This is a genomic window from Marinobacter sp. CP1 (assembly GCF_001266795.1).
In the GTDB taxonomy this organism is placed as follows: domain Bacteria; phylum Pseudomonadota; class Gammaproteobacteria; order Pseudomonadales; family Oleiphilaceae; genus Marinobacter; species Marinobacter flavimaris.
In genome coordinates this window covers 3718076-3775746 of sequence record NZ_CP011929.1, presented here as the reverse complement: position 1 = coordinate 3775746, position 57671 = coordinate 3718076, and the positions used below count along the sequence as shown (strand labels likewise).

The window sequence follows — 57671 nt, the reverse complement described above, 5'->3', positions numbered from 1 at the left end:
TCGCGGCCATGGTGCCGAAGGTAATAATCTGCGACACCGCCTCTCGTCCGTATTTCTGGGCGGTGTATTCGATCACCCGGTCCCGGCCCTCCATGCAGAAGTCGACGTCAAAGTCGGGCATGGAAACCCGTTCCGGGTTCAGGAACCGCTCGAACAGCAAGTCATACTCTAGTGGATCCAGGTCAGTAATCAGCTGGGCGTAGGCCACCAGCGAGCCGGCACCGGAACCCCGGCCTGGCCCCACGGGCACACCGTTGTTCTTGGCCCACTTGATGAAGTCCATCACGATCAGGAAGTAGCCCGGGAACCCCATCTGGATGATGATATCCAGCTCGAAGTTCAGGCGCTTGTAGTAGGCCTCGCGTTTGGCATCGTATTCCGGATCGTCCTTGCTGAGGGTCTTGGCCAGCCGCTCTTCCAGCCCCTCCTCGGAGACCTTCCGGAAATAGTCGTCCATGGTCATGCCATCGGGAATCGGGTAATTGGGCAGGAAATACTCACCCATCCGAACCTTCACCGAGCAGCGCCGGGCAATCTCCACGGTGTTCTCGATTGCTTCTGGAATGTCGCTGAACAGCTCGATCATCTCATCGGCGCTGCGCAGGTACTGCTGGTCACTGAAGCGGCGATCACGGCGCGGATCATCCAGGGTACGACTCTCACCGATACAGACCCTGGCCTCGTGAGCCTCAAAGTCTTCCGCCTCCAGGAAGTGCACATCGTTAGTGGCAACCACCGGAAGGCCAAGAGCACCGGCCAGCTCAACACTCAGGTGCAGGCAGTCTTCGTCTCCTGGACGACCGGTGCGCTGTAACTCGAGGTAGTAGCTATCCGGGTACAAATCCATCCAGTAACGGGCGCGCTCGCGGGCCAATTCCGTTTTGCCCGCCATCAAAGCCTTGCCCACATCGCCCATTCTCGAACCAGAGAGCGCAATCAAACCGTTCGGCCGAGCCTCAAGCCATTTGCGCTGGATGATCGGCTTGCCAAACCGCTGCCCCTCGGTATACCCCAGGGAAATGATTTCGGTGAGGTTGAGATAACCGTCGTTATCTCGCGCCAACAGCGTGATGCGGAACGGATTCTCGGGCTCGTCGGGATTTTCCAGCCACAGATCGGCGCCAATGATGGGTTTGACGCCCGCGCCCATGGCCGCCTTGTAAAAGCGAACCAGCGAGCACATGTTGGATTGCTCGGTAAGGCCAACAGCCGGCATGCCCAGCTCGGCAACGCGCTTTATCAGCGGTTTAACCCTGACCAGGCCATCCACCATGGAGTATTCGGAATGGACGCGGAGGTGTACAAAAGTCTGCGACATAACGTCAGGTTATTCCTGCTGTGTAATTCAGTTGGGGCGGCCGGCTCAACCGCCGATCACGGCCCGGAGTTCTTCTTCGGTCTGGGGTCCAAAACGGGTCTCGACCAGATCGCCGCCCGGATTAACCAGAAAAGTGGCAGGCAGCGCGACCGGTAACTTCCAGCCGAACCCCGGCCCTGGATCGTCCGCCAGCATGGTAAATTCAATCCCCATACGCTCGCCCAGTTCGACCAATGCGTCGCCCCGCACCCCATCAAAATTGACGGCTAGTACGGTAATGTCGGGCGCCTTGTCCAGCTCATTGAGCTCGGGAATTTCTTCGAGGCACGGTTTGCACCATTCCGCCCAGTAGTTAACCAACACCCACTGGCCGCGCAAGGTGTCCCAGTTCAGTTTTGTGCCTTCTGCCCGCTCAAGCTCGATTTTCTGGCAGCCGGACATCGCCAGAATGAGCAGCGCCACGGCCAGAACATGCAGGCCGGAACGCCTACGGACAGAATCAGGGTACTGCACTGGAAAACCTCCTGTTAGACTACCGGCCACAGAAATCGTGGACTCCATTCAGACAATCAGGCACGAAGATGACAGAACCCACCCGGATTTTCCACAACCCTCGCTGCTCGAAATCCCGCCAAACCCTTGAACTGCTTACCGAACGGGGAATTGAGCCAGAGATTATACGCTACCTGGAAACACCACCGACAGAGCAGGAGCTCAAGGATATCCTGAACGCACTGGATCTTCGCCCCCGCGAACTGATGCGCACGAAAGAAAAAGAGTATAAAGAACAGGGCCTGAACAGCCCCGACCTGAGCGACGAACAACTCATCGCCGCGATGGTAGCAACACCGAAACTGATTGAACGACCGATTGTGACCGCCAACGGCAAAGCAGCACTTGGCCGGCCACCGGAAAACGTTCTCTCGATCCTGTAACGCCCAACAATCTCCTCCAGCCAGATCAGAAGGATCTCTGAAGATGTCCGATCAATTGCCCTATGTTCTCGTGCTATTTTACAGCCGCACAGGCCAGACTGCGGAGCTGGCCAGCCAGATTGGTCGTGGCGTGGCCCGGGTAACAGGCATGGAAGCGAGGTTGCGGGCGGTACCGCCGGTTTCACCGGACACGGAAGCGTCCCTGCCCGCAGTTCCGGACTCTGGAGCGCCTTACGCCAGCAAATCCGATCTCGCAAATTGCGCCGGTCTGGCCATCGGCAGCCCCACCCGCTTTGGCAACATGGCAGCGCCCCTGAAGCATTTCCTCGACACGACCGGCGACCTCTGGCTGAGCGGAACCCTGGAAGGCAAACCGGCGGGCGCGTTTACCTCTACCGGCAGCCTCCATGGCGGGCAGGAAACGACTCTCATGACCATGATGATGCCGCTGCTGCATCATGGCATGGTGGTCTGTGGTCTCCCCTACTCGGAGAAGAGTCTCGGCGAAACGGACACCGGTGGCACACCCTACGGCCCTACCCACTGGGCCGGAACCGGCGAACAGCAACCCCTGAGCACGCATGAGAAAGCCCTGTGCCAGGCCTTCGGCGAACGTCTGGCGCGACTGGCGCTGAAACTCGCTGACTGATACGCGACCGGGCGCAGGACGTACTTTGCTTTACACTTACCGACTCCGGAACACACTATGCTGAACAACCCGAAGGCCCGCATCACTGTGCGGGCGACGATCGCCCTTTACATCGGCGTGCTTGCCACCCTGCTGATTACCACGTTCTACCCGGCTCCCGTCGAGGGTGTTTCAATACCCCTGATGCTGGCGGTGAAACTGGTCCCGCTTCTGCCCTTTGCGGTCACGGTCTTTCGCGGTCACAATCGGGGCTATATCTGGATGTCCTTCGTGGTGATCTTCTACTTCACTCAGGCCGTTGTTTCGGCATGGCTGAGCGAAGGCGCCCCGGGGCCGGTCATTTTGACGGTACTGACCTTCCTGTTGTTCACTGTTGCCATGATTCACCTGAAGGTGAACCGGCCGGTGGCAGACGGAAACACACCCTGAAGACCTGGAACTGACCCTCTATGGCTGACACAAGCAACTCCGGAACGGTGCAGCGGCCACCCGCGCCGCCCAGAAGTACCCTGACCCTGAGAGATGTTTGCACCGCGCTTGTTACCAGCGGGGAAATCAGCCAGGAAGACGCAGAGCGGGTGTTGTCGGCCAACCTGGGCGCGGCAACCGGCGACGGACAGAAAGGCAGGCGCCACCCGCTGGAACTGGTGGCGATTGCCGCGCTGACCAGCCAGAAGAGCGGTCGTACCCTGGATCTGGATCGGCTGACTCACTGGCTGGCCGACTGGGCGGGGCAACCCTATTACCATATTGATCCCCTCAAGATCGACACACCCGCCATTGCCCGGGTGATGTCTTACGCCTTTGCGCAGCGCCATGGCATCCTGGCCGTTGAGATCGGCGCCGATGAGGTGCTGATCGCCAGCGCAGAACCTTTCAAGAGCGATTGGGTGCAGAACCTTCAACAGGCCGTTCGCAAGGATATCCGGCGCGTTGTCGCCAATCCCGAGGATATCCGCCGGTACACCGTGGAGTTCTACCAGCTCGCCAATTCCGTCAGCAAGGCCAGCGGCAGCCAGGGCCCGGGTGTTGCCGGCAACCAGAATTTCGAGCAGCTGCTCGATCTTGGCGCCAGCGAACATCCGGACGCCAATGACCAGCACGTCGTCAAGATTGTCGATTGGTTGCTCCAGTACGCCTTCGACCAGCGCGCCTCGGATATTCACATAGAGCCCCGCCGCACGGTCACCCAGGTCCGGTTCCGGATCGACGGCGTTCTGCACAACGTTTATGAGTTCCCCGAGCATGTGGGCGTGGCGGTGACCAGTCGCCTCAAGATCCTCGGTCGCCTGAATGTGGCGGAAAAACGCCGCCCCCAGGACGGTCGTATCAAGACCCGCAAACCCGACAACCGGGAGGTGGAACTGCGTCTGGCCACCATGCCGACTGCCTTTGGCGAAAAGATGGTCATGCGGATCTTTGATCCAGACGTGCTTTTGAAGTCCTACGAGCAACTGGGATTCGGCAAGGAAGACCGCCAGCGCTGGCAGGAAATCACATCCCGCCCACACGGCATCGTCCTTGTCACCGGGCCCACTGGTTCCGGCAAGACCACGACCCTGTATTCGACCCTGAAACAGATTGCATCGCCCGAGCTAAACGTCTGCACCATCGAGGATCCCATCGAAATGGTGGAGCCGGCGTTCAACCAGATGCAGGTTCAGACCAATATCGACCTGACCTTTGCAGCCGGCGTAAGGGCGCTGCTGCGTCAGGACCCGGATATCATCATGATCGGCGAGATCCGCGACCTGGAAACGGCGGAAATGGCCGTGCAGGCTGCCCTGACAGGCCACCTGGTGCTATCGACCCTGCATACCAATGACGCCCCGAGTGCGATCACCCGAATGATGGAACTGGGCATTCCGCCTTACCTGATTCGGGCAACGGTACTGGGCGTGATGGCACAACGGCTTGCCCGAACTCTGTGCCCCCATTGCAAGGCGCCCGGGCCCGCGGACGAACAGGCGTGGCAGACCCTCACCCGGCCCTGGAAAGCGCCGGTTCCAAAGCAGTTCTATCAGCCCGTGGGTTGCCTGGAATGCCGGAACACAGGGTATCTTGGCCGCGCAGGGGTTTATGAAATTATGACGCTGTCTGGCGCATTGCTACGACAGATCACCGATCATTGCGAGCTGGAGCAGCTCAGGCTGGATGCCTACAAGGAAGGCATGAAATCCCTGCGCTTGAGTGGTGCACAGAAAGTGGCCGCCGGCCAGACAACGGTGGAAGAGATTCTGAGGGTGACGCCGGAAAGCCAGCGCTGAATGAGGGTCAGGCTCCCGGGCGCAATCCGCACTGGCCCAGTAATTCCTGCCAGGCTTTGGTGTGGGCCATCATGGCCACGTCCAGTTCCCGCCACAGGCTGGCCTCGGCGCTCTGTGAGAGATGCCGCTCATACCAGCCGGCGAAACTTTCTGGCATGACCGCCCGCTGCATTTCCGCCAACTGCTCGAACGGCTCGATGAGCGCCACCCGTCCCTGGGTCACAGTGCTCATATAGGGTTGGATCTTTTCGATATAAACACTGAAAAACATACTCTGAACAATATCCGACTGGTTGTTCGGCTGGCCGTTAATACACAGAGGCTTGCCCTCAATTCTCTGCCTGAGCAATGCCGTCCCGTCCTTCAGCCTTGCAGTCAGAAGAAGCGCGCTGTTGATCAACTGACCGGCGCGGTATTCTGCCTGCCAGCGCTGATGAACGTCGCCGGCAAAGTCGAGGGAAACCGCCAGATCTTCAGAGTACAAACGGGCCACTGCTGCGTTCAGGCTGTCGATATCAAGGGCGAGATCAGACACCGGATTGCCCTCTGGCGCGACGGGATAGTCACCCTTGGCCAGGGTAAACAGTTTTTCGATTTCTTCGACGCCCCAGGTGGCATTCCAGATAGCAATGGGCAGGGATTCAAGCTTGCTGTCGATACCACCGGCAAGCTCTTCGGCAAATTCTTCATCTTCTATATCCGGCAGACAGTCCCTGGCCGCTTCGATAAACCGGATTTCATAACGAAGGCGGTTCAGGGGCTGCATAACCCGCCCCATCACCGAGTTTTTCTCACCAACAACGTACTGGAGTTCACAGCCGTAGAGCGATAGAAAATCGAGCATTCCCATGTCCAGTTCGGGCATGGTCAGCACACGGTCACGGCGGCGGGGAAGCTGGCTGGCGGAGGGAATGTCAGAAAACTCGGGATCGGCTTCCAACACGCGGGCCACCCGCTCCACATACTCGTCCATCATGGGACGCGCATCCGAGAACGGGTCGCAACCGGCAATAAGCACGGCGAGAACCGGCGCAAAGATTCTGCAAATTCCGGTCCCGGGCATTCATTCCTCCTGCGATGGCGTTAAAAAGCCCTGGGCCTAGCGCTTTTGCAGCAGGGTATCGACCTCCGCAAAATCACTGGCAACGAAACGTTCGGTTTCCGGCAGATCTCCCTCGCGAACAAGCCAGGCAGTTTGCATGCCGGCTTCCTCGGCTGCCTCCAGTTCAGCTTCCACATCAGACAGGAACAGCACCGTGCAGGCCTCGACGCCCAACTCAGACAGAATATTCCGGTATGAAACGGTCTCTTTCTTGCCACCGATACGGGTATCGAAATAGCCCGAGAAAAACGGCGTAAAATCGCCTTCCGTGGTAAAACCGAAAATCAGCTTCTGGGCTTTCACCGAACCTGATGAATATACGAACAAACGCAGCCCCCGATCATGCCAGCGTTGAAGGTAGTCGGCTGCGTCAGCATAGATGTGACCTTTCAGCTCTCCCTGCTGATATCCCTGCTCCCAGACCATGCCCTGCAGCGTCTTAAGAGAGGTTTCCTTGCGGTCTTCCCTGATCCAGGTTTCAAGCACTTGGATCAGCCCTTCGACATCCTCACGCGCAACGCCTGAAACCTCGGCCACTGCGTCCAGTTGCTCAGACACAGCCGGGCTGTCCTGATGCTGTTCACGGACAAAACGCGGCAGGTGCTCGCTGGCATAGGGAAACAGGACATCGTGCACAAACGAAATAGAGCTGGTGGTGCCTTCGATATCCGTGAGCACAACCCGGATCATTCGGCCGCTCCTGCCAGCGCCTCATAGCGAGGCAGGCGACCGGCGATGTCTTCACCGGTAAAGTCCGCCACCCAGCCCTCGGGGTTGGTGAACAGGCGAATGCAGGTAAACGCAGGCTCCGGGCCCATATCAAACCAGTGACGAGTGCCATCGGGCACACTGATCAGATCGTTTTTCTGGCACAGCACGGCGAAAACCTCGTTGCCGAAGTGCAGGTAAAACAGGCCCTGGCCACGGACAAAGAAACGAACTTCGTCTTCACTGTGGGTGTGCTCATCCAGAAACTTTTGCCGGAACGCGTCTTTCTGCGGATTGTCCGGGTTCAGGCTGATCACATCCGCGGTCTGAAAACCACATTCGTGCTTCAGTTTCGAGACTTCCTCGCTGTAGGCCTCAAGGATGTCTTCCTGGGATGCGTCAGCCGGCAGATCTTTCGTTGGCCACTGCTCATAGCGCACACCGTGGCGGGCCAGAAGCTCCCGTATTTCTTCAGGATTCCCGGTCACTTTGCGTGCCTTTTCGGGCTGGCTCTGGTCGAAAATACTCAGGGTAGTCATGGGCGAACCCTCATGGTTTCAAGCTCACATTCAAACAGGAATTCAAAGGCCTCGACATGGCGCAGGCAATCGGCCATGGTTTTGCCCCAGGTGTACAGGCCATGGCCACGAATCAGGTAGCCTGGCTGTTCCGGATGCTCCCGGAACCATTCGCGAGTTTGCTCCGCCAACGCGTCGATGTCCTGGGTGTTGTCGAACACCGGAACCGTCAGGACTGATTCGTGGGTCTCAACGCCGGTAAACGCCTTCTGCAGCTCATAGCCTTCCAGCGCCAGTGGCTGGCCGGGCTCAAGCAGACGACTGAGCACCGTTGCCTTCACCGAGTGGGTATGCAGAACCGCGCCCACCTCGGGAAAGACCTCATACAGCACCGTATGCAGCCTTGTTTCTGCAGAGGAGCGACAGTCGCTCTGTACCGGCCGGCCGGCCAGATCGACCACCATGACATCACCCGCCCCCAGCTGCCCCTTGTGACGGCCTGAAACAGTAATGGCGATGTGTTCGGCATCGATGCGGGCAGAATAGTTACTGCTGGTTGCGGGCGACCAACCCTGCTGGTACAGGAATCGACCGGCTTGCACAATCGCATCCGCGGCGACGGCGTATCGGGTTACATCAAACACGAGTTCTCTCCCGGGTTTCAGAGCGCTTGGGACACTCCCATGGGCGCCATTATAGGGACGAACCAGCTCCTCGCAAATGATGCCGTGCGGCAATCAGATCGGCGACAATGGAGACAGCAATTTCTGCCGGTGTCTTGCTCGGAATATCAACACCAATGGGAGCTCGCAGGCGTTCGAGTGCCTCTTTTTCAAGCCCCAGAGATGCCAATCGTTCCCGCCGGGCTTCCGAAGTTCTTTTCGACCCCATTGCGCCTATGTAAAAGGCACTGGAGTGAAGAGCTGCAAGCAACCCCATATCGTCGATGCGCGGATCATGGGCGAGGGCCAGAATACCGGACCAGGCGTCGCCAAACTGTGTCGAAATCAGATCATCGGGCAGGCGCCGGTCCAGGGGAATCCCTTCAAAACTCCAGCCGGCGGCGAAGGCCTCCCTCGGCTCACAGAGGGTGACAGCAAAATCCGCCGCGGTCGCGAATTCAAAAACGTAACGGGCGACTTCGCCCGCACCGATCAGCAACAGCCGGCACTCGGGCTGCAAAGCATGAAGAAGCTGTTCACCGTCGAAGTGGACCGCGTTACCGGCCCGGGAGACAGAATGCTCCAGCGTCGGAGCCCCGTTTATCGGCACGCGACGAACCACCGGTTCGCGATCGCGCAAGGCAGCCGCCAATGCCTGAACGTGATCGAGACCCATCTGGCCCCGGAAGGGTTCAATCAGAAGCCGTATCCGGCCACCGCAAGGCAGCTGGAAATGATCCCGGTCATCATCGGTGATTCCATAATCAACGAAAACCGGATGTTCCGGCCCGTCTTCCGCTGTGCGCCGGAGCAGATCCTCTTCCAGACAGCCACCGGACACCGACCCGCTCCAGTGACCGGATTCTGCAATCGCCAGCCAGGAGCCGACCGGACGCGGCGAGGAGCCCCAGGTGTCCACTATGGTGCAAAGCCAGGCTCTCTGACCTTCCGCCAGCCAGTGAGACATTCTGTCTAATACGGTCTGGTGGCCAGTAGCGACCGAATAGGCGACGCTTGAATCAGGCATTGGCTCTCAATGGCAGGCTACGCTGCCGCTTTCCATTGAGCGCAAACAGGGCATTACCCAGGGCCGGGATCACCGGCGGCACGCCAGGCTCGCCGACTCCGGTCGGCGACTCGCTGCTTGCAACAATATCCACCAATACCTCAGGACGCTCGTACTGCCTCATTAGGGGGTAGTCGTGGAAATTGCTCTGCTGGACCTCGCCATTCTCCAGCGTGATTTCTCCATAAAGTGCCGCGGTCAGCCCAAACAGGATACCGCCCTCGATCTGGTCCTCCACGATACGGGGGTTAACGACCTGGCCGCAGTCCACCGAACAGGTGACCTTGTATACCCGGATCGCACCATTCTCGACTCCGGCTTCCACCACCTGGGCAACGTACGTTCCGAAACTCCGGAACAGGGCGAGCCCCCGGGCCCGCCCTTCTGGCACAGGCGACTGCCAGTCGGCCAGCCTGGCAACCCGGTCAAGCACTTCAAGGTGCCTCGGCTCGTGGGCAATAAGGCGACGACGGAACTGGTAAGGATCCTCACCTGCCTCATGGGCAAGTTCGTCCATGAAAGTTTCGACGGCAAACCCGTTGTGGGAAAAACCTACCGAACGCCACCAGGTAATCGGAATGCCGGGATCGGTGTGGGTATGACGGATATCAACGTTGGACACCCGGTACGGATACTCGATGGCACCCTCGATTGCGGAGAAATCCTTCGGCGTCACAATGCCTTCGGCCATCAGGCCGACACTGCCCAAAGTGTCGTACATGAACTTTGGAGCCCACGGATACTGGGCAGGCGCCGCATTGCGGACATACCAGTCCAGGATCTGAGGACCAACAATCTGGTGATGCCAGCCTGTCAGCTCGCTGCCCGCGAAGCTGGCTTTCATACGGTGCAGCATGGCAGGGCGATAGAGATCGTGACGGGTGTCCTCTTCACGGGACCAGATGACCTTAACCGGCCGTCCGACCCGATAGGCCACTGCCGCCGCTTCTTCGATATAGTCCTGAGTCAGTCGACGGCCAAAACCGCCGCCGAGAAAGGTCGTATTGATAGTGATATCGTCGGGGCCAAGATTGGTCACCCGGGCTGCTGCTATCCGGCCAAGGTCCGGCGCCTGTGTAGGGGCCCACACCTCCATGCCGTCCTCTCGGTACCAGGCCGTGGCATTCATGGGCTCCAATGTCGCGTGGGCCAGGTAGGGCTGGGCATATTCCGCTTCCACCACCCGGTCGCCCTCCTCCATGGCACTGGCAAAACTGCCCTCACTACGCTCGGACTCTCCGGGATCGTCATCGGCGGCGGCGCGGTAGGAGTCGAACACGTCGCCCGTAGACAGAGACACGGCATCCGAAAAATCCCAGTCTATCTTGAGCGCGTCCTGAGCCTTCCGGGCACGCCAGTATTTGTCGGCAACAACGGCCACGCCACGCTCGATCTCAAAAACATCAAGCACACCCGTCATTGCACGGACCTGATCAGCGTTGAAGTCCCGAACGCGGCCGCCGCGTCGGGGAGAGCGTGAAACAACGCCGTACACCATGTCCGGAAGATCGACATCAATCCCGTAAACTGCGGTTCCCGTGGACTTCGCCCGGGCATCGAGTTTGCCTCGCTGCTTGCCAATGTATTTCCATTCGCTCTGCGGCTTGAGCGCTATGTCACCACGCAGCACTTCTTTGGCGGCCAACTCAACCAACTGGCCATAGGCCATGGAGTCGATACCGTTCGGGTGCACCACCCTGCCTTCACTGGCGCGACATTCGGTTGCTTCGACGTTCCATACACGTGCTGCCGCCATAACCAGCATTTGCCGGGCTTCCGCTCCGGCCGTTCGAAGCGGCTCCCAACTGGTCGCAACACTGGTGCTACCGCCTGTCAGTTGCAGCTTGTACAGAGGATTTCGATACTCCGGCGCCACAGGTGCAAAGCGTGGGGTGATCCGCTCCGGCTGGATTTCCAGCTCTTCGGCAATCAAAGTGGTCAACCCGGTGTAAGTTCCTTGCCCCATTTCGACCCGGGCCAGGGTGAAGAAGACTTCATCATCGGCAGTCAGTTCCAGCCAGGCATCGGGACGCCATTCGCCCGTGTCCGGCTCATACCCCGTCTGGATTCCCGCGCAGCCCGGCAACGTTATTGAAACCATGAGGCTCCCGGAGGCCCCGGCACTGACCTTGAGGAAATTTCGTCGATTCATCGCCATGTTATGCGGCCCCTCCCTGAGCGCCGTCTGACGTATCAGCGACGACGGATTCCACGGCTGCAATGATCCGCGAGTAGGTGCCGCATCGGCAAAGATTGCCTGTCATGGCCGCAACAATTTCCTCACGTGAAGGCGCCGGATTGCTGGCCAGAAGGTGGGCCGCACTCATGATCTGGCCCGACTGGCAGTAGCCGCATTGAGGAACGCCGTGTTCTATCCAGGCATCCTGCAGTGCATGAAGACGACTTCCCTCCCCCAGGCCTTCAATCGTAACCACATCACCACCCGCGGCCATTTCGACCGGTGTCGAGCAGGAGCGCACAGGCTGCCCGTTCAGGTGAACTGTGCAGGCACCACAGAGGCCCGCGCCGCAACCGAATTTAGTTCCCTTGAGCCCCAGCTCATCACGCAATACCCATAGAAGAGGCGTATCCCCTTCAATGTTCAGCGACCGCTCGTCGCCATTGACTGTCAGGCTCACGGCCATCCCAACCCTCTCCTTTACCTGTCTCCGGTGTTGTTTCCGGATTTATTATTGTCGCTACCCCTATGGCAGATACCAGAGTCCTATCTGACGACTTCTTCGCCATCCTTGTTAACCCAGATCTTGCGTTCGCCGGACTCCATCTTGCCGTTTGAGTCCCAGACCTCCCGATCCGTTGTGGCCTCTTCAACCTTGCCGTTGTCGTTCCAGATAACTCGATCCTTACAGCCCGCCAGTGCCAGTACGGCGAATACAACCAATACAGCTTTTTTCACGACGATAACCTCCGTTCAGCCGCCACCGCGGCTCGTGTTAAGGAATACCTGGGATTGGCAGCCCTAACGGCTGCCGTGGAGTTCACGATTATGCTGCTTATCCCGGTCACTCTTTCGCACCATGACATAAACAGCCCCCGTACCACCATGGTGTTTCTGGGCCGAATGAAAGGCCAGGACATCGTCCAGCTCCGGCAACCATTTGGCGAGGTAGCTTTTCAACTGGGCGATACCATCAGGATTACGCTCGCCCTTGCCATGAAGAATGATGACCGACCGCAGGCCATAGCGCACGCAATCACCGATGAACCTGAAGACTTCGCGACGGGACTGCTCAACGGTCATACGGTGCAGATCAAGGCGCGCTTCGATCGGATACTGGCCCAGCCGGAGCTTTCGAAATACGCCGTGCTGGATGCCTGGCCGCTGCCAGCTCAGGATATCGTGGGCCGTAAGCGGCTCTACCATGTCGGAAGTCAGGGGATTGGTGTCCCGCGCGGGCTTTTCAACAGCCGCCCGCTGACGTTCCAGATGACCTGGCGTCAGTTCCCGGGGCGTTGTCACCTCGGCCCGGTTGGGCTTGCGGATACGCCGGACGTCTTTCATTTCCTCAAGGAAGCTGAGGCGCTCTTCTTTGGTAGTCATGGCGTTACAATTAATGACCTGTTTCAGAGACCGACTTTACCACCTGGGTAACCGGCCTTAAAGAAAACTGATCTATGTCAGACTTATTGCGACCAAAATCGTAGGGCAACAGATGCTTTGGCTACACTACACTTCAGACGGACAATAATAACCAGCGAGTGACGACGGACATGGCCTCAGCGCACCAGGAAAATGACCGCCCGCAGAACATCCGCGCCATCATGACGTTTTTGCGGGAACACGCGCCTTTCTCCAGCATGGATGACTCCCATCTTGCGCATTTCGCGGAGAACGCCTCCATCCAGTTCTACGCCGATGGCGATATCGTGCTGTCTCCGGATCAGGATGTCGTTAAACGATTTTACGTGGTCAAACAGGGGCGGATTCGTGGCGAGCGCCACAACGACAAAGAAGACCGCACGGAAACGACCTTCGAGATCAGCCAAGGCGAGTGCTTTCCCCTCGCCGCCATGATCGGCGAACGGCCAACCAGAACCCTGCATCGGGCAGACGGCGACACCTTCTGCCTCAGCATCGGGCAGACAGCGTTCGTTACACTCTTTGCTGAAAGCGAACCTTTCCGGGATTTTTGCCTGCGGGGCGTCAGCAGCCTGCTCGATCAGGTGAACCGGCGCATACAGTCAAGTGCCATGGCCTCAATCGGGTCCAGCACGTCCCTCGATACGCCACTTGAACGCTATGCCCTGCGCAATCCGATTGTCTGCTCGCCCGATCTGCCGGTGCGTAAAGCCGTGGCCCGAATGCACGAAAACAACGTCGGCAGCATTATCGTTACCGATGAAAACCGTATCCCGACCGGCATTTTCACACTGCGGGACCTTCGCACCATGATCGCCGAGGGCACCGGCCCCCTGGATACACCCATACAGCAGGTAATGACCAAGAATCCCTGCTGCCTTCCCTCCCATGCGGATGCGTTCGAAGCTGCCATGCTGATGGCGGAGCATCATTTTGCGCATCTTTGCGTCATCGACGATGACCGTAAACTGATTGGCGTGGTTTCGGAACGAGACCTGTTCTCCCTGCAGCGCGTGGACCTGGTAAACCTTGCCCGCACCATTGGCACGGCCACCCACCTGCGCACCCTGGTCAGCCTGCGAACAGACGTATCACGCCTGGTGGATGCGATGCTCGCCCACGGCGCCGACTCCGGGCAGGTGGTCAAGATCATCACCACGCTCAATGATGTAACCGTCCGACGGGTCCTGGAACTGAACATCAAGAAGAACGACCCGGGCATTCCCTTCACCTGGCTGACGTTTGGCAGCGAGGGCCGCCAGGAGCAGACCCTGCTGACCGACCAGGACAACGGCATACTGTTCCAGACGCCGGAAGGGATGACCGCCGAACAGGTCCGGGAAAAGCTGTTGCCCTTTGCGCGAAAGGTAAACGACGAACTGGCCGAATGCGGCTTCACCCTGTGCAAGGGCAACATCATGGCCAGCAACCCGAAACTCTGCTTGAGTGACAAGGAGTGGGACGACTGGTTTATCCGGTTCATTGATGCCTCCACGCCCCAGAACCTGGTGTATTCCTCAATTTTTCTTGATATGAGGGCTATCTACGGTCCAACCGAGCCGCTGAACGATCTTCTGGACAAGATCCTCACGCGGATCCGGAAAAACGCCCTGTTCCAGAAAATGCTTGCCGGGAACGCGTTTCAGCGGAAGCCGCCGCTCACCATGTTCCGCAATTTCCGCTATATATCCGAGGGCAACAAGCACTCACTGGACCTCAAGCGTCAGGGCCTGGCGCCGTTTGTTGAGGCAGTGCGGGTTTTCGCCCTGGCGAATGGCGTTGAGACAGCGAACACGCTGGAGCGCATGGATGAGCTGGCGAAAAAGGGCGTCTTCGATCCGAAAGATGCCAACGCCTGGAAGGAAGGTTATAGCCTGATCCAGGCGATCCGCATGCGGGCCCACCAGGAAATGCTGGCAAAGGGAGAGGAGCTCACCAACTACATCGATCCCGACGATCTGAACCCACTCGACCGTCGAATCCTGCGGGAATCTTTCAGGCAGGCGCAGCGGTTGCAACAGAAACTCGAAGTTACCTACCAACTCTGACCTTCAGGCGCGAGACATGCTGGAACAGATCAAACAATGGATTGAGCATCGCCGGGGCGGAAAAATCGGCAGCCACGATCCTGGCAATCTGCCCAACCCGAAAACGCCGGGAGAACAGTTGCTTACGGACTGCCGTCTGATCGTGCTGGATCTTGAAACCACGGGACTGAACCCCTCCAAGGACGAGGTGATCGCTATCGGGGCCGTCGCCATCCGCGGCGGCATTATCCATCTGGGCGACCAGTTCGACCTGATCCTCAGGCGTCCGGAGCTCGACATCCGCGAAACCGTGCTCATTCACGGGATCGGGCCCGAGGCGCTGACCCAGGGGCACGAAATCGAGGATGCCCTTCTCTATCTTCTTGAGTGGATGAACGGCGACCCGATCCTGGCCTACCACTCGGCGTTCGATCAGAAATTTCTGGAAAAGACCCTGAAGGCGCAGCTTGGCTATACCCAGCCTCATACCTGGATGGACGTGGCCGACCTGATGCCTGCATTTTTTCCAAACACCAAGACCGGTGGCAAAGGACTCGACAACTGGGCCGATTATTTCGGCCTTGAAGTCAGCGAACGTCACCACGCCGCTTCCGATGCTCTCGCTACAGCCGAGCTTACCCTGGTCGCACTTAATAAGGCGCGGTCGGAAGGGGTAAAAACACTCAAAGGGCTTTACGACAAGCTCCATTATCATCGGCGCCTGCAAAACATGCATCGTTTCTGAATCGATGCCTGGCGGAACATCGCATTTATAGACCGACGTCACGCCAAATTACTGAGAATTAGACCTTTTGCCAATATCTATAAATCGCTTGACCAGTAAAGTCAGTAGGGACAACTAGTCGGAGAAGTACTTATATGAATAATAAATTCTCTAACAGAAGTGCCTCACCAAAAACCCACCCAACCTCCACAACAACAAAACAGGAGTGATCCTATGTCAGCAGGTCATAGCTACGATGCTGAAGCGTACTGGAAGGCGAATCTGCGCCTGATATTCGGGAGCCTGATAGTCTGGGCCCTGGTGTCTTACGGCTTTGCAATTCTGCTCCGTCCGATGCTTGCCGGTATTCCGATTGGTGGTACTGATCTGGGCTTCTGGTTTGCCCAGCAAGGTTCCATCCTCACGTTCATCGCTCTGATCTTCCACTACGCGTGGCGCATGAACAAGATCGATGAAAAATTCGGCGTGCACGAGGAGTAAGAACGAATGAGCCAATTTGCCATTAACATCATTTTCGTAGGGGGCTCATTCCTCCTCTACATCGCAATTGCTATCTGGGCCAAGGCCGGAAGCACGAGTGACTTCTACGTTGCCGGCGGCGGTGTTCATCCGATCACCAACGGCGCAGCAATCGGCGCCGACTGGATGTCCGCGGCATCGTTTATCTCCATGGCAGGTCTGATTGCTGCCGGTGGCTACGCCAACTCCACCTTCCTTATGGGTTGGACTGGCGGTTACGTTCTGCTGGCCATGCTGCTGGCTCCGTACCTGCGGAAGTTTGGCAAGTTTACGGTTCCCGAGTTTATCGGCGACCGTTTCTACAGCAAGAATGCCCGCCTCGTAGCGGTTATCTGCCTGATCGTAGCGTCTGTTACCTACGTAATCGGCCAGATGGCTGGTGCCGGTGTTGCCTTCTCCCGCTTCCTGGAAGTTGATTCCACCGTTGGCCTCATGATCGCGGCTGTCGTGGTCTTCATCTACGCAGTTATGGGTGGCATGAAGGGTATCACCTACACCCAGGTTGCACAGTACTGCGTGCTGATCATTGCCTACACCATTCCTGCGGTGTTCATCTCCCTGCAGCTGACCGGTAACCCGATTCCAGGTCTGGGTCTGTTCTCGACTCACGTGGATTCCGGCATGCCGATCCTCAGCAAGCTGAACCAGGTTATCACCGACCTCGGCTTCAATGAGTACACCGCCGATATCGACAACAAACTGAACATGGTTCTGTTTACCCTGTCTCTGATGATCGGTACCGCAGGCCTTCCACACGTTATCATCCGCTTCTTCACCGTACCCAAGGTGGCTGACGCACGCTGGTCCGCAGGCTGGGCGCTGGTATTCATCGCCCTGCTGTACCTGACTGCGCCGGCGGTTGCTTCCATGGCTCGCTTGAACCTGATGACCACCATCTACCCGGACGGCACCTCAGCGGAGCCCATCCAGTACGATGAGCGTCCAAACTGGATCAAGGAGTGGGAAGTAACTGGTCTTATCCAGTTCACCGACAAGAACGAAGACGGCCGTATCCAGCTTTACAACGACAGCGAAGCCTTCGCGCCTACGGCTGAAGCCCGCGGCTGGAACGGCAACGAGCTGGTCGTAAACCGGGATATCCTGGTACTGGCCAACCCGGAAATCGCCAACCTGCCAGGCTGGGTCATCGGTCTGATCGCAGCGGGTGGTCTCGCAGCAGCACTGTCCACAGCGGCCGGTCTATTGCTGGCGATCTCCTCGGCGGTCAGTCACGACCTGATCAAGGGTTCCATTAATCCGGCGATCTCGGAAAAAGGCGAGCTGCTCGCAGCACGGATATCGATGGCTGTGGCAATCGTTGTCGCCACATGGCTTGGTGCGAATCCTCCCGGCTTCGCGGCACAGGTTGTTGCATTGGCATTCGGTATCGCCGCTGCATCCCTGTTCCCGGCACTGATGATGGGCATCTTCTCCAAGCGCGTGAACAATACCGGTGCCATCGCTGGTATGCTGAGCGGTCTGACGTTCACCCTGGTATACATCTTCGTGTACAAGGGCTGGCTGTTCATCCCGGGTACAGCTAACCTGCCAGACACTCCTGAAAACTGGGTGCTGGGCATCTCCCCGCTGTCAATCGGCGCGGTTGGTGCAATCGTCAACTTTGCGGTAGCCTTCATTGTATCCAACGCAACTGAAGAACCGCCCGTTGAGATTCAGGAACTGGTTGAAAGCGTCCGTTACCCACGTGGTGCCGGTCAGGCTCAAGACCACTAAGCAACATCTCAGCCTGATTTGTTCGATGAACTGACAGGTTGATACTGAACGGGCTTCCTCAATGAGGAAGCCCGTTCTTTTTTGAGGAAGTCATAATATGTTCTGGACATTTGTCGCTACTGTAGTTTGCGGCCTTGGCGCTGCTGGTATTGCACTGGGTATTCGCGCCGCCACTCGAAACAAAGCCCCGAAGTGGATCATCCCCGTTTTTGCCGGCGCGGGCATGCTCGGCTATCTCATTTACATGGAATACACCTGGTTCGACCAGAAAGAAGCACGTCTGCCGGACGAAGCGGTGGTTGTGAGCACCGAATCCGACGGCATCCTGTGGCGCCCATGGACCTTCGTGCTCCCTTACGTCACCGCATTTTCCACGGTCGACACCAAAAGTATCAGCCGTGATACCAGCAGCGAAGACATCGTCCGGTTTACCCTCTATCGCTTCGAGCAGAAGATGACAGACGCGGTTTCTCATCGCGTTCACATCATTAACTGTGCGACCCGGGAACTGGTACCTCTGGGATCTGACGGAAGCCCGCGAGTGGATAACCTTAAACTGCTCGAGCCCGGAGACCCCCTGTATGAAACCGTCTGCGCCGAGTGATAACTCGTTAGCGTGATGCACCAACCTGCTGATACTGTCGGGAACGCGTAACCATGATTAGTGCCTGGCTGCTGGTCCTCATTTCCATCACCTACATCTCGATCCTGTTCGTGATCGCCTGGGCCGGCGACAAACACCCCGGGTTATATCGCAGGCGCCTGGCACGCACGCACATATACGCACTCTCCCTGGCAGTCTACTTCACCTCCTGGACTTTCTACGGCGCCGTTGGACGCGCCACCCAGGAGGGTCTGGGGTTTCTCCCCATCTACCTCGGGCCCTTGCTGGTCTTCGTGTTCGGTGCGCCCTTGCTGCGCCGGATCATCTATATCAGCAAGCGCAATAACAGTACCTCCATTGCCGACTTCATCGCCTCCCGGTATGGCAAATCCCAGCTCCTGGCCGCAATGATTGCAACCTTTGCCCTGATCGGCAGTGTTCCCTACATTGCGTTGCAACTGAAAGCCATTGCAATGGGCTTCAACGTGCTCTCGGCTACCGGAACAGGCTATGAAGAGCTGAGCACGGCGGCCTGGAGTGACTCCGCGTGGTACATCACCCTTGCCCTGGCGGTCTTTACCGTTCTGTTCGGTACCCGACACCTGGAATCCACCGAGCATCATCGGGGCATGATCCAGGCCGTGGCCTTCGAATCACTGATCAAGCTCGTGGCTTTCGTCGCTGTGGGGCTGTTCGTTGGCTACGGGCTCTATGGCGGGTTTGGCGATCTGTTTGAACGGGCTCGGGACGCCGACCTGATCGGCACCCTGACCACCGATGGTATCGAAGCGCCGGCATTCATTACCCAGACACTCATTGCCATGCTCGCGATCATCTGCCTGCCCCGGCAATTTCATGTCATGGTGGTTGAAAATACCGATCATCGGGACTTCGAGATTGCCCGCTGGGCTATGCCGATCTACCTGATCGTAGCCAGCGCCTTTGTGCTTCCTATTGCCGCTGCGGGCCTGCTGTCGCCCGAGGCCTCTGCTGGAAATCCTGACATCCTGATACTGCAGCTGCCGATCATGGCAGGCGAGGAATGGCTGGCCATACTGGCGTTCCTCGGTGGCGGGTCAGCGGCTGCAGCCATGGTAATCGTGTGCTCAGTGGCGATTGCCACCATGGTCAGCAACGAGATCATCATGCCGGCCCTGCTGAAATTTTTCCGACCGGGCATGAACCGGCGCACGGACCTCAGCTACCTGCTCCTGAGTATCCGCCGGGTCGCTATCTTTGTGGTGCTGCTCACCGCCTATGGTTTTTATCGGATGGCCGGCGAAGACTACAGCCTGACGGCCTTCGGCCTGCTGTCATTTGCGGCAGCGGCGCAGTTCGGGCCGGCGCTGGTAGGCGGCATTATCTGGCGCCGGGGCAATTACATGGGCGCCGTCTGGGGCCTTGGCCTTGGTTTCCTGATGTGGTGTTACACCCTGCTACTGCCGGCACTGGCCACCACCGGTTGGGTCAACGACACACTGATTGAGCAGGGAATCTGGGGACTGAACTGGACGCGCCCCACTGCCCTGTTCGGGTCCGAGCTGGACCAGACCAGTCACGGCATTATCTGGAGCCTCGGCATCAACACTTTGGTGTACATCGTACTTTCGATGCTGACCCGTCAACGTGTCCGAGAGAAGATCCAGATTGCCTCCTTCTTCCACGATCCGCAGCCCAAAGCGGAGACCGCGCAGCATCAGAGCTGGCAGGGCGAAATACTGACATCCGACCTCCAGGCGCTAACCGACCGGTTCATGGGTGAAGAACGCTCGGAAACCATTTTCCGGAATTACGAACGCCGCAACGCCATCCGTTTGCACCCGCACCGCCCGGCATCGGCGCACCTGATGAAATACATCGAGCGCCAACTGGCCTCGGTGATCGGCGCCTCCACCGCCAGGGTGGTCCTGGAATCGACCCTCACCGGCCGGGACATGCAGATCGAGGATGTGGTCAGCATCGTCGACGAAGCGTCCCAGGCCATGACCTTCAGCCGGGAGTTGCTCCAGTCAGCGATTGAAAATATCAGTCTGGGCGTGTCTGTGGTTAACCACCAGCAGCAACTGGTGGTCTGGAACCACCGATATCTGGAACTGTTCACCTACCCGAAGGGCTTCGTCAGGGTCGGTCGGCCTGTTGAAGATCTGATGCGCTATAACCTTACCAATGCCAATCTATCTGCCCGCCGGATTGATGAGATCGTCGTCGATCGCTGCACGAGCATGCGGGAGGGACGGCCGATGTCCTACGAGCGCCAGAGACCGGATGGTACGGTGTTACGCATCGATGGCAGCCCGATACCTGGTGGTGGCTATGTCACCACGTTCCAGGACATCACGGCCATGCGCAGAACCGAGCAGGCCCTCAAGGAGACCAACATCTACCTCGAGCAGCGGGTCAAGGAGCGCACCCAGGAGCTTCAGGTCATCAATGAGCAGATGCTGAAGGCCAAATCGGTGGCAGAACAGGCGAACCAGAGCAAGACACGCTTCCTAGCCTCTGCCAGCCACGACCTTCTCCAGCCCCTGAACGCAGCCAGACTGTTTACCTCTGCTCTCGCCGGGAAAGCAGATGACGGCGAGATGAAAGATCTCGTGGACCACATCGACAGCTCTCTCGGGGCTGCCGAGGAAATCATCAGCACCCTGCTGGATATTTCAAAGCTGGACGCGGGTGCGTTGGAGCCCGATATCGGGGTCTTCCCCGTGAACGAGATCATGCGCCACCTGGCAACCGACTTTTCAGCAATCGCCAAGGACCAGAACCTGGAGCTGCACGTTGTGCCCAGCACGGCCTGGATCCGATCCGATTCCAAATTGCTGCGTCGTGTGGTCCAGAATTTCCTGTCCAACGCCATACGTTACACGCCGGAAGGCAAGATTCTGCTCGGGTGCCGGCGTCTGAAAGGCTATATTCGTATAGAAGTCTGGGATACCGGTCCCGGTATACCCGAGGACCAGCTGGCACACATTTTCGAGGAATTTCGTCGGTTTCAGCATGGCCGGGATAAAAAGGGCCTGGGGCTCGGTCTCGCCATCGTTGACCGTATCAGCGGCATGCTGAACCACCCGGTCAGCGTCCATTCCGTCCAGGGCCGAGGCAGTGTCTTCGGTATCACCGTGCCAACAGCGGCTCCGGAACAGAACGAGACCACCGCTGCCAAGCCCGCATCGGGCTCACGCAGGGTATCCAACCTCGGAGGCCTGCATTTCCTGTGCATCGATAACGATCCGGCTATCCTGCAGGGCATGGTCGCGTTGCTTGGGAACTGGAAATGTGACGTAACGGCCGCCGAAAGCCTGGAAGACGCCATGGAAAAACTGGAAGGGAATCGGCCTGATATTATACTTGCCGATTATCAGCTAGATGATAACAAGAACGGCCTCGATGCCATGGACAGCATTCGCGGTGCTCTTAATGCCAACATCCCGGGCATACTCATCACCGGTTATATGGCGCCTGAAGTTCGGGAGGATGCCATCAACCGGGGCTACCAGATTCTCTACAAACCGGTGAAACCGGCTGCACTGAGGGCACTGGTTAACAAGCTACTGAAACAGAAGCGCTCATGACCGACACCAAAGCGGACGCCAATCCTTTCGGCAAACTCAACTATCTCGTGATCGATGACTTCGAAAATTTCCGGTTGTCCATTCGCCAGATGTTGCGCAGTTGTGGCGCTGACTCTATCGAGCTGGTCTCCAATGCCAGTCAGGCCATCCAGCACTGTACCTACAATCACGTGGATGTCGTGTTGTGCGACTTCAACCTGGGAGAGGGCAAGAATGGCCAGCATATCCTCGAGGACCTCCGGTATAAAAAATTACTGAAGCGCTCATCCCTGTTCCTCATGGTAACAGCGGAGACTTCCAAGGAAATGGTCATGGGGGCGAGGGAGTACCAGCCCGATGCCTATCTGACCAAGCCCATCAACCGGGCTGTACTCGAGAAACGTCTTAGCGCCCTGATCAGCCAGCGCAACACACTCATGCCCATCAATCGGGAAATCGACCGGGAAAACTACCCGGAAGCCATTTCGCTCTGTCTCCAAATGCTGCCCCGGCAGCCACGTTACAAGACCTGGTTAATGAAAACCCTGGGCGACCTGTATTTCCAGCTCGGGGACCTGGCGCACGCGCTCAAAACCTTCGATGACGTTCTTGCACAACGGGAATTGTCCTGGGCAAGGCTCGGACGCTGCAAAGTCCTGCTCGCCAATCGAAGCTTCGACCAGGCTGTTGAAGGCCTGCGAGAGCTTATTGCAAATCATCCGGACTACATGGAGGCCTATGACCTTCTGGCAGAGGGGTTCGAACGGCAGGGCCGGCCGACACAGGCACAGCAGGTACTGGAGAAAGCCATAGAGCATTCCCCCAATGCCCTACTTCGGCAAAAGCATCTTGCACAGCTGGCCGGCTCCAACCAAGATCTCGAAACATCATCCGAGGCCTGGCAGCGCACAATAGAGCTTGGCACCCACTCGATTCACGACAATTCAGAGCATTACCTCGCCTTGGGCCAGGCACTTTCCGACCTCAGCGAGGGCAATCTTGAAGAAGAAGGCAAAGAAAAAGCCAGGGAAGCACTGACCGTTCTCAAGAAGATGGAAAAACGATTCGAGGCCGAGGAAGGTATCAGTTTGCGGAGCCAGATCGTCCAGTGCCGGGTTTATGCGGGACAGAGTCAGGATAAAGAGGCGACCGAAATCCTCGAGAGGATCAGACCGAAACTCGACAATGCCGCAGCCCTGGATGCCGCAACGGGTCTTGATTACGCCAAGACCCTGTTTCGACTCGGACATGAAAGCGACGCCAAAGCGCTATTACGAGAGATGTCAGAGCGGTTCAGCAACGAGCCTGACATACTTCAGAAGATTGAAAGCCTCCTTGATGAGCCCGTAGGGTTCCGGCAGAAAATCAAAGCCCGAACCCTCAACCGGGATGGCATAAAAGCGTTCGAAGCCGGGAACCTGCAAGAAGCCGTGGAGATCTTTTCAAAGGCTCTGGAAATCGTCCCGGACCACGCTGCCCTGAACCTTAACCTGGTTCAGGTGCTGATGAAGGAGAATGACAACAGTCCCGGTAACGCTGAGCTCCTCAAACGCTGCCAGACTTGCCTGGATCGCCTTGCAGGACTGCCGGAGCAACACCGCCAACATCGGCGCTATATCGCCTTACAACGAAAACTGAAGGGGCTGATGGTATGAAAGACCAGAATATCGATTTTTCCATGGTGCTTGCCTCAGCCGTTCACGATATGAAGAACTCGCTTGGCATGCTCCTTAATTCCCTCGACGAGCTTCGCAGCGAGCACGAGGAAAGCCTCGGGGAATCTTCCCGCTTCAATACCTTGCAGTACGAAGCCGAACGGATGCACAACGATCTGGTGCAACTCCTTGGTATCTACCGGCTTGGCGAGAACAACCTCTCGGCACACATTGAGGAGCACTTTGTGCCGGATTTCCTCTCGGAACACCTGGCCAGACACAACCCTCTTCTGCAAGGGCTCGGCATTGATGTTTCCGTGGACGCTGAGGACATAAACGGCTTTTTCGACGAGGATCTGTTGACCGGTGTACTCAATAACACCATCAACAATGCCATCCGCTATACCCGCAGCAGAATCCGGCTTACCGCTGGTGAGAGAGACGGTTATCTGGTGATCGGTGTTGAAGACGATGGCAAGGGCTATCCCGACAGCATGCAGCACACGGGAACACTCAACTTCAAATCCCTTGATTTCAAGAGTGGCAGTACCAGCCTCGGGCTGTTCTTCGCCTCATCCGTTGCCAGACTGCACAGTGAGGGAAAGCGAAGTGGGTCGATAAAACTCCACAACGGTGGAAGCCTCGGTGGTGGTGTGTTTGAGATCTGGCTGCCCTGATCCAGGTCTTTTCTGAAGGCAATAAAAAACCCCAGCATCGAGGATGCTGGGGTTTTTGGTATTAGGAGCCTGACGATGACCTACTCTCACATGGGCAACGCCACACTACCATCGGCGCTGGTCTGTTTCACTTCTGAGTTCGGGATGGGATCAGGTGGTTCCAGACCGCTATGGTCGTCAGGCAAAACGGTTGATCACTGGAGGACGAGAAGGAACTGAGTGATGTTGATTTCGTTTGAGCGGTTAGGCTCTGCGTTATCCGCAATTGTCTTGGGTGTTATATAGTCAAGCCGCACGAGCAATTAGTATCGGTTAGCTCAACGCCTCGCAGCGCTTACACACCCGACCTATCAACGTCCTGGTCTTGAACGGCTCTTCAGGGACCTCAAGGGTCCAGGGAGATCTCATCTTGGAAGGGGCTTCCCGCTTAGATGCTTTCAGCGGTTATCCTGTCCGAACATAGCTACCGGGCAATGCGACTGGCGTCACAACCCGAACACCAGAGGTTCGTCCACTCCGGTCCTCTCGTACTAGGAGCAGCTTTCCTCAAATCTCCAACGTCCACGGCAGATAGGGACCGAACTGTCTCACGACGTTCTAAACCCAGCTCGCGTACCACTTTAAATGGCGAACAGCCATACCCTTGGGACCGGCTTCAGCCCCAGGATGTGATGAGCCGACATCGAGGTGCCAAACACCGCCGTCGATGTGAACTCTTGGGCGGTATCAGCCTGTTATCCCCGGAGTACCTTTTATCCGTTGAGCGATGGCCCTTCCATACAGAACCACCGGATCACTATGACCTACTTTCGTACCTGCTCGACGTGTCTGTCTCGCAGTTAAGCGGGCTTGTGCCATTACACTAACCGCATGATGTCCGACCATGCTTAGCCCACCTTTGTGCTCCTCCGTTACGCTTTGGGAGGAGACCGCCCCAGTCAAACTACCCACCACACAGTGTCCTCATCCCCGATAAGGGGACCAAGTTAGAACCTCAAACATGTCAGGCTGGTATTTCAAGGTTGGCTCCATGAGAACTGGCGTTCCCACTTCAAAGCCTCCCAGCTATCCTACACAAACATGCTCAAAGTTCACTGTGAAGCTATAGTAAAGGTTCACGGGGTCTTTCCGTCTAGCCGCGGATACACCGCATCTTCACGGCGATTTCAATTTCACTGAGTCTCGGGTAGAGACAGCGCCCCCATCGTTACGCCATTCGTGCAGGTCGGAACTTACCCGACAAGGAATTTCGCTACCTTAGGACCGTTATAGTTACGGCCGCCGTTTACCGGGGCTTCGATCAAGAGCTTCGCGCAAGCGCTAACCCCATCAATTAACCTTCCGGCACCGGGCAGGCGTCACACCGTATACGTCCACTTTCGTGTTTGCACAGTGCTGTGTTTTTAATAAACAGTCGCAGGGGCCTGGTATCTTCGACTGGCTTCAGCTCCACCCGCAGGGATTTCACTTACCACCAGCGTGCCTTCTCCCGAAGTTACGGCACCATTTTGCCTAGTTCCTTTACCCGAGTTCTCTCAAGCGCCTTGGTATTCTCTACCTGACCACCTGTGTCGGTTTGGGGTACGGTCTCGAATAGCCTGAAGCTTAGAAGATTTTCCTGGAAGCATGGCATCAATGACTTCCCGCTCTAAGAGCAGTCGTCGTCGCGTCTCGAGATTGTGGACCCGGATTTGCCTAAGTCCACTCCCTACTCGCTTAAACCGGGACAACCGTCGCCCGGCTCACCTAGCCTTCTCCGTCTCTCCATCGCAGCTATCCAAGGTACGGGAATATTAACCCGTTTCCCATCGACTACACCTTTCGGTCTCGCCTTAGGGGCCGACTCACCCTGCGCCGATTAGCGTTGCGCAGGAACCCTTGGTCTTCCGGCGTGCGGGTTTTTCACCCGCATTGTCGTTACTCATGTCAGCATTCGCACTTCTGATACCTCCAGCATGCTTCTCAACACACCTTCGCAGGCTTACAGAACGCTCCCCTACCCCGCATACAAAGTATGCAGCCGCAGCTTCGGTGACCAGTTTGAGCCCCGTTACATCTTCCGCGCAGGCCGACTCGACTAGTGAGCTATTACGCTTTCTTTAAAGGATGGCTGCTTCTAAGCCAACCTCCTAGCTGTCTGAGCCTTCCCACATCGTTTCCCACTTAACTGGTACTTGGGGACCTTAGCTGGCGGTCTGGGTTGTTTCCCTCTTCACGACGGACGTTAGCACCCGCCGTGTGTCTCCCGGATAGTACTCACAGGTATTCGGAGTTTGCATCGGGTTGGTAAGTCGGGATGACCCCCTAGCCGAAACAGTGCTCTACCCCCTGTGGTATTCGTCCGAGGCGCTACCTAAATAGCTTTCGGGGAGAACCAGCTATCTCCGGGCTTGATTAGCCTTTCACTCCGATCCACAAGTCATCCCCTGGCTTTTCAACGACAGTGGGTTCGGTCCTCCAGTGCCTGTTACGGCACCTTCAACCTGCTCATGGATAGATCGCCCGGTTTCGGGTCTATGCCCAGCGACTAAATCGCCCTATTCAGACTCGGTTTCCCTACGGCTCCCCTAAACGGTTAACCTCGCCACTGAACATAAGTCGCTGACCCATTATACAAAAGGTACGCCGTCACGGAACAAGTCCGCTCCGACTGCTTGTACGCATACGGTTTCAGGATCTATTTCACTCCCCTCACAGGGGTTCTTTTCGCCTTTCCCTCACGGTACTGGTTCACTATCGGTCAGTCAGGAGTATTTAGCCTTGGAGGATGGTCCCCCCATGTTCAGACAGGATATCACGTGTCCCGTCCTACTCGATTTCACCAGACTCAGGTTTCGGATACGGGGCTATCACCCACTATGGCGGCACTTTCCAGAGCCTTCTCCTACCAGTTGTCTAGCTTAAGGGCTAGTCCCCGTTCGCTCGCCGCTACTTAGGGAATCTCGGTTGATTTCTTTTCCTCGGGGTACTTAGATGTTTCAGTTCCCCCGGTTCGCCTCTTACACCTATGTATTCAGTGCAAGATACCGACCCGAAAGTCGGTGGGTTTCCCCATTCAGAAATGCCCGGATCACAGCTTGTTTGCCAGCTCCCCGAACCTTATCGCAGGCTTCCACGTCTTTCATCGCCTCTGACTGCCAAGGCATCCACCGTATGCGCTTAGTTGCTTGACTATATAACCCCAAGACAACTGATCACGAATCCACACTCATCACCAGGCAAGCCTGATTCAGAGGTTTCTTCGAGACAGCCACTTGAAGCAATAGAACAACCACTTCAACGACAACACCGGATAACGCTTGAAATCGTTATCACTCTGATCAATGAATTCCGGAGATAATGGAATCCATCAATCGTGTTCTATCTCGTCCAATTTGTTAAAGAGCAAATCTGACCCAGTGATCAGAAAGAAGGGCTTCGAACTTTTTCATCAAGTTGAAACACTTGTTTCTGCACACTGCTAACCGGAGTTAGTCAGTTATGTAAGCATCGATCGTTCAGGCTTTTGGTGGAGCCAGGCGGGATCGAACCGCCGACCTCCTGCGTGCAAGGCAGGCGCTCTCCCAGCTGAGCTATGGCCCCAGATAACCACGCTGTTTCGTCGTAGACCAGAATTTTACTGATCTAGGCGCTTTCAGGCGTAGTGTGCGAACAGCACATGAGCCTGGAAGCAACGACGAGCAGTGAAATTCTGGTGGGTCTGGGTGGACTTGAACCACCGACCTCACCCTTATCAGGGGTGCGCTCTAACCACCTGAGCTACAGACCCGGTTTTGCTTGTCTTCGAACCGCCCGGACTGCGTTGCAGCTCTCGCTCAGTTGGTCACGTACTGATGTACGCTCCCGCCTTCACTCAACCTGCGCCTTGCCAGCCGATCCGAATCCGGCGCTAAACCCTGAGGTTTAACCAAACCGACATCGGGCCTGCAAAGACCCTTTGCTCTCTTCTTAAGCTAACCAAGTAATTCGTGTGGACTCTGACCGAAGCGTTCGGCTTCGTTTAAGGAGGTGATCCAGCCGCAGGTTCCCCTACGGCTACCTTGTTACGACTTCACCCCAGTCATGAACCACACCGTGGTGATCGTCCTCCCGAAGGTTAGACTAACCACTTCTGGTGCAATCCACTCCCATGGTGTGACGGGCGGTGTGTACAAGGCCCGGGAACGTATTCACCGTGACATTCTGATTCACGATTACTAGCGATTCCGACTTCACGCAGTCGAGTTGCAGACTGCGATCCGGACTACGATGCGTTTTGTGAGATTGGCTCCCCCTCGCGGGTTTGCAGCCCTCTGTGCGCACCATTGTAGCACGTGTGTAGCCCTGGCCGTAAGGGCCATGATGACCTGACGTCATCCCCACCTTCCTCCGGTTTGTCACCGGCAGTCTCCCTAGAGTTCTCAGCCGAACTGCTAGCAACTAGGGATAGGGGTTGCGCTCGTTACGGGACTTAACCCAACATCTCACGACACGAGCTGACGACGGCCATGCAGCACCTGTGTCAGAGTTCCCGAAGGCACCAATCCATCTCTGGAAAGTTCTCTGCATGTCAAGGCCAGGTAAGGTTCTTCGCGTTGCGTCGAATTAAACCACATGCTCCACCGCTTGTGCGGGCCCCCGTCAATTCATTTGAGTTTTAACCTTGCGGCCGTACTCCCCAGGCGGTCTACTTAGTGCGTTAGCTGCGCCACTAAGACTTCAAGAGTCCCAACGGCTAGTAGACATCGTTTACGGCGTGGACTACCAGGGTATCTAATCCTGTTTGCTCCCCACGCTTTCGCACCTCAGTGTCAGTATTGGTCCAGGTAGCCGCCTTCGCCACTGGTGTTCCTTCCTATATCTACGCATTTCACCGCTACACAGGAAATTCCACTACCCTCTACCATACTCTAGCCTGACAGTTCGAAATGCCGTTCCCAGGTTAAGCCCGGGGCTTTCACATCTCGCTTATCAAACCACCTACGCGCGCTTTACGCCCAGTAATTCCGATTAACGCTTGCACCCTCCGTATTACCGCGGCTGCTGGCACGGAGTTAGCCGGTGCTTCTTCTGTGAGTAACGTCAAGCCCTACGAGTATTAGTCGCAGAGTTTTCCTCCTCACTGAAAGTGCTTTACAACCCGAAAGCCTTCTTCACACACGCGGCATGGCTGGATCAGGGTTGCCCCCATTGTCCAATATTCCCCACTGCTGCCTCCCGTAGGAGTTCGGGCCGTGTCTCAGTCCCGATGTGGCTGATCATCCTCTCAGACCAGCTACGGATCGTCGCCTTGGTAGGCCTTTACCCCACCAACTAGCTAATCCGACATAGGCACATCCAATAGCGCAAGGTCCGAAGATCCCCTGCTTTCCCCCGAAGGGCGTACGCGGTATTAATCCGGGTTTCCCCGGGCTATCCCCCACTACTGGGCAGTTTCCTATGCATTACTCACCCGTCCGCCGCTCGTCAGCATCTAGCAAGCTAGATCTGTTACCGCTCGACTTGCATGTGTTAAGCCTGCCGCCAGCGTTCAATCTGAGCCATGATCAAACTCTTCAGTTTAAATCATACAAGAATCCGAAGATTCTCTATTCTTGCTCAAGACAAAACTCAATTTCGACGAGTCACTGTCCTGATATTTCGTATCCGAAATACCTCGGCCAGCGCCCACACGAATTACTTGGTCAACTTTTTAAAGAGCGCTTGAGCTGTTGCTCAATCAAGGCCGCGTATTCTACATCGTAGCGCCGCCTTGTCAACCGTTTATTTTCGATGTTTTCCGTCTCCGGAAAGCGCCGAAAAATGACCCGGCTTACTGCTTGTTTCGAGGCGCGCATTCTACAGTGAATCGCTTGCCTGTCAACTGCTTTCTGAAGAATTTTGAAACTCGTTTTCTTCAGTGCTTTCAAACAGTTATCTTTCGATTCCTCAGCCGCCTCAGCGGTGCTCCCCTCGAAAGAGATGCGCATTCTACAGACCTGCCTGAAGGTGTCAACGGTTCGTTCCGAATTTTTTCGGAAATCGTCATCAAACCTTCATAAGCCTGGCTGATCAGAGCCAGGCCTGGGTGAACCTCACAGTTCAACGGTAATCGAATTTGCCGAGTCGCGAGCTTTCTTGCGCGCTTCATCCACCGTTGCGCCCTTCGCCAGGGCAACGCCCATTCGACGGCGCCCCTTCAACTCGGGCTTGCCGAACAAACGCAATTGAGTATCCGGCTCGGAAAGCGCTGTCTCAAGACCGGAATACGATACGGACGCCGAATCGCCCTCAGGAAGAATCACGGCTGATGCCGAGGGACCAGTCTGCCGTATCGCGGGAATGGGCAAACCCAGAATGGCTCGGGCATGCAGAGCAAATTCGGACAGGTCCTGTGAGACCAACGTAACCAGGCCAGTATCGTGCGGACGCGGCGAAACCTCGGAGAACCAGACATTGTCTTCCTTAACAAACAGCTCCACACCGTAGATGCCATAGCCACCGAGGTTTTCGACCACAGCGCGGGCAACTTCGGCCGAACGCTCGTAGGCCAGCGGGGCCATTGGCTGTGGTTGCCAGGATTCCCGATAGTCTCCATCTTCCTGCCTGTGCCCGATGGGCTCACAAAAAGATACGCCATCACGGTGCTTGACGGTGAGCAGGGTAATCTCATAGTCAAAGTCCACAAAGCCTTCGACAATCACCCTTCCCTTACCGGCACGCCCGCCAGACTGGGCATATTCCCAGGCCGCTTCAATATCATCCTCGGTCTTGACGGTACTCTGCCCCTTGCCCGACGAGCTCATGACCGGCTTTACCACAAGTGGCAGGCCTATTTCGTTCACGGCGGCAAGGTATTCTTCCCGGGTACCCGCAAAGCGGTAGGGTGAGGTAGGCAGCCCGAGCTCTTCAGCCGCGAGCCTCCGGATTCCTTCACGGTTCATGGTGAGGTTCACCGCTCTGGCGGTGGGGATGACGCGATAGCCTTCCTCTTCGAGCTTTACCAACTCCGGCGTGGCAATCGCTTCAATCTCCGGAACAATCAGATCCGGCTTTTCCTGTTCGATAACACTGCGCAGGCTGGCGCCGTCCAGCATGTCGATGACATGGCTCCGATGCGCCACCTGCATGGCAGGCGCATCCGCATATCTGTCGACAGCGATCACTTCGACGCCATAGCGCTGAAGTTCAATGACAACTTCCTTGCCAAGCTCACCGGATCCACAAAACAAAACCCTGAAGGCATTACCTTTAAGGGGAGTACCAATTCGAACTGAGTCAGTCATGATTTACCAACACCTATGTTAGCCGTGAATCAGGGAACCTTTTTCGCGCTCCGCCACTTTCCGGAGCACCTCGCGCCGTTCGTCGTCATCCATCCTGGTCCAGAGGGTGATCTCATCCCCACTTCGATGGCAGCCCACACAGATGTCATTTTCATCAAGCGCGCAGATGCTTAAGCAGGGCGATCGAACCTTGTCAGCAACACTCATTTTTTCGGCTCGCAGGGCTTGAGCTCATCGGCGTAGCGGGCAGCATTCTGAACATAGTGCTGCGCACTCATTTCCAGCATCTTCTTCTGGCTATCGTTGAGCTCCCGCTTGATCTTGCCCGGCGAACCGACAACCATGGAGCCGTCAGGCACCTCCATTCCTTCGGGAATGAGAGCATTGGCGCCAATCAGGCAGTGCTTGCCAATCTTTGCTCCGTTCAGAACCACAGCATTTATGCCAATTAAAGAGTAATCACCAATCTCGCACCCATGGAGCATTACCTTGTGACCAACCGTTACACCCTTACCCAGAGTAAGAGGCATACCCGGGTCTGTATGCAGTACCGAACCGTCCTGAACATTTGTTTCAGGCCCAATGGTGATCCACTCGTTGTCACCACGTAGAACGGCATTGAACCAGACGCTGGCCTTATCCATCAGCCGGACACGGCCTATCACCGACGCGTTCTCGGCCACAAAGTGACCCTCACCTTCCAGTTCCGGCGTTCGGTCATTCAACTGGTAAAACATTCTCAGCCTCCTTCAGGCGGTTCAAGCAGATCGATTCCGGCATCGTACACAGCGTTCAGGAAGTCAACCAGAACCACTGCCGACAGGCCCCAGATCTCGTAGCGTTCCCAACGGTAGCAGGGTACGTAAAACGTATGGTTCAGGAAATCCAGAGCATCTGTGCGCTCCCGCCTGTCTTCCAGAAAAAACGATAGAGGCACGCGGAATACACTTTCGATTTCATGGGGGTTTGGCTCCAAAGGATGATCTCCGGGAATCACACCAACGTAAGGTGTAACTAGAATTCCGTAGCGGGACATCACCTGACTGAGCGGCGCAATTAGTTGTACTTGATCCGGCGGCAATCCGATCTCTTCATGGGTTTCACGTAACGCCGTTGCTGCCAGAGACGGATCTTCCGAATCCCTTTTGCCGCCGGGATAGGCGACCTGCCCGCGATGGGTGCTCAGATTCTCGGACCTGAGCGTAAAGATCATCTCCGGGTTTTTCAGATCGTCGGTTACCGGAACCAGTATGCCTGCCTCAGGATAATCCAGGGCCAACTGGCGCGGTGCATAGCCGGCCAGGCGCTCGGCAAGTAAATCACGCAATGTTCATCTCCACGGTACATCCGGAGGTTGGATGAGACAGAGGCAGCCGGGATCGTTAAACTGACTACCAAACCAATTTAAGTATACGGGGAAAATCATGAAGTACTGCAGCACATGCGGCCATCCGGTTGAACAACGCATCCCCGAAGGCGATAACCGTCACCGCTATGTCTGTGTCAGCTGCGATACCATACATTACCAGAACCCACGCATTGTCGCCGGCACGGTGCCCGTGTGGGAGGGCCAGATACTGCTGTGTCGCCGCGCTATCGAACCTCGCTATGGTTACTGGACGCTGCCTGCGGGTTTCATGGAGAACGCCGAAACCACCATCGAGGCCGCGGAGCGGGAAACGATGGAAGAGGCGCTTGCAGAGGTTAACATTGAAGGCCTCTATTCCATCATCGACGTCCCGCACATCAATCAGGTTCACATGTTCTACCGGGCCACACTGAAAGACGGTCAGTTTGGTGCAGGTGAGGAGTCCCTCGAATCCAGACTGTTCGGCCTGGACGAGATTCCCTGGGAAGAAATCTCGTTCCCGACCGTCAAGCGAACCCTGGAACTTTTCCTGTCTGACTACAGCCGCGAATCCTTCGGGGTTCACGTGAGTGATATCCGCCACCCCATGGCGAAAGACCGCAAGTAGCGCGGGCGACTACAATTCCTCCATTCGATAGATTTCGTAAGCGGGCTCCTCGTATGGGTGGGCCTGCTTGAGTGCCGCGAGAGCATCCTTTATCAGCTCGTCGGCGCAAACCAGCTCAACCTTGTATTCATCCACCGCTTCAATCTCCCCGGCATGACCGAGAAACGGATCGCTTCCTTCAAGCGGACGAAACTGCCCTCTTCCAAGACATTGCCAGGCACAGGAATCGTAATCACCGATTCGACCGGCGCCGGCATCGAACAATGCCTGTTTGGTTTTTTCGACGTGAGTCTCCGGAACGAAATAACACATCTTGTACATCGAAAAACCTCCTTCAGGTCGGATATTTTTTGTACAGATTAATAGCTTAGATACTTACCCACAGAATCTGTGGATAACTCTGGGGAAAGTTTTTGGGAACACGCCCTCAAACCCCGTAATCACTGCACTTCCGTTAAATTGGCGACAAAATCACCTGATTCATTTATTCTATATTTTTCAATTGGTTATGACTTTTGAGCAAAAGTTGAACCAAATTCCCGCTCTTTGTGCACAGAACAAACAGGGAGGCACCAGCAATGTGCATAAAAATACTGAGTCAAGGGGATTTTTGCCATTTTTGCCGATTTTTTCCCTTGAAAAACGCCCAAAAAAAGGGCGCAAAACAAAAAAGCCGGCTTTGGAATAAACACTCATGTTGAGCGCACCCAAAACCGGCTTGTCACTGGAACGGAAAATCAGCCGAACCAGCGTCTCGCATTTCGGAACATGCGAATCCAGGAACCATCTTCCTGCCATTCTGAGGGGCGCCAGGAATGCTGGACAGCCCTGAACACTCGCTCGGGATGCGGCATCATGATGGTGACCCTGCCATCGCGCGTCGTCACACCAGTAATACCGGCTTCGGATCCATTCGGGTTGTAGGGATAGCGTACGGTCGCCTGCCCCCGATTATCCACATAGCGCAGCGCCACCAACTCGTTCTCGGAGAGAGCTTCTGCCGAGGTGCCGCTGGCAAACTCAACCCTGCCCTCGCCGTGAGCAACGGCAATCGGCATACGGGAACCGGCCATGCCATCCATGAACGCCGACGGTGACGGCATCACCTCAGCCATAACCAGGCGCGCCTCAAACTGCTCGGACTGGTTGCGTACGAAACGTGGCCAGCCCTCACTTCCCGGAATCAGTTCGTGAAGATTGGAGAGCATCTGGCAGCCATTGCACACACCCAGCGCCAGCGTGTCCTGGCGATTAAAGAACGCCGCAAACTGGTCCCTGACGCGATCGCTGAACAGAATCGACTTGGCCCAGCCCTCGCCAGCGCCCAGAACGTCACCGTAGGAGAAACCGCCACAGGCAACCAGGCTGTTAAAGCCTTCCAGCGTAACCCGGCCGGAGAGCAGATCGCTCATATGCACGTCGACAGAATCGAAGCCGGCACGGTCGAATGCGGCTGCCATCTCAACCTGACCATTGACACCCTGCTCCCGCAGAACCGCAACTTTTGGACGGGCTCCCTTGTTGATATAAGGGGCAGCCACGTCGTCGTTGATGTCGTAAGAGAGTTCGGCGTGGAGACCGGGATCCTCTGCGTCAAGCAGGTTATCGAATTCTTCACGAGCGCAATCGGCGTTATCCCGGAGCGACTGAACACGGTAACTGGTCTCGGACCACAGGCGCTGGAGCTCCACCCGGGATTCATCCACCACAGTGCTACCTTCGAAGGTCAGGCGAAGGTTGTCAGTATCATTCGGGCTACCGATAACACTGATGTAATCCCCAAGACCCGCGGCAGAGAACTGCTGCAGGACAAAACCGGTGTCTTCCCTGCGTACCTGGATGACGGCACCCAGCTCTTCATTAAAAAGTTCCCGGGCAAACTGACTGCGATCCTCGGCGAGGCCATCCAGCTTGATATCAACCCCACAGTGGCCGGCGAAACACATTTCAGCAAGGGTGACGAACAGGCCGCCGTCTGAACGATCGTGATAGGCCAGGAGCTTACCGTCGCTGTTCAGACCCTGAATAACCGCAAAGAAAGCCTTGATGTCCTCCGGGTCATCCAGATCCGGTGCAACTGCACCGACCTGACGGTAAACCTGAGCCAGAGCGGAGCCCCCGAGGCGGTTCTGGCCAGCAGCAAGATCCACGAGGATCAGATCTGTCTCGCCAGCATCCTTGACCAGCTGGGGAGTCAGCGTCCTTGCAACATCAATAACCGGTGCAAAACCACTGACAATCAATGAAAGCGGTGCAGTCACGCTTTTCTGTTCGCCGCTGTCTTCTTCCCACATGGTCTTCATGGACATGGAGTCCTTGCCCACGGGGATCGTGATTCCAAGCTCCGGGCACAATTCCATGCCTACGGCGCGAACGGTCTCGTAGAGATTCTCATCTTCACCCGGGTGGCCAGCAGCGGCCATCCAGTTTGCAGAGAGCCGGATATCGGCCAACTTGCCGATCGGCGCTGCCGCCATATTGGTAATCACTTCACCGACGGCCATGCGACCGGACGCGGGCGCATCGATCGTGGCGACCGGCGTGCGCTCGCCAATGGCCATTGCTTCACCGGTGCGAACATCGAAGGAGGTGGCCGTCACAGCCACATCAGCCACCGGAACCTGCCAGGGCCCAACCATCTGATCCCGGGCAACCAGGCCGGTAATGGTCCGGTCACCAATGGTGATCAAAAAGCTCTTGGAGCCAACAGACGGCAGACGCAGAACGCGGCGAATGGCATCATCCAGATCGATTTTGGTGGAGTCGAAAATGGGCTTCGTAAAGGAAGCGCGGCTGACACTCCGATGCATGCGCGGCGGTTTGCCGAACAGCACTTCCATCGGCAGATCAACCGGCTTGTCGTCGAAGTAGGAATCGCCCAATTCCAGATGATGAGCTTCTGTCGCCTCGCCTATCACGGCATAGGGGCAGCGCTCGCGGCGGCACAGGGCGTCAAATTGCTCCAGGTTTTCCGGAGCCACTGCCATCACATATCGTTCCTGGGATTCGTTACACCAGATTTCCAGCGGAGACATTCCCGGCTCGTCACTGGGAATGTCGCGAAGCTCGAATTTACCGCCGCGACCGCCATCTTTGACAAGCTCAGGCATAGCGTTGGACAGACCACCGGCGCCCACATCATGGATGAACGCAATAGGGTTCCTGTCGCCCATCTGCCAGCAGCGGTCGATAACTTCCTGACACCGACGCTCCATCTCGGGGTTGTCCCGCTGTACTGACGCAAAGTCCAGATTTTCGTTACTGGAGCCCGAGTCCATGGACGAAGCCGCACCACCGCCCAGACCGATCAGCATGGAGGGCCCACCCAACACGATGAGTTTCGCGCCCACCGGGATATTGCCCTTTTCAACATGCTCCTCACGAATGTTGCCAAGACCACCGGCAATCATGATCGGCTTGTGGTAACCGCGGACTTCTTCGCCGGCGGCTCCGGGCACTTTTTCCTCAAAGGTCCGGAAGTAGCCCGCCAGGTTGGGACGTCCGAATTCGTTATTGAATGCCGCGCCACCAATAGGCCCTTCAATCATGATGTCGAGCGGTGAAGCGATGCGTTCAGGTTTGCCGTAGTTGATTTCCCATGGCTGGGGATCGTCCGGCAGATTCAGGTTTGAGACTGTGAAACCAGTCAGACCCGCTTTGGGCTTGGAACCCCGGCCGGTAGCACCTTCGTCGCGAATTTCGCCGCCGGAGCCCGTGGCGGCGCCGGCGGCAGGAGCAATCGCCGTCGGGTGGTTGTGCGTTTCCACCTTCATCAGAATATGGATGTCTTCTTCGTTATATCCGTAGACACCCGTCTCGGGGTCCGGGAAGAAGCGGCCACCACGACTACCCCGAATAACCGAGGCATTGTCCTTGTAGGCGGATAGCACGCCCTCGCTGTTCATTTCGAAGGTATTCCGGATCATGGCGAACAGGGATTTTTCCTGACCCTCGCCGTCAATATCCCAGGACGCGTTGAATATCTTGTGGCGACAATGCTCGGAGTTCGCCTGGGCGAACATCATGAGTTCCACGTCGGTCGGATCCCGCTCAAGATCCGTGAAGGACTTAACCAGGTAGTCAATTTCATCTTCGGCAAGCGCCAGCCCCAGGCGCGAGTTGGCTTCCACCAGGGCATCGCGACCACCGGCGAGAACTGGCACCCTTCCCAGGAGCCGAGGCTCTTCATGGCTGAACAACAGCTCTGCGCCGCCCATCTCATGAAATACTTTCTGGGTCATGCGGTCATGCAGAAGCGCTGCGATTTTCTCGCGTTGTTCCAGGCCAAGCTTGCGCCCCGAACGAATGTAATAGGCCGTGCCCCGCTCAATCCGATGTATCTGCCGCAGGCCACAGTTTCGGGCGATGTCCGTTGCCTTGCTGGACCAGGGCGAGAGCGTGCCGGGGCGAGGCACAACCAGAAAAAGCACGCCGTCAGGCTCTTCCACCGGCACACTCGGGCCATAGGTGAGGAGCCGATCCAGAATAGCTTGCTCCGCGTCCGAGAGGTCTGCCTCCAGGTCAACAAAGTGCATGAACTCAGCATAAACATGCTCGATTTCAGGCACGATATCCTGAATTCGGGAATGCAATTTGCGGGAGCGGAATGGCGAGAGCGCGGGAGCGCCGCGAAGTTCAAGCATGATATCAACCTGTATCGCGCGAAACGGGGAAGTCTGGGTGCAATTTGAAAGGCCGACATGATACTCGAAAGCGGGGTCAGGATACAGCGCTTGAGGCGTTAATCCCGGGCCGTACAATTAACATTGTTTTGCACATTAATTAACCAGCTTTATTGACCAGGCCTCCGACACCAAGGATCATTGAATCTGTGGAAAGGAATTCCACGCTCAGGATAGACAAGGTTGCGTGGCTTTGAGCGACGCTACAACCAGATGATCCAGCCGTGACGGAGTCCATGGACTTGCCAAAGATATTTGCTGCTTTCAAAAGCGCATCCGCCGGGATTGTTTTCTTCCTCGGCACTGCCCTGATACTGATCGGATGCTCACAGCCCAGCACTCTCCAGGAAATCCGTGATGAGGGGGTGCTGCATGTGATTACCCGGACGGCGCCGTCTATCTATGTGGAAAGTGAAGACGGCCCCACCGGCTATGATTACGAACTGGCAAAACTGTTCGCCGAGGAACTGGGCGTAAAGCTCCGGGTCCGCGTTGCCGATAACAACACAGAAATCCTGTCCGTTCTGAAAAAGAACTACGCCCACTTCGGGATGCTCGGGCTTTCCAGACAACCCCATACTGCCAATCAGTATCGCACCGTAGCGACCGGCATCACCGCCCAGTCGATCCTGGTTTATAACCGTGATGTCGAGCGGCCCGAATCATTGCAAGACCTGATCGGGAAAACGGTGCACGTGGTATCCGACAGCAACCACGAGCACCGCCTGAATGAAGCCCGCCGGGAAAACGCAGAGCTTGAATGGGAGGTGCATCCCGGACTGGACGCCGCGGGCGTTCTGTCCCGCGTTGAAAGCGGCGAATTCCCCTACGCAATGGTTTCCTCCAACGAGCTCGACCTTAACCACGTATTCTACCCGATGGTGAAGGAGGCCTTTACCCTTGGAGAACCCGGTGAACTGGCCTGGTTTTTCCCGTCAGCGCAGGATGATTCCCTGGCAAAAGCGGCCCGCCAGTTCCTGGAAAGTCTCGAGACCAACGGAACATTGGCCCAGATTTCCGAGCGCTTCTATGGCCACCTTGATCGACTGAATTACGTGGGTGCCCGAACCTTCATGCATCATGTGGAGAACCGGTTGCCCAAATACGAGTCGCTGTTTCGCGACTATGCCCGCGAGTTCAACATGGACTGGCGACTGCTCGCAGCCATTGGTTACCAGGAGTCCCACTGGCGCCCCAATGCGGTATCGCCCACCGGGGTCCGTGGACTGATGATGCTGACCAGGAACACCGCCAGCCATATCGGCATCAATAACCGCCTGGACGCCGAAGAAAGCATTCAGGGCGGCGCCAAGTATTTCCGGATCGTGCACGAAAAAATCCCGGAACGAATCCCGGAGCCAGACCGCACCTGGTTCGCCCTCGCCTCCTACAACGTGGGTTTCGGGCATCTGGAGGACGCCCGACGACTTACAGAAGGCGCGGGACGAGACCCTGACCGGTGGATGGACGTAAAGGAATTCCTGCCGTTACTGGCCGAGAAGGAATGGTATACCAAGACCCGCTTTGGCTATGCCCGGGGCCACGAACCGGTGATCTACGTCCAGAATATACGGCGCTATTACGATGTACTCGCCCGGCTCAACCAGCCGGGTATCCCGGCGACCGAAGCAGAGGAACAGATCGTACAGATGGAGGAAAGCCGGGCGCCGGAAGGCCGATCAGGCGAGCTGCAAACGGACGGAAAGCTCAGGGCCGGCCTGCCCGCAGAACTGGGCATGATACCGCCAACCCTTTGAAGAATCTGACTTCCGCCGGCTATTCGCTACGAGCCTCGAGCGCGCGCTCCACCTGACTGGCGGAAAAGCCCCTACGATTCAGAAAACGCGCCTGCCGCACTTTTTCGTCCCAGTCGTCACTCAGATCCGCCAGGCCGAAACGCTTATCGCGGATACCGATAGCTCGCTGACACCAATCCTCCTCCGCCATCTCGGCAACACACTCCGGAGTCTTGTGGACCCCGCGCTGCTGAAGTTCGCCAAGAATCCGTAGCGGTCCGTAACCAAGGTCCATTCTTTGGCGGGCGTAGACGTCAGCAAACCGATCATCGTCTAGCCAACCCTCTTTCTCGTAATCATCCAGAACAGCGTTAATAATGTCGCCCGGCAGCTTTCTTTGGCGGAGTTTAAGGCTTAACTCGAGGCGACTGTGCTCGCGCCTGGCAAGCAACCTGAGTGCCGTTGCCCGGGCCTTGTAATCCTGATCGTTGTCATTTTCCTGTTTTGCCATACAGACCCTTTCCGCACACGCATACAAAACGCTAGACTAGCCGCGAATTTTTCCTGCTGGCCAGCACCTCAGGCTGACCAGTCAAACTACCCGGTATCCCTGACCGGATGCCGACGGCCGGTGGCGGCACAACTTTGCCCGACACCGTGAACTGGTTTCAACACCCAAGGATACTCTTATGGCCGCGTTCATCCAGAAACTGTTCAAATCCCGCAAGACAACCGAGGCAACGCCAAAACAGCGGAAAGCCACCCAGCCAGAGCCTGTCGAACAGGAAGATACCCGGACTGACCGGAGGGAAGAACAGCTCAAAACACTGGAGAGCGCACCATCCCAGGATGTCCTGGCCAAGCTTGCCATTGAGGGCGTTACCGCGGATATCCGGCAGTCCGCTGCAGGCAGACTGACCGACGAAGCCAGCCTGCAGGACGTGCAGAAACAGGCCAAAGGCCGTGACAAAGGTGTCTACCAGATCGTTAAACTGGCACTGCAGCAGCGGCGCGAAGAACAGGCCCGGCTGGACAGCATCAGCCAGACCATCGCTACCCTTACCCGCCACGCGCAGGATCAGGCGAAGAGTGACGATACCAAGCTTTATGGGGCCCGGCTCGATGCCCTGCTGAAACAATGGACAGAGGTGGAAACACACGCCTCACCGGAACAGGCCCAGGCCTTTCTCGAAGCGGTTCACCTGTGCAAAGAGCGCATTGCGGCCCTGCAATCTGCGGCGGAAGATGAAAAGCGCCAGCGCGAGCAGAAGCTGCAACGTCAGGAAACCCTGGATCTGCTGACCCGCACACTGGACGAGCTCAAGTCTCAACCGCCTGAAACACTGCCCTCACTGGCGTCCCTGGATGCACTCCAGAAAACTCAGGAAAACCGCTGGCTGGAAGCAACCCGGGATACGGCAGTGGAGAAGCAGGAACAGAAAGCCTACGAAAACGCCATGCTGGCACTGCGCAATTACCTGAGTTCTGTCCGTCGGATTACCCAGGAACGGGAAACCATCGTCGAACTTGGCGCACTGCTCGAGCGCGCAGACGATGCCACCGACGAGCAGCGTGCCCAGGCAAAGACACTGGTTGCCGAGATCAACTGGCCGGAAGGCTATCCCATCCCGGCACTACTGGAGCCATTGCGGAAGCTGGCCGGCAAACGCAAGAAACCGGCAGAGCCCCGAGTTGACCAGGAGCAACAGAAAGCTCTGACGAATCGCCTTGAGGCCGAAATCAGGCAACTGGAGGAGGCTCTGGAGGCCAAACAGCTGAAAGAATCCAAACAGCTCTTCAAAACGGCACAACAGCACTTCCGGGATCTGGACCAGCGCCACGCAAAACCCTATCAGGCGCGTATGCAGCTGCTTACCGGGCAATTGCGTGAACTCTCGGACTGGCAGGGCTTCGCCACGGAACCCAAGCAGATTGCCCTGTGCGAGCAAATGGAATACCTGGCAGAGCAGCCAATGGATCCGGAAGCAAAGGCCGAGCGAATCAAGGAGTTGCAGAATGAGTGGCGCGATCTCGGCGGCTCTTCAGATCGCTCGCTGTGGTCCCGGTTCAAAGCTGCCTCGGACAAGGCTTACGAGCCCTGCAAGGCCTACTTCTCTGCCAAGTCCGGCCTCAAACAGGCCAATCTGGAAAAACGGTCCGCCATTTGCGAGCAGCTCGAAAGCTTCCTGGACAATGCCGACTGGTCTTCCATCGACTGGAAAGCCGCGGAACGAATCCACCAGACCGCCCGCCAGGAGTGGAAAGAGGCCTGGCCAGTGGAATTCCGCGACAATCGGGCCGTTCAAAAGCGCTTCGATGAACTGCTCAAGAGGCTGGAAGCACCCCTGGACGAGGAACGGCGCAAGAACGAAGGCCTGAAACAGACGATCGTGGACAAGGCCCAGGCCCTGGTCGAACACGAGCCGCTTCAGGAGGCCATGAACCAGGCCAAGGCCCTCCAGGGAGACTGGCAAGCCATCGGAATCACCCGCCATCGGGAAGACCGCAAACTATGGCAAGCGTTCCGAAAGGCCTGTGACCAGATCTTCGCCCGCCGTGATGCCGAGCGCTCGGAACAGCAGCAGGCATCACGTGCCGCCGACGAGACGGCACAAGCAGGCCTGAATAAGGTTTCAGGAATATCCCCGGAAAGTGACGAACAGGCAGTCACTGCGGCCCTGGCGACGCTCAAGGATATTGATGCCGCTACGCTCTCAAAAGGCGTCAGGGAACAGGTCCAGCAAGAAAAGCAGCGGCTGAGCAAGATTCTCTCGGCTCTGAGACTGCAGGCAAAAATGGCTTCCTGGCAGTCTCTGGTGATGGCGGCCACAGCGGGCCAGTCCAGCAGTGAATCAGCGCCTCAGCACTGGGCTGCGCTGGCCGAAACGTCAGACGCCAGCGATCCGGTCGAGCTGGTGATTCGCGCAGAAATCCTTTGCGGCGTGCCCTCCCCCGAAGCCGATCAGCAGCGCCGCATGGAAATCCAGGTTCGGCGCCTTGCCAATGGCATGGGTTCCGCCGACAACAGCACGGATCAAATGCAGGATGTAGAGAAACTGCTGGCAGCCTGGTGCCTGGGTGGCACTGGCAAAAACGCGGACACGGAGCTCGCTGAGCGACTGAACAGGGCTATCGCCAATCTGAACGAGGCCTGAGGCGCCCAGCGGTCTACTCCCGCTGATGTTCCCTGACGAATTCCCTGGCTTCCTTTACGGCGGCCAGGGATTTCTGTTTCATCCCCTTGAGTTCCTCGTCCGCCAAGTAAAACATCATATCGATTGAATGCCGGTAATAGCGTGTGGGCAGTCGGTTGAGAGCCACGCACATAACATCGGTCAGATAGTCCGCTGTGTCAGACTCCTCCCGCGTTGCCTCGATGGCATCCACCACCAGCCGCTCGTAGAAATTGTCGATTGCATCTCGCAGAGACATGGCTTCCGCCTCCCAAATTCGTCTGCGGTTTCTAACACCATAGAAGCCAGCCCCCTCCTTGTCATGGTTCATGAGCAATTTCGCCAATGCGATTGGCAGCCCGCGTCATTACCCCCTGCAACCGCAACCGGCTATGGTTGTGTCATCGGTAAATCAAACCCGAAAACAATATGACCAGAGGACAAGCAATGACCACCGAGGCTTATATCTTCGATGCAGTCCGCACCCCCCGGGGGCGCGGAAAAAAAGACGGATCACTTCACAGCGTCAAACCCATCTCGCTGTTGACCACGGTGCTCCATGCGCTGCAGGAGAGGAACAGCCTGGATACCGCCCAGGTGGACGACATTGTGATGGGCTGCGTAACCGCCGTGGGTGACCAGGGTGCAGATATCGCCAAGACGGCAGCGCTGGCCGCTGACTGGGATGAAAAAGTGGGGGGCGTCACCCTGAACCGTTTCTGCGCCTCCGGATTGGAAGCCGTGAATCTGGCGGCCATGAAAGTTCGCTCTGGCTGGGAAGACATGGTGGTTGCCGGCGGCGTGGAGGCCATGTCCCGTGTGCCCATGGGCTCCGACGGCGGAGCCTGGGCCACAGATCCGGAAACCAATCTGCATACCGGTTTCATGCCCCAGGGCATCGGCGCAGACCTGATTGCCACCCTCGAGGGCTTCAGCCGTGAAGACGTTGATGGCTTTGCCGTGAAATCCCAGCAGAAAGCGGCCAATGCCTGGCAGAACGGCTACTTTGCGAAGTCCATCATTCCGATCACTGACCAGAATGGCGTGGTGATCCTTGATCGCGATGAGCATGTGCGTGGCAACACTTCCCTGGAAAGCCTTTCCGGCCTGAAACCCTCCTTCCAGATGATGGGCGAGATGGGCTTCGACGGTGTCGCCCGGGAGAAATACCACTACGTGGAGAAGATTAACCACGTTCATCATGCCGGCAACTCCTCAGGTATCGTCGACGGTGCCACCGCCATGCTCATCGGCAGTGAAGCCAAGGGCAAAGCCATGGGGCTGACGCCGCGCGCTCGCATCATCGCCACGGCCGTGACCAGCACAGACCCCACCATCATGCTCACCGGCCCCGCCCCGGCAGCGCGCAAGGCACTGGAAAAGGCGGGCATGACTGCCGATCAGATCGATCTGTTTGAAGTGAACGAGGCCTTCGCCTCTGTGGTTATGCGCTTCCAGCGGGAACTCTCGGTTCCCGGCGAAAAAGTGAACGTGAACGGCGGGGCTATCGCCATGGGCCACCCGCTGGGTGCCACCGGCGCCATGATCCTTGGCACCCTGCTGGATGAGCTGGAGCGGCGCGAGCTGCGCTACGGCCTGGCCACACTGTGCGTCGGTGGCGGCATGGGCATTGCCACCATCATTGAGCGCGTCTGAACCCGTCCACTTTTCCAGGAGAACCAATTATGAGTGCTATTCGTTACGAACTGGGTTCAGACCAGATCCTGACCCTCACCATCGATATGCCCGGCCAGTCCGCCAACACCATGAACGCTGCTTTTCGGGACGCCCTGTCGGAAACCGCCGCAAAAGTGAAGGAAGACCTGGATAACATTCGCGGCATCATCATTGCCTCCGCCAAAAAGACGTTTTTTGCCGGCGGCGACCTGAAAGAACTGCATAAGGTCACGCGCGAAGACGCCGGGACTTTCGAGGATATGGTCAACGGCCTGAAATCGCACATGCGGTTTCTGGAAACCACCGGAAAACCCGTGGTGGCAGCCATCAACGGCTCCGCCCTGGGTGGCGGCCTCGAGATTGCCCTCGCCTGTCATTACCGTGTCGCCATCAATGACGACAGCATTCAACTTGGACTGCCGGAAGTGACTCTGGGCCTGCTGCCAGGTGGCGGCGGCACCCAGCGACTGCCTCGAATGATTGGCCTGGAGGCAGCCTTCCCGTTCCTGATGGAAGGCAAAAAGGTAAATCCGAAAGCTGCGCTCAAGGCCGGCATTATCAACGAACTGGCAGATTCTGCCGACGATATGATCACGAAAGCCCGAGCGTTCATTGAGGCCAACCCGAAATGTCAGCAGCCGTGGGACCAGAAAGGCTTCAGGTTCCCGGGTGGCGCGCCCCACCATCCTGCCATGGCGCAGAAGCTGGCGATCGCTCCGGCCATGCTGAAGCAGAAGACCAAAGGCTGCTATCCGGCCCCGGAGCGCATACTTTCTGCTGCCGTTGAAGGCGCTCAGGTCGATTTCGATAACGGCAGCCTGATCGAGACCCGGTATTTTGCGGAACTGGTGATCGGCCAGGTTGCCAAGAACATGACCGGCACCTTCTGGTTCCAGTTGAACGCCATCAAGGCGGGCGGCAGCCGCCCCGAGGGCGTTGAGAAAGAAACCTTCCGCAAGGTGGGTGTTCTGGGCGCAGGCATGATGGGCGCAGGTATCGCCTATTCAACGGCGACACGGGGTATCGATGTGGTGCTGAAAGACGTCTCCGTTGAAAATGCCGAAAAAGGCAAAAGCTACTCGGAGAACCTGCTCGCCAAGAAAGTCAGTCGTGGCCGAATGACGGAAGAACAGAAGGCAGACATCCTGAGCCGCATCAAGGCCACCGATTCGTCAGACGATCTGGAAGGCTGTGACCTGGTGATCGAGGCGGTCTTCGAGGACAGTGGACTGAAGGCAAAAGTGACCCAGGAAGCGGAACCCAAACTGGTGGCAAACGGGATTTTTGCGTCCAACACCTCAACCATCCCCATTACCCAGCTCGCCGGAGCCTCTGCGAACGCCGAGAACTTCATTGGCCTGCATTTCTTCTCACCGGTCGACAAGATGCAGCTGGTAGAAATCATCGTCGGCGAAAAAACCTCGGATGAAACCCTGGCGCGCTCGTTTGACTACGTTCAGCAGATCGGAAAGATTCCCGTGGTGGTCAACGACAGTCGAGGGTTCTTTACCTCGCGGGTCTTTGGGACCTTCGTCAACGAGGGCATCTGCATGCTTGGCGAAGGTATTCATCCAGCGAGCATTGAAAACGCGGGGGTGCTGGCCGGTATGCCCGTCGGGCCACTGGCGATTTCCGACGAAGTCAGCATGACCCTGATGCAACACATCCGGGATCAGAGCAGGAAGGATACCGAAGCCGCCGGCGGAACCTGGAATCCCCACCCAGCGGAGGCCGTCACTGATGCGATGGTCAACGAACATGGCCGCAAGGGCAAGGCTGCGGGCGCGGGCTTCTACGAGTACCCTGCCAACGGCAAGAAACACCTCTGGCCGGAGCTGGAAACTCTGTTCGTGAATGCGGAGAAGGCAAGAACGGTCAAACTGCAGGAGCTGAAAGACCGGATCCTCTTCATTCAGGCCATCGAAACCGTTCGTTGTCTGGAGGAAGGCGTATTGCGAACGGTAGAGGATGCGAATATCGGCAGTATCTTTGGCATTGGCTATGCGCCGTGGACCGGTGGCGCGATTCAGTTCATCAATCAGTATGGCGTGAGAGCATTCACGGAGCGGGCATCGGCGCTCGCCGAGACCTATGGTGAACGCTTTGCACCACCCAGACTGTTGCAGGAAAAGGCGGAAACGAACACACCGTTCGCCTGATTCAGCCTCTGCACGTCTGCTGCCGGGAGGATTTACCGATTCTCCCGGCAGTTTCCCCGTGTGCAACACGCCTCAACCCCGATGATCCCTCAGTTACGAACGTGGCGTCTTCATGGACAGATTGTCACGATCCGATACGCCCTGCCTATGGCATCGGGTGTAGTGCTTGCCTACAATAAATTTAATAAGTCACGGGTAGACACTCCCTCGCAAACCGAGGGGCTACCAACACCGTCGGGTAAGCATTTATGAGCATCGCGGAAAGAATTATGGCTCGTCGCTCTTCGGCCGGATCTGTTCGGTTCGGGGTGTGCAAGGCAATGACTGTAGCATTGCTGCTGTCTGCGCCACTGGGGCTTCATGCGAACGTTGAAACTCCAGACGTGTACGAGCCAGTTGCACCGACGATTGATCAGGCGCGAGCCAATATCCTGATCGCCCGTCAACTGCAGTTTACCCACTTCCGGGACCTCGGAATCAGCGATGAACTCTCCGGAGATGTGTTTGATGCCTACCTGGATTACCTCGACGGGCAGAGAATCTATCTTTCGCAGGACGACATTGCGAAGTTCGACAAAATCCGCACTCAACTCGGCTCTGCCCTGAAAACAGGTCAGCTTCAGCCCGGATTCGATATTTACAATCTGGTTCAGCAACGGATTATCGAGCGCCTCCAGTTTGCTCTGGAAACAATCGACAAGGGCATCGACACGCTGGATTTCTCGGCCAACGAAAGTATTCTGGTCGACCGCTCGAAAGCGGACTGGGAATCGAACGCCGAGGCCCTGGACGATCTCTGGGTCAAGCGCATTAAAAATGCGGTGCTGGCTCAGCGCCTGAACGGGGCAGAAGACGAAGCCATCGTTGAAACCCTGCGCCGCCGCTACGAAGGCCAGTTGAAGCGCGCGTACCAGGCCCGCAGTGAAGATGCCTTCCAGGCCTATATGAATGCGTTTACCGGCATGTGGGACCCGCACACGTCCTACTTTTCGCCGCGCACCTCAGAAAACTTCAATATCAACATGAGCCTTTCACTGGAAGGCATCGGTGCTGTGCTTCAGTCGGACAACGAATACACCAAGGTGGTGAGACTGGTACCCGGCGGGCCCGCCTCCAAGCAGGGTCAGCTTGAGCCCGCAGATCGCATTGTTTCTGTCGCACAGGAAGACGAAAAGCCGGTGAATGTGATCGGTTGGCGTCTGGACGAAGTGGTGGATCTGATTCGTGGGCCGCGCAATTCGACCGTCACACTGGAAGTGATTCCGGCCAATGCCTCCGACGAGACCATTACCGAGACCATCGCCATCAAACGCGATGAAGTAAAGCTGGAAGAGCAGAGCGCCAGCAAGGACACCATACGTCTTGAACGTGGTGGCAAGGAATATACGATTGGCGTCATTACCATCCCCACGTTCTATGCGGATTTCCAGGCCATGCAGGCTGGTGACCCGAATTACAAGAGCACGACCCGCGATGTCCGCAACCTGATTGCGGAGCTCGAAGCCGACGGCGTTGACGGCCTGGTGATGGATTTGCGAAACAACGGCGGTGGTGCGCTGCACGAAGCCAATGATCTGGTCGGCCTGTTTATTGACAAGGGCCCCACCGTTCAGATTCGCAACGCCAATAACGATGTGCAGGTACTCAATGACGAGGATCCTTCCGTGGCCTACAACGGGCCTCTGGTGGTACTCACCAACCGCATGAGTGCGTCAGCGTCCGAAATTTTCGCCGGCGCCATCCAGGACTATGGCCGCGGACTGGTTGTCGGTTCCCAGACCTTTGGTAAGGGCACCGTTCAGGCTGTGCGTCCCCTGAACCACGGGCAACTCAAGATCACCCAGTCCAAGTTCTATCGGGTATCCGGCGGCTCCACGCAACACAAAGGGGTTATCCCGGACATCGAGATTCCTTCTCGTATCGACAAGACCCGCATCGGTGAGGACGCCCTGGATCATGCCCTGCCCTGGGACCAGATCGAGGCCGTGCCGCATACACGCTACTTCGATTTCAGCGGCATTATCGATGAGCTTCGCAAGCGGCACGAAGAGCGGTTCTCAACCAACCCTGAGTTCAGCCTGCTGAAGCAGGAGATCGACTTCCTGACCAAACAGCGCGCCACCGACAGCGTCAGCCTCAACCTGGAAGAACGCCGCGCTGAGCACGAACAGATTGAACGCACACGGCTCACGATCGCAAATGCCCGTCGTGAACTGAAAGGCCAGACACCGTTCGAGTCGCTGGAAGACCTTGAAGACTGGCAAGACCAGCAGGCGGCGGACCTGAATTCCACCGATGAGGAGCTGGATTTCGTGATACGGGAAGGTGGACATATCATGGCCGACATGCTGGACCTTGATAACCGCATGGCATCGATCCTGGATCCCCAGCAATTTGCGGCACAGTCTCCGGCCGCCGCAGTGACACGTTGAACAGGCAGCTCCAAGTCTCATGACTGAGCAGGACGCAGGCGGACAGGATAGCCACCAGAAAGCACGGATGTTGCAAGACATGCTACTGGACGCGCTACATGCCATGCGCTCCCTGGAGGAAGTGGAAGGGTTGGAGAAACCGGCGGCTCAGGAACGAACGCCGGAAGGCCTGATCGACCGCCTGGCAAGCCTTACCGGGTCTGCGCTCCGCTTCGGGGTCAAGGCGACGGATACGTCTCTTCGGGTGGGCCGGGCACTGATCAATTCCCAGGATCAGCTGCGGGCAATGCTCACAGCAGGCCAGTCTCTCAAAGACATCCGCGAAGTGGCCGGCCTCACCGTATCTGAAATGAGCGAGGCCCTTAACCTGCGGGACAAGTCCGTCCTGGAGGCTATAGAGAACGGCACCACCACCCTGTCCTTCGAACTGATACTACGTCTGGCAGCCCTCATTGCCAGAAACGATCCCATCCCGTTCATCATGCGCACCACGCGCAACTACAATCCCGAAGTCTGGCAGATTCTGAATGACTGGGGCGTGGCGAGACTGCCCCTGCAATTTGAGCGGGAGCGGGAGTTTATCAACATCTTCCGCCGGCATGATGACGCTCGCACGCTCTCGGATGAAGGTTTCCAGAAAGTGCTGGAGTTCACCCGTCAAAGCTTTGAAATGTCCCTGCACTTTATTGAGGAGCAGGAACGGCAGGTGGCCGAACTCAGGGCCACCTACGAGGAAAAGCACCCCGACGTGAAAAGGTCACCTGACAAGCCTGCCGCCAAAAAGAAGCAGCCGGAGCGCACCCCACCGTCAACCAAATAACGCCTGCATACCGGTTATATTCGGGTTATGCACCACGCCCTTTTCAGTAACGATCGCGTCGATCAGGCTTGCCGGTGTCACGTCAAAGACCGGATTGAATACGTTGATGCCTTCCGGCGCCAACCCGATACCGCGTATCTCCCGGATCTCAATGCCGTCGCGCTCCTCAATGGCCACATCTGCCCCTGACGCCGTGGCCATGTCCACCGTGCTTGAAGGCGCGACCACCATGAAGCCCACTTTGTGATGGCGGGCCAGAACCGCCAGGCTGTAGGTGCCGATCTTGTTGACCACATCACCATTGGCAGTTATTCGATCCGCGCCGACGATCACCCAGCGTACGTCTTTCCGGGCCATGATGGCGGCAGCGGCACCATCGGCATTCAACGTGACGGGAATGCCGTCGCGTGAAAGTTCCCAGGCCGTCAACCGGCCACCCTGAAGCCAGGGGCGAGTCTCGTCGGCATAGACGTCTGCCAGCAGCTTTTCCTCATGGAGACGACGAACAACGCCCAGTGCCGTACCGTAGCCCCCGGTGGCCAATGCACCGGTATTGCAATGGGTCAGCACCGAAAACGGTGCCTCTGCTCCGATAAACTCAAGGGCATGGTCCGCCATGGCAAAGTTGGCGGCCAGGTCTTCCTCATGTATGGCCCGGGCCTCCGAGGCCAGGCGTTTTACCGCTTCGTCCAGCGAATGGCACGCATGGAAAATCCTTTCCATGCGCTGCAGCGCCCAGAACAGGTTTACTGCGGTCGGACGTGAAGCTGCAAGCTCGCGAATGGCCTGTTTGATTTCGGCCTTCCAGTCCCCGCCACCGGCATGTCTGGCCGCAAGGGCCACCCCGTAGGCTGCACTGATGCCGATTGCAGGAGCGCCCCGAACCACCATATCCCGGATACTCTGCGCTACACCGGCAGCGCCTTCCAGCGTTATCCAGTGCTCCTCTCCCGGCAGCAGGCGTTGATCCAGCAGCTCAAGACTGCTGCCGTGCCAGCGAATCGCAACGGTGCCAATGGCCCGTTCTTGGGAGGGTTTCGGGGTTGTTGTCATAGAAGACTGCTCCGGTTTTTCAGCGCTGAAAACTGCCAGTATAACGGTTATACTTCCGGGCTACATTTTCAAGGTGTGGAAGCTCCGCGCCATGCGCTGTAAGGCAGGATAAATGACGGCAGACACTATCACCGCAGCCGATATTCGCATCAACGCGCGCTGGCTGATCCCGATTGAGCCGGCAGGCACGGTACTTGAGCATTATGCAGTGATTATCCAGGGTGACCGCCTTGCCGCAGTCATTCCCCAGGAACAGGCGGACAGATCGTTCAGAACCCGGGAAACCGTTGATCTTCCGAACCACGTCGTCATGCCCGGCCTGATCAACATGCACGGCCACGCGGCCATGAGCCTGTTCAGGGGCATGGCAGACGATCTTCCGCTGATGACCTGGCTGAATGACCATATCTGGCCGGCCGAAGGTCGCTTTATCAGCGAGCAGTTCATTGCCGATGGCACCCAACTGGCCATGGCCGAGATGCTGCGTACGGGAACCACCACGTTTTCTGACATGTATTTCTTCCCGGAAATTGCGGCTCAGATGGCGCACGATACGGGCATTCGTGCGCAAGTCTGTTTTCCGCTGCTCGACTTCCCGACGCCGTGGGGTGCCGGACCCGAGGAATACCTGAGCAAGGGCGCCGACTTTATCGACAGCTGGAAAAACGATTGCTACATCATGCCGGCCATTGGCCCCCATGCACCCTACACTGTGTCCGACGGCCCGATGATTGAAGCCGTCCGGCTCTCCGAAAAGACCGGCGCAGCCATCCAGATCCACCTGCACGAAACGGCATTCGAAGTGGCCGAGGCTACTGAAAAGCTGGGTCAACGGCCGACAGCCCGGCTGGCGGATCTCGGCCTGCTCCGCCCAGAGACCCAGTGCGTCCATATGACCCAGATCGATGCCAGCGATATCAGCTTGCTTAAACAAACGGGCGCCCATGTTATCCACTGCCCGGAATCGAATCTGAAGCTGGCCAGCGGCCTTTGTCCGGTGCAGGAACTCCTCGATAGCGGGATCAACGTTGCCATAGGCACCGACGGCGCCGCCAGCAACAACGACCTCGATCTGTTCGGGGAACTTCGGACTGCCGCCATGATGGCCAAAGTAGTGGCCAATGATGCCTCGGCGCTGTCGGCGCACAAGGCCCTACAGATGGCCACCATCAACGGGGCAAGGGCTCTGGGGCGGGACCATGAACTGGGTTCTCTGGCCGAGGGCAAGCTGGCGGACATCATTGCCATTGACCTGAGCGACCCGTTTTTGCAGCCGGTCTACGACCCGGCTTCGCACCTCGTATACAGCAACCATGGTCGATCAGTAAGCCACAGCTGGATTAACGGCGTACCACAAGTACAGGATGGCCGGCTTACCCGCATTGACGTTGCCGATCTCATGCTTCGAGTTGAGGACTGGGCCGGGCGAATCCGCACAAAGGCTGACTAACTGATTTCCTATTGATTCACCAGGCAGAACCAACCATGACAAACCAGAACGTAGACCGGAACGAGATCGCCAAATTCGAGGCCCTTGCCAGCCGCTGGTGGGATCCCTCGAGCGAATTCAAGCCACTGCATGATATTAATCCCCTGCGGCTGAACTACATCGACGAGCGGGTTTCCCTGGCCGGAAAGCGCGCTCTGGATGTCGGCTGCGGTGGTGGCTTGCTGTCGGAGGGCATGGCCCAGCGAGGCGCCCACGTTACCGGTATCGACATGGGCGAGGCTCCGCTGGCCGTCGCGCGGCTGCATGGCATGGAGAGCGGCGTGAATGTGGATTATCGCCAGATCACCATCGAGGAACTGGCCGAGGACAGCGAACACGCGGGCCAGTACGACGTGGTTACCTGCCTGGAAATGCTCGAGCATGTGCCGGATCCCGCATCGGTGGTGAGGTCCTGTGCCGCCATGCTGAAACCGGGCGGCCATCTGTTTGTATCAACCATCAACCGGAACCCGAAATCGTTTCTTTTTGCGATTGTTGGGGCGGAGTACGTGCTCAGGTTGCTACCCAAAGGCACCCACGAATGGAAGAAATTTATCCGGCCATCGGAAATGTCCGACCATCTTCGCCACGCAGGGCTGGAAGTCCGTGAGCTTACGGGGATGACCTATAACCCCGTCACCAAGGTATACAAGCTCGGACGGGACGTGGACGTCAACTATCTGATGCATGCCAGGGATATTCGTGAAGCCTGAAACCACGCATCGAGCCTCCACGGTCCTGTTTGATCTGGATGGAACGCTGATTGACACCGCACCGGACTTTATCCGGTGCCTTAATCAGTTACGGGAACAACACGGGCTCCCCGCCCTTCCACACGAGCATATCCGACGCTCGGTCTCGAACGGCGCGCGCGCCATGATCCGGGTCGGCTTCGGCCTGGAACCGGAACATCCGGAATACCTGGAAAAACACACCGCGTTCCTCGACCTCTACGAGGCGGGCGTGGCAGTGGAGACCAGCCTGTTCGAGGGCATGGACGAGCTTCTCAAAGCCCTCGAGGAGCAAGGTATTCCCTGGGGCATTGTGACCAATAAGCCTGCCAGGTTCGCGGTTCCACTGATCGAAGCCCTTAACCTGGCTGACCGGTGCGCGGCACTGGTTTGCCCCGATCACGTTGCCCAGCGCAAACCTCATCCGGAGGCCCTCTATCTGGCCTGCCAGCAGATCGGCGCCGATCCCGCCACCGGCATTTATGTGGGCGACCACGAACGGGACATCGAAGCCGGGCGTAACGCAGGCATGAAAACCATCGCCGTCCGCTACGGTTACATCGAGGAGCCGGAAGCCATTGACCTGTGGCAAGCGGACCTCATCGCCGACACCGTCACGGATCTGGCAAAGCTGTTACAATGGCGCATCAAATTTAGGATCCGGTGTTCAGCCGGTAACAGCCTGACACGGAGACAGGTTATGCATAATTACCAAGCACCCGCCGATCTTCTGAAAGACCGCATCGTAATGGTGACGGGTGCCGGCAGCGGCATTGGCCGGGCTGCAGCCAAGGCCTACGCCGCCCATGGCGCCACCGTGGTACTGGTAGGTCGCACGGTCAGCAAACTCGAAACGGTTTACGATGAAATTGAGGCAGCGGGCCACCCCAAGCCTGCCATCGTGCCCATGAACTTCGAGGGCGCCGCGGTGAAAGACTACGAAGAATTGGCTATGACCCTGGAAGATAACTTCGGGCAGCTGGATGGTTTGCTGCACAACGCGGCAATTCTGGGCGACCGCAGTCCCGTGGAGCTTTATGACCCGGAAACCTGGAACAAGGTCATGCACGTGAACGCAACGGCGCCGTTCCTGCTAAGCCGGGCAATGATTCCCCTGCTTCGCAAATCCGACGACGCCTCGGTGATCTTCACCTCCTCTGGTGTCGGCCGCAAGGCAAAAGCCTACTGGGGCGCCTATGCCGTCTCCAAGTTTGCCGTAGAGGGCCTGAGCCAGTTGCTGTCCGAAGAACTGGACGACGAGCGTCACAATGTCCGGGTAAACAGTCTTAACCCCGGCGCGACCCGTACCAACATGAGAGCCCACGCCTATCCGGCGGAGAATCCACAGCAAAATCCGGCACCAGAGGACCTGATGCCGATTTACCTGTATCTCATGGGCAAGGACAGCCAAGGCGTCAACGGCCAGAAACTGGACGCACAACCGAAATAATGGAACTGCTTTTTTACACAACCTCTCAGTGCCACCTGTGCGAACTGGCCGAAGCCCTGCTTGTAAGCACGCCCATGCCGGAGCCGATCCCGGTAGACGTGGTGGACATTGCCCAGTCCGAAGAACTGGTAGAACGCTACGGTACCCGGATACCGGTGCTCCGTCGCAACGATACCGGTGTGGAACTGGACTGGCCTTTTACCAGGGATGACTTACTTACATTCCTGCAATGAGGATTGCCTGACATGTTGATGGTTATTTCCCCTGCCAAAACGCTGGATTACGAGAGTCCGCTGGCGACCAGTACCTATACTCAGCCGGAATTCCTTGAGGATGCCTGCGAGCTGGTCGACCAGCTTAAAACGCTGGAGCCGCACCAGATCAGCAATCTGATGAGCATTAGCGACAAGCTTGGGCAGCTGAACGCCGAGCGCTTCCAGAACTGGCACACGCCTTTCACCCCCGAGAATGCCCGGCAGGCTGTGCTGGCTTTCAAAGGTGACGTGTACACCGGCCTGGACGCCGAGAGCTTCAGTGAACAGGACTTCGACTTTGCCCAACAGCATCTGCGCATGCTTTCCGGTCTGTACGGCGTCCTGAAACCCCTGGACCTGATGCAGCCCTACCGCCTGGAAATGGGTACCCGGTTCGAGAATAACCGTGGCAAGGATCTGTATGCCTTCTGGGGCAGCAAGATCACAGAGGAGATCAACCGGCTGCTTGCGGATGACGACGGCGTGCTGGTCAACCTCGCCTCCAACGAGTATTTCAAAAGCGTAAAGAAGAAAGACCTTGAAGGCCGGCTGATTACCCCCCAATTCAAAGACTGGAAGAATGGTCAGTACAAGATGATCAGCTTTTATGCCAAGAAAGCCCGGGGGCTGATGTGTCGGTTTGCCATTCAGAACCGCATCACCCAGGCCGACGACCTCAAGGGATTCAACCTCGAAGGCTATTACTTCAGCGAAGACCAATCCGATAAGAACAACTGGGTTTTCCTGCGGGATGAACAGTAATCCACGTTGAAATCGGAGTCAGCAATGAACGAAGCAATGTTTTCCCAGATCGCCATGCTGGTGTTTCTGACCGGCCTGATTGTCTGGATGGGTGTCATCGTCTGGGATCTGGCCAAGAAATCCCAGGCCGGCAAGTTCGGCACCATCGCCCTGTTTACGGTGCTGGGCGCTGGTGTAGTGGGATTCATCGTTAAAACCGTACTCGTAGAGATCATGCAAATATGAAAGACAAGGACCAGCCCTGATGTGGTTTCGCAACGCCCGCGTATTCCGATTTACTAAACCGTTTGATATCTCCGCTGAAGAGCTGGAGGAAAAGCTGCAGGCCGACGCCTTCAAGCCCTGTGGTCCTCAGGAAACCAGCCGCCAGGGCTGGGTTCCGCCCCTGGGCAAGCATGGCGAACAGCTGGTCCACAGCGCCAACGGCTATCACCTGATTGCCTTGCGCAAGGAGGAAAAGATTCTTCCCGGCCCGGTGGTGAAAGAAGCGGTTGAGGAGAAGGCCGAAGCCATCGAGTTCGAGCAGGGCCGGAAGGTCCGGCGCAAAGAAAAGGACGAAATCAAGGAACAGGTAATGCTGGAGATGCTGCCCCAGGCCTTCTCCAAGAACCGCCGCTCCTTTGCCTACCTCGCCCCCCAGGACGGTGTTCTGGTGGTGGACGCGGGTTCCGCCAAGCAGGCGGAAGATCTGGCCTCGACTCTGCGCAAGAGCCTCGGATCGCTACCGGTTCGTCCACCCGCGGTGGAACAGGCACCTGCTTTTACCTTTACCGGTTGGCTGAACGAATCCATCGACCTGCCCGGCAAGGTGGTTCTGGGCACTGAATGCGAACTCAAGGATCCGTCTGAAGATGGCGGCGTGGTGCGCTGCAAAGGCCTGGACCTGAAAGCCGATGAAATCCGCAACCATCTGGATGCGGGCATGCAGGTGACCAAGCTGTCCCTGATCTGGGACGACAACGTCTCCTTTGTGCTGGATGAAGAACTGGGCATCCGTCGCCTCAAGTTCGGCGAAACACTGCAGGATCAACTGGACGATGTCGACGTGGACGACCACGCTGCCAAGTTTGATGCGGCTTTCACGCTGATGACCCTTGAGCTGTCCCGGCTGATTCCAGGGCTCCTGGAAGCGCTCGGCGGCGAAGATCGCTCTGCGATTGTCGAAGAGTAAAGCCTTAAGACCGGGTCAGATACCCGTCTTGTCTGACCCGGCCTCCCTTGCGCTCTTCAGTGGGCGCTCTTTCCCAGCCGCTCTCTCTGCCAGTCTTTTTCCGGTTCGTTCAGGACCAGCCGCAGATCCATCACTTCCTCTTCGGTATTGAACTTGATTTCAAAGCCCAGATGTTCCGCCAGCTGCAACATGGGACGATTATCCGGCAGCACATTGCCCACCATTTCCACGGTACCCCTGGCCCGACAGTAATCGATCATCTTTTGCATCAGGGCAACGCCGAGGCCTTCGCCCTTCATTTTATCGTGCACCATGACCGCGAACTCGCATTGCAGGTTATCGGCATCGGTCCAGGTGCGCACGGTTCCGAGGGTTTCCTCGCCTTCCCCGTCTTCCCTGGGCGCGTTGGCAATAAAAACCATCTCCCGGTCGTAATCGATTTGCACCATCTGGGCTACGTCTTCGCGAGAGAAATGCTTGCGATACTGGAAGAACCGGTAACGAATGGATTCCGGCGACTGCAA

49 protein-coding genes, 2 tRNA genes, 3 rRNA genes and 1 pseudogene (2 of these 55 running past the window's edge) are annotated in these 57671 nt (G+C 57.2%); 28 read left to right on the top strand and 27 right to left on the bottom strand.

The annotated features are described in order from the left end of the window. Positions 1–1318, bottom strand: partial view of a DNA polymerase III subunit alpha gene (gene dnaE, locus ACP86_RS17360; protein WP_053114905.1) — the beginning only. It extends 2165 nt beyond the left edge of the window; 1318 of the gene's 3483 nt are visible here — the first part of the coding sequence; its start codon is at positions 1316–1318; its stop codon lies off the left edge, out of view. A 45-nt stretch (positions 1319–1363) separates the two neighbouring features. After that, positions 1364–1831 carry a TlpA family protein disulfide reductase gene (locus tag ACP86_RS17355; RefSeq protein WP_008172901.1) on the bottom strand — a complete coding sequence of 156 codons (468 nt, stop codon included), beginning with the start codon at positions 1829–1831 and terminating at the stop codon, positions 1364–1366. Between the two features lie 68 nt (positions 1832–1899). Here ACP86_RS17355 and arsC point away from each other — a divergent pair, with 68 nt between their 5' ends. The 4 genes from arsC to ACP86_RS17335 are packed head-to-tail and all read left to right on the top strand — an operon-like array spanning position 1900 to position 5169. After that, positions 1900–2253 carry an arsenate reductase (glutaredoxin) gene (arsC, locus tag ACP86_RS17350; protein ID WP_008172904.1) on the top strand — a complete coding sequence of 118 codons (354 nt, stop codon included), beginning with the start codon at positions 1900–1902 and terminating at the stop codon, positions 2251–2253. 43 nt (positions 2254–2296) lie between these two features. Next, positions 2297–2902 (top strand): NAD(P)H:quinone oxidoreductase, encoded by a 606-nt coding sequence (gene wrbA / locus ACP86_RS17345; RefSeq protein ID WP_008172906.1) that lies wholly within the window; start codon positions 2297–2299, stop codon positions 2900–2902. Positions 2903–2959: 57 nt separating this feature from the next. Next, on the top strand, positions 2960–3331 hold the full coding sequence (locus ACP86_RS17340) for a DUF2069 domain-containing protein (RefSeq protein WP_008172908.1): 372 nt from the start codon (positions 2960–2962) through the stop codon (positions 3329–3331). Positions 3332–3351: 20 nt separating this feature from the next. Continuing rightward, on the top strand, positions 3352–5169 hold the full coding sequence (locus ACP86_RS17335; protein ID WP_053114904.1) for a GspE/PulE family protein: 1818 nt from the start codon (positions 3352–3354) through the stop codon (positions 5167–5169). 7 nt (positions 5170–5176) lie between these two features. On the opposite strand, the gene ACP86_RS17330 is transcribed toward ACP86_RS17335, so the two are convergent. The 9 genes from ACP86_RS17330 to smrA all read right to left on the bottom strand — a co-directional run bounded on the left by ACP86_RS17330 (position 5177) and on the right by smrA (position 12787). Beyond that, positions 5177–6232 carry a DUF3080 domain-containing protein gene (locus ACP86_RS17330; RefSeq protein WP_053114903.1) on the bottom strand — a complete coding sequence of 352 codons (1056 nt, stop codon included), beginning with the start codon at positions 6230–6232 and terminating at the stop codon, positions 5177–5179. A 36-nt stretch (positions 6233–6268) separates the two neighbouring features. Beyond that, positions 6269–6961: an acireductone synthase gene (gene mtnC, locus ACP86_RS17325; protein ID WP_053114902.1), complete on the bottom strand. Its 693-nt coding sequence runs from the start codon at positions 6959–6961 to the stop codon at positions 6269–6271. Then, a complete protein-coding gene (locus ACP86_RS17320) occupies positions 6958–7518 on the bottom strand; it encodes a 1,2-dihydroxy-3-keto-5-methylthiopentene dioxygenase (RefSeq protein WP_008172914.1) in 561 nt (186 codons plus the stop codon). The genes mtnC and ACP86_RS17320 overlap by 4 nt, the downstream gene beginning before the upstream one ends. Beyond that, positions 7515–8141 (bottom strand): methylthioribulose 1-phosphate dehydratase, encoded by a 627-nt coding sequence (locus ACP86_RS17315; protein ID WP_053114901.1) that lies wholly within the window; start codon positions 8139–8141, stop codon positions 7515–7517. The genes ACP86_RS17320 and ACP86_RS17315 overlap by 4 nt, the downstream gene beginning before the upstream one ends. 49 nt (positions 8142–8190) lie before the next feature. After that, complete coding sequence (locus ACP86_RS17310) at positions 8191–9186, bottom strand: XdhC family protein (RefSeq protein WP_227507745.1); 996 nt, start codon at positions 9184–9186, stop codon at positions 8191–8193. After that, positions 9179–11383 (bottom strand): xanthine dehydrogenase family protein molybdopterin-binding subunit, encoded by a 2205-nt coding sequence (locus tag ACP86_RS17305; protein WP_053114900.1) that lies wholly within the window; start codon positions 11381–11383, stop codon positions 9179–9181. Before ACP86_RS17305 ends, ACP86_RS17310 begins: the two co-directional genes overlap by 8 nt. A 1-nt stretch (position 11384) precedes the next feature. After that, a complete protein-coding gene (locus tag ACP86_RS17300; RefSeq protein ID WP_053114899.1) occupies positions 11385–11870 on the bottom strand; it encodes a (2Fe-2S)-binding protein in 486 nt (161 codons plus the stop codon). Between the two features lie 80 nt (positions 11871–11950). Continuing rightward, positions 11951–12142: a membrane lipoprotein lipid attachment site-containing protein gene (locus ACP86_RS17295; RefSeq protein ID WP_008172919.1), complete on the bottom strand. Its 192-nt coding sequence runs from the start codon at positions 12140–12142 to the stop codon at positions 11951–11953. A gap of 63 nt (positions 12143–12205) precedes the next feature. Continuing rightward, entirely contained in the window at positions 12206–12787 is a 582-nt protein-coding gene (gene smrA / locus ACP86_RS17290; RefSeq protein ID WP_008172920.1) for a DNA endonuclease SmrA, read from the bottom strand. A gap of 170 nt (positions 12788–12957) precedes the next feature. Here smrA and ACP86_RS17285 point away from each other — a divergent pair, with 170 nt between their 5' ends. From ACP86_RS17285 to ACP86_RS17250, 8 genes are all read left to right on the top strand, one after another. Beyond that, positions 12958–14874 carry a putative nucleotidyltransferase substrate binding domain-containing protein gene (locus tag ACP86_RS17285; RefSeq protein WP_014576697.1) on the top strand — a complete coding sequence of 639 codons (1917 nt, stop codon included), beginning with the start codon at positions 12958–12960 and terminating at the stop codon, positions 14872–14874. Between the two features lie 16 nt (positions 14875–14890). Beyond that, a complete protein-coding gene (locus ACP86_RS17280) occupies positions 14891–15598 on the top strand; it encodes a PolC-type DNA polymerase III (protein WP_008172922.1) in 708 nt (235 codons plus the stop codon). Between the two features lie 213 nt (positions 15599–15811). After that, entirely contained in the window at positions 15812–16078 is a 267-nt protein-coding gene (locus ACP86_RS17275) for a DUF4212 domain-containing protein (protein ID WP_008172923.1), read from the top strand. A gap of 6 nt (positions 16079–16084) precedes the next feature. After that, positions 16085–17851: a sodium:solute symporter family protein gene (locus tag ACP86_RS17270; RefSeq protein WP_053114898.1), complete on the top strand. Its 1767-nt coding sequence runs from the start codon at positions 16085–16087 to the stop codon at positions 17849–17851. A 97-nt stretch (positions 17852–17948) separates the two neighbouring features. Then, positions 17949–18455: a hypothetical protein gene (locus ACP86_RS17265; RefSeq protein WP_014576695.1), complete on the top strand. Its 507-nt coding sequence runs from the start codon at positions 17949–17951 to the stop codon at positions 18453–18455. 53 nt (positions 18456–18508) lie between these two features. Further along, entirely contained in the window at positions 18509–22027 is a 3519-nt protein-coding gene (locus ACP86_RS17260) for a PAS domain-containing hybrid sensor histidine kinase/response regulator (protein ID WP_008172926.1), read from the top strand. Then, complete coding sequence (locus ACP86_RS17255) at positions 22024–23661, top strand: tetratricopeptide repeat-containing response regulator (RefSeq protein ID WP_053114897.1); 1638 nt, start codon at positions 22024–22026, stop codon at positions 23659–23661. Before ACP86_RS17260 ends, ACP86_RS17255 begins: the two co-directional genes overlap by 4 nt. Continuing rightward, entirely contained in the window at positions 23658–24338 is a 681-nt protein-coding gene (locus ACP86_RS17250; RefSeq protein WP_008172928.1) for a sensor histidine kinase, read from the top strand. Before ACP86_RS17255 ends, ACP86_RS17250 begins: the two co-directional genes overlap by 4 nt. A gap of 67 nt (positions 24339–24405) precedes the next feature. Here the strand turns inward: ACP86_RS17250 and rrf are convergent. From rrf to ACP86_RS17200, 10 genes are all read right to left on the bottom strand, one after another. After that, positions 24406–24520: ribosomal RNA gene (rrf, locus tag ACP86_RS17245) — 5S ribosomal RNA — on the bottom strand. 99 nt (positions 24521–24619) lie between these two features. Further along, positions 24620–27511 (bottom strand): 23S ribosomal RNA (locus ACP86_RS17240). 333 nt (positions 27512–27844) lie between these two features. Then, a tRNA-Ala gene (locus tag ACP86_RS17235) sits at positions 27845–27920 on the bottom strand. 110 nt (positions 27921–28030) lie between these two features. Beyond that, positions 28031–28107: transfer RNA gene (locus ACP86_RS17230), tRNA-Ile, on the bottom strand. Positions 28108–28339: 232 nt separating this feature from the next. Then, positions 28340–29879: ribosomal RNA gene (locus tag ACP86_RS17225) — 16S ribosomal RNA — on the bottom strand. The 16S, 23S and 5S rRNA genes sit together here with 2 tRNA genes alongside, the layout of an rRNA operon. 122 nt (positions 29880–30001) lie before the next feature. After that, a complete protein-coding gene (locus ACP86_RS17220; RefSeq protein WP_053114896.1) occupies positions 30002–30286 on the bottom strand; it encodes a hypothetical protein in 285 nt (94 codons plus the stop codon). Positions 30287–30391: 105 nt separating this feature from the next. Continuing rightward, positions 30392–31582, bottom strand: a complete 1191-nt coding sequence (gene purT, locus ACP86_RS17215; protein WP_008171482.1) for a formate-dependent phosphoribosylglycinamide formyltransferase — start codon at positions 31580–31582, stop codon at positions 30392–30394. An 18-nt stretch (positions 31583–31600) separates the two neighbouring features. Beyond that, positions 31601–31789: a DUF1289 domain-containing protein gene (locus ACP86_RS17210; RefSeq protein WP_053114895.1), complete on the bottom strand. Its 189-nt coding sequence runs from the start codon at positions 31787–31789 to the stop codon at positions 31601–31603. Beyond that, positions 31786–32319 (bottom strand): gamma carbonic anhydrase family protein, encoded by a 534-nt coding sequence (locus ACP86_RS17205; RefSeq protein ID WP_008171478.1) that lies wholly within the window; start codon positions 32317–32319, stop codon positions 31786–31788. The genes ACP86_RS17210 and ACP86_RS17205 overlap by 4 nt, the downstream gene beginning before the upstream one ends. Before the next feature lie 2 nt (positions 32320–32321). After that, the gene (locus tag ACP86_RS17200) at positions 32322–32909 is read right to left on the bottom strand and encodes an NUDIX hydrolase (RefSeq protein ID WP_008171474.1); all 588 of its coding nucleotides are present in this window, start codon (positions 32907–32909) and stop codon (positions 32322–32324) included. Positions 32910–33006: 97 nt separating this feature from the next. Between ACP86_RS17200 and ACP86_RS17195 the strand changes: the two genes are divergently transcribed. Next, positions 33007–33558: an NUDIX hydrolase gene (locus ACP86_RS17195; protein ID WP_008171471.1), complete on the top strand. Its 552-nt coding sequence runs from the start codon at positions 33007–33009 to the stop codon at positions 33556–33558. A 9-nt stretch (positions 33559–33567) separates the two neighbouring features. Here ACP86_RS17195 and ACP86_RS17190 read toward each other — a convergent pair whose 3' ends face one another. After that, a complete protein-coding gene (locus ACP86_RS17190; RefSeq protein ID WP_053114894.1) occupies positions 33568–33879 on the bottom strand; it encodes a YqfO family protein in 312 nt (103 codons plus the stop codon). On the opposite strand from ACP86_RS17190, the gene ACP86_RS22715 reads away from it, so the two are divergent. Continuing rightward, entirely contained in the window at positions 33872–34246 is a 375-nt protein-coding gene (locus tag ACP86_RS22715) for a hypothetical protein (protein WP_141201893.1), read from the top strand. The two genes, ACP86_RS17190 and ACP86_RS22715, sit on opposite strands and share 8 nt — an antisense overlap. Before the next feature lie 49 nt (positions 34247–34295). Here ACP86_RS22715 and purL read toward each other — a convergent pair whose 3' ends face one another. Beyond that, complete coding sequence (purL, locus tag ACP86_RS17185; RefSeq protein WP_053114893.1) at positions 34296–38201, bottom strand: phosphoribosylformylglycinamidine synthase; 3906 nt, start codon at positions 38199–38201, stop codon at positions 34296–34298. Positions 38202–38476: 275 nt separating this feature from the next. Here purL and mltF point away from each other — a divergent pair, with 275 nt between their 5' ends. Continuing rightward, positions 38477–39997, top strand: coding sequence for a membrane-bound lytic murein transglycosylase MltF (gene mltF / locus ACP86_RS17180; protein ID WP_053114892.1), 1521 nt, complete (start codon positions 38477–38479; stop codon positions 39995–39997). A 19-nt stretch (positions 39998–40016) separates the two neighbouring features. Here mltF and ACP86_RS17175 read toward each other — a convergent pair whose 3' ends face one another. Then, on the bottom strand, positions 40017–40487 hold the full coding sequence (locus ACP86_RS17175; RefSeq protein WP_053114891.1) for a regulatory protein RecX: 471 nt from the start codon (positions 40485–40487) through the stop codon (positions 40017–40019). Between the two features lie 178 nt (positions 40488–40665). Here ACP86_RS17175 and ACP86_RS17170 point away from each other — a divergent pair, with 178 nt between their 5' ends. Further along, positions 40666–43131, top strand: coding sequence for a DUF349 domain-containing protein (locus ACP86_RS17170; RefSeq protein ID WP_053114890.1), 2466 nt, complete (start codon positions 40666–40668; stop codon positions 43129–43131). Between the two features lie 13 nt (positions 43132–43144). On the opposite strand, the gene ACP86_RS17165 is transcribed toward ACP86_RS17170, so the two are convergent. Continuing rightward, positions 43145–43408, bottom strand: a complete 264-nt coding sequence (locus tag ACP86_RS17165) for a late competence development ComFB family protein (protein WP_014576682.1) — start codon at positions 43406–43408, stop codon at positions 43145–43147. A gap of 188 nt (positions 43409–43596) precedes the next feature. Here ACP86_RS17165 and ACP86_RS17160 point away from each other — a divergent pair, with 188 nt between their 5' ends. The 4 genes from ACP86_RS17160 (at position 43597) to ACP86_RS17145 (ending at position 50237) form a co-directional block, all read left to right on the top strand. Beyond that, positions 43597–44805, top strand: coding sequence for an acetyl-CoA C-acetyltransferase (locus ACP86_RS17160; protein ID WP_053114889.1), 1209 nt, complete (start codon positions 43597–43599; stop codon positions 44803–44805). Between the two features lie 29 nt (positions 44806–44834). Beyond that, positions 44835–46985, top strand: coding sequence for a 3-hydroxyacyl-CoA dehydrogenase NAD-binding domain-containing protein (locus tag ACP86_RS17155; RefSeq protein ID WP_008171463.1), 2151 nt, complete (start codon positions 44835–44837; stop codon positions 46983–46985). A gap of 248 nt (positions 46986–47233) precedes the next feature. After that, on the top strand, positions 47234–49417 hold the full coding sequence (locus tag ACP86_RS17150; RefSeq protein ID WP_053114888.1) for a carboxy terminal-processing peptidase: 2184 nt from the start codon (positions 47234–47236) through the stop codon (positions 49415–49417). Between the two features lie 19 nt (positions 49418–49436). Then, a complete protein-coding gene (locus ACP86_RS17145; protein WP_039881881.1) occupies positions 49437–50237 on the top strand; it encodes a helix-turn-helix domain-containing protein in 801 nt (266 codons plus the stop codon). Here ACP86_RS17145 and mtnA read toward each other — a convergent pair. Beyond that, positions 50226–51290 (bottom strand): S-methyl-5-thioribose-1-phosphate isomerase, encoded by a 1065-nt coding sequence (gene mtnA, locus ACP86_RS17140; RefSeq protein WP_008171458.1) that lies wholly within the window; start codon positions 51288–51290, stop codon positions 50226–50228. The two genes, ACP86_RS17145 and mtnA, sit on opposite strands and share 12 nt — an antisense overlap. A 112-nt stretch (positions 51291–51402) precedes the next feature. Here mtnA and ACP86_RS17135 point away from each other — a divergent pair, with 112 nt between their 5' ends. From ACP86_RS17135 to rdgC, 8 genes and pseudogenes are all read left to right on the top strand, one after another. Then, entirely contained in the window at positions 51403–52740 is a 1338-nt protein-coding gene (locus ACP86_RS17135) for a TRZ/ATZ family hydrolase (RefSeq protein ID WP_008171456.1), read from the top strand. Between the two features lie 35 nt (positions 52741–52775). After that, positions 52776–53492, top strand: coding sequence for a bifunctional 2-polyprenyl-6-hydroxyphenol methylase/3-demethylubiquinol 3-O-methyltransferase UbiG (ubiG, locus tag ACP86_RS17130; RefSeq protein ID WP_008171454.1), 717 nt, complete (start codon positions 52776–52778; stop codon positions 53490–53492). Continuing rightward, positions 53467–54150, top strand: a pseudogene (gph, locus tag ACP86_RS17125) (phosphoglycolate phosphatase); the annotation flags it as partial. The gene ubiG and the pseudogene gph, both read left to right, overlap by 26 nt. Positions 54151–54210: 60 nt before the next feature. Continuing rightward, a complete protein-coding gene (locus tag ACP86_RS17120; protein ID WP_053115561.1) occupies positions 54211–54960 on the top strand; it encodes a YciK family oxidoreductase in 750 nt (249 codons plus the stop codon). Further along, the gene (locus tag ACP86_RS17115) at positions 54960–55193 is read left to right on the top strand and encodes a glutaredoxin family protein (protein WP_008171448.1); all 234 of its coding nucleotides are present in this window, start codon (positions 54960–54962) and stop codon (positions 55191–55193) included. The genes ACP86_RS17120 and ACP86_RS17115 overlap by 1 nt, the downstream gene beginning before the upstream one ends. Positions 55194–55205: 12 nt before the next feature. Further along, positions 55206–55976, top strand: coding sequence for a peroxide stress protein YaaA (gene yaaA / locus ACP86_RS17110; protein ID WP_008171447.1), 771 nt, complete (start codon positions 55206–55208; stop codon positions 55974–55976). Between the two features lie 24 nt (positions 55977–56000). Further along, positions 56001–56201 (top strand): DUF2788 domain-containing protein, encoded by a 201-nt coding sequence (locus tag ACP86_RS17105; protein WP_008171445.1) that lies wholly within the window; start codon positions 56001–56003, stop codon positions 56199–56201. A 19-nt stretch (positions 56202–56220) separates the two neighbouring features. Further along, positions 56221–57147 (top strand): recombination-associated protein RdgC, encoded by a 927-nt coding sequence (rdgC, locus tag ACP86_RS17100; RefSeq protein WP_053114887.1) that lies wholly within the window; start codon positions 56221–56223, stop codon positions 57145–57147. 56 nt (positions 57148–57203) lie between these two features. Here the strand turns inward: rdgC and ACP86_RS17095 are convergent, their stop codons facing one another. Further along, on the bottom strand, positions 57204–57671 hold the 3' end of the coding sequence (locus ACP86_RS17095) for a GNAT family N-acetyltransferase (protein ID WP_008171442.1). 2277 nt of this gene lie beyond the right edge of the window; 468 of the gene's 2745 nt are visible here — the last part of the coding sequence; its start codon lies beyond the right edge, outside the window; the stop codon is at positions 57204–57206.

Excerpts from the sequence above, each read along its gene's own strand:
- arsC (WP_008172904.1), top strand. The coding sequence starts at position 1,900 with ATGACAGAACCCACCCGGATTTTCCACAACCCTCGCTGCTCGAAATCC.
- wrbA (WP_008172906.1), top strand. The coding sequence starts at position 2,297 with ATGTCCGATCAATTGCCCTATGTTCTCGTGCTATTTTACAGCCGCACA.
- ACP86_RS17340 (WP_008172908.1), top strand. The coding sequence starts at position 2,960 with ATGCTGAACAACCCGAAGGCCCGCATCACTGTGCGGGCGACGATCGCC.
- ACP86_RS17335 (WP_053114904.1), top strand. The coding sequence starts at position 3,352 with ATGGCTGACACAAGCAACTCCGGAACGGTGCAGCGGCCACCCGCGCCG.
- ACP86_RS17330 (WP_053114903.1), bottom strand. The coding sequence starts at position 6,232 with ATGCCCGGGACCGGAATTTGCAGAATCTTTGCGCCGGTTCTCGCCGTG.
- mtnC (WP_053114902.1), bottom strand. The coding sequence starts at position 6,961 with ATGATCCGGGTTGTGCTCACGGATATCGAAGGCACCACCAGCTCTATT.
- ACP86_RS17320 (WP_008172914.1), bottom strand. The coding sequence starts at position 7,518 with ATGACTACCCTGAGTATTTTCGACCAGAGCCAGCCCGAAAAGGCACGC.
- ACP86_RS17310 (WP_227507745.1), bottom strand. The coding sequence starts at position 9,186 with ATGCCTGATTCAAGCGTCGCCTATTCGGTCGCTACTGGCCACCAGACC.
- ACP86_RS17305 (WP_053114900.1), bottom strand. The coding sequence starts at position 11,383 with ATGGCGATGAATCGACGAAATTTCCTCAAGGTCAGTGCCGGGGCCTCC.
- ACP86_RS17300 (WP_053114899.1), bottom strand. The coding sequence starts at position 11,870 with ATGGCCGTGAGCCTGACAGTCAATGGCGACGAGCGGTCGCTGAACATT.
- smrA (WP_008172920.1), bottom strand. The coding sequence starts at position 12,787 with ATGACTACCAAAGAAGAGCGCCTCAGCTTCCTTGAGGAAATGAAAGAC.
- ACP86_RS17285 (WP_014576697.1), top strand. The coding sequence starts at position 12,958 with ATGGCCTCAGCGCACCAGGAAAATGACCGCCCGCAGAACATCCGCGCC.
- ACP86_RS17280 (WP_008172922.1), top strand. The coding sequence starts at position 14,891 with ATGCTGGAACAGATCAAACAATGGATTGAGCATCGCCGGGGCGGAAAA.
- ACP86_RS17275 (WP_008172923.1), top strand. The coding sequence starts at position 15,812 with ATGTCAGCAGGTCATAGCTACGATGCTGAAGCGTACTGGAAGGCGAAT.
- ACP86_RS17270 (WP_053114898.1), top strand. The coding sequence starts at position 16,085 with ATGAGCCAATTTGCCATTAACATCATTTTCGTAGGGGGCTCATTCCTC.
- ACP86_RS17265 (WP_014576695.1), top strand. The coding sequence starts at position 17,949 with ATGTTCTGGACATTTGTCGCTACTGTAGTTTGCGGCCTTGGCGCTGCT.
- ACP86_RS17260 (WP_008172926.1), top strand. The coding sequence starts at position 18,509 with ATGATTAGTGCCTGGCTGCTGGTCCTCATTTCCATCACCTACATCTCG.
- ACP86_RS17255 (WP_053114897.1), top strand. The coding sequence starts at position 22,024 with ATGACCGACACCAAAGCGGACGCCAATCCTTTCGGCAAACTCAACTAT.
- ACP86_RS17250 (WP_008172928.1), top strand. The coding sequence starts at position 23,658 with ATGAAAGACCAGAATATCGATTTTTCCATGGTGCTTGCCTCAGCCGTT.
- ACP86_RS17220 (WP_053114896.1), bottom strand. The coding sequence starts at position 30,286 with ATGCGCATCTCTTTCGAGGGGAGCACCGCTGAGGCGGCTGAGGAATCG.
- purT (WP_008171482.1), bottom strand. The coding sequence starts at position 31,582 with ATGACTGACTCAGTTCGAATTGGTACTCCCCTTAAAGGTAATGCCTTC.
- ACP86_RS17210 (WP_053114895.1), bottom strand. The coding sequence starts at position 31,789 with ATGAGTGTTGCTGACAAGGTTCGATCGCCCTGCTTAAGCATCTGCGCG.
- ACP86_RS17205 (WP_008171478.1), bottom strand. The coding sequence starts at position 32,319 with ATGTTTTACCAGTTGAATGACCGAACGCCGGAACTGGAAGGTGAGGGT.
- ACP86_RS17195 (WP_008171471.1), top strand. The coding sequence starts at position 33,007 with ATGAAGTACTGCAGCACATGCGGCCATCCGGTTGAACAACGCATCCCC.
- ACP86_RS17190 (WP_053114894.1), bottom strand. The coding sequence starts at position 33,879 with ATGTACAAGATGTGTTATTTCGTTCCGGAGACTCACGTCGAAAAAACC.
- purL (WP_053114893.1), bottom strand. The coding sequence starts at position 38,201 with ATGCTTGAACTTCGCGGCGCTCCCGCGCTCTCGCCATTCCGCTCCCGC.
- mltF (WP_053114892.1), top strand. The coding sequence starts at position 38,477 with ATGGACTTGCCAAAGATATTTGCTGCTTTCAAAAGCGCATCCGCCGGG.
- ACP86_RS17175 (WP_053114891.1), bottom strand. The coding sequence starts at position 40,487 with ATGGCAAAACAGGAAAATGACAACGATCAGGATTACAAGGCCCGGGCA.
- ACP86_RS17170 (WP_053114890.1), top strand. The coding sequence starts at position 40,666 with ATGGCCGCGTTCATCCAGAAACTGTTCAAATCCCGCAAGACAACCGAG.
- ACP86_RS17165 (WP_014576682.1), bottom strand. The coding sequence starts at position 43,408 with ATGTCTCTGCGAGATGCAATCGACAATTTCTACGAGCGGCTGGTGGTG.
- ACP86_RS17160 (WP_053114889.1), top strand. The coding sequence starts at position 43,597 with ATGACCACCGAGGCTTATATCTTCGATGCAGTCCGCACCCCCCGGGGG.
- ACP86_RS17155 (WP_008171463.1), top strand. The coding sequence starts at position 44,835 with ATGAGTGCTATTCGTTACGAACTGGGTTCAGACCAGATCCTGACCCTC.
- ACP86_RS17150 (WP_053114888.1), top strand. The coding sequence starts at position 47,234 with ATGAGCATCGCGGAAAGAATTATGGCTCGTCGCTCTTCGGCCGGATCT.
- ACP86_RS17145 (WP_039881881.1), top strand. The coding sequence starts at position 49,437 with ATGACTGAGCAGGACGCAGGCGGACAGGATAGCCACCAGAAAGCACGG.
- mtnA (WP_008171458.1), bottom strand. The coding sequence starts at position 51,290 with ATGACAACAACCCCGAAACCCTCCCAAGAACGGGCCATTGGCACCGTT.
- ACP86_RS17135 (WP_008171456.1), top strand. The coding sequence starts at position 51,403 with ATGACGGCAGACACTATCACCGCAGCCGATATTCGCATCAACGCGCGC.
- ubiG (WP_008171454.1), top strand. The coding sequence starts at position 52,776 with ATGACAAACCAGAACGTAGACCGGAACGAGATCGCCAAATTCGAGGCC.
- ACP86_RS17120 (WP_053115561.1), top strand. The coding sequence starts at position 54,211 with ATGCATAATTACCAAGCACCCGCCGATCTTCTGAAAGACCGCATCGTA.
- ACP86_RS17115 (WP_008171448.1), top strand. The coding sequence starts at position 54,960 with ATGGAACTGCTTTTTTACACAACCTCTCAGTGCCACCTGTGCGAACTG.
- yaaA (WP_008171447.1), top strand. The coding sequence starts at position 55,206 with ATGTTGATGGTTATTTCCCCTGCCAAAACGCTGGATTACGAGAGTCCG.
- ACP86_RS17105 (WP_008171445.1), top strand. The coding sequence starts at position 56,001 with ATGAACGAAGCAATGTTTTCCCAGATCGCCATGCTGGTGTTTCTGACC.
- rdgC (WP_053114887.1), top strand. The coding sequence starts at position 56,221 with ATGTGGTTTCGCAACGCCCGCGTATTCCGATTTACTAAACCGTTTGAT.